This window comes from Rhizohabitans arisaemae (assembly GCF_025996515.1).
In the GTDB taxonomy this organism is placed as follows: domain Bacteria; phylum Actinomycetota; class Actinomycetes; order Streptosporangiales; family Streptosporangiaceae; genus Rhizohabitans; species Rhizohabitans arisaemae.
The window spans coordinates 57,672-112,597 of sequence record NZ_BLRH01000005.1 but is presented as its reverse complement, the minus strand read 5'-3'; the positions used below and the strand labels follow the sequence as shown (position 1 = coordinate 112,597).

56 protein-coding genes (1 of these 56 only partly in view) are annotated in these 54,926 nt (G+C 71.2%); 13 read left to right on the top strand and 43 right to left on the bottom strand.

Translation table 11 applies throughout. The annotated features are described in order from the left end of the window. Positions 1-222 precede the first annotated feature (222 nt). Genes RUR_RS36750 through fabG form a run of 3 tightly spaced genes read right to left on the bottom strand, consistent with a single transcriptional unit; the run spans position 223 to position 1,968 of the window. Positions 223-615 carry a transposase gene (locus tag RUR_RS36750; RefSeq protein ID WP_428846888.1) on the bottom strand — a complete coding sequence of 131 codons (393 nt, stop codon included), beginning with the start codon at positions 613-615 and terminating at the stop codon, positions 223-225. Further along, entirely contained in the window at positions 500-1,264 is a 765-nt protein-coding gene (gene fabI / locus RUR_RS01075) for an enoyl-ACP reductase FabI (protein WP_283132921.1), read from the bottom strand. Before fabI ends, RUR_RS36750 begins: the two co-directional genes overlap by 116 nt. Beyond that, positions 1,264-1,968 (bottom strand): 3-oxoacyl-[acyl-carrier-protein] reductase, encoded by a 705-nt coding sequence (gene fabG / locus RUR_RS01070; RefSeq protein WP_283132920.1) that lies wholly within the window; start codon positions 1,966-1,968, stop codon positions 1,264-1,266. Before fabG ends, fabI begins: the two co-directional genes overlap by 1 nt. Before the next feature lie 144 nt (positions 1,969-2,112). On the opposite strand from fabG, the gene RUR_RS01065 reads away from it, so the two are divergent. Continuing rightward, a complete protein-coding gene (locus RUR_RS01065) occupies positions 2,113-3,612 on the top strand; it encodes a TldD/PmbA family protein (protein ID WP_283132919.1) in 1,500 nt (499 codons plus the stop codon). Next, complete coding sequence (locus RUR_RS01060) at positions 3,609-4,991, top strand: metallopeptidase TldD-related protein (RefSeq protein ID WP_283132918.1); 1,383 nt, start codon at positions 3,609-3,611, stop codon at positions 4,989-4,991. The genes RUR_RS01065 and RUR_RS01060 overlap by 4 nt, the downstream gene beginning before the upstream one ends. A 16-nt stretch (positions 4,992-5,007) precedes the next feature. Here RUR_RS01060 and RUR_RS01055 read toward each other — a convergent pair whose 3' ends face one another. After that, positions 5,008-6,090 carry a carcinine hydrolase/isopenicillin-N N-acyltransferase family protein gene (locus RUR_RS01055; protein ID WP_283132917.1) on the bottom strand — a complete coding sequence of 361 codons (1,083 nt, stop codon included), beginning with the start codon at positions 6,088-6,090 and terminating at the stop codon, positions 5,008-5,010. Between the two features lie 52 nt (positions 6,091-6,142). Beyond that, the gene (locus RUR_RS01050) at positions 6,143-6,358 is read right to left on the bottom strand and encodes a dodecin (protein WP_283132916.1); all 216 of its coding nucleotides are present in this window, start codon (positions 6,356-6,358) and stop codon (positions 6,143-6,145) included. Positions 6,359-6,454: 96 nt separating this feature from the next. On the opposite strand from RUR_RS01050, the gene RUR_RS01045 reads away from it, so the two are divergent. After that, positions 6,455-6,736, top strand: a complete 282-nt coding sequence (locus RUR_RS01045) for a DUF3099 domain-containing protein (protein WP_283132915.1) — start codon at positions 6,455-6,457, stop codon at positions 6,734-6,736. Positions 6,737-6,924: 188 nt separating this feature from the next. Here RUR_RS01045 and RUR_RS01040 read toward each other — a convergent pair whose 3' ends face one another. The 7 genes from RUR_RS01040 to RUR_RS01010 all read right to left on the bottom strand — a co-directional run bounded on the left by RUR_RS01040 (position 6,925) and on the right by RUR_RS01010 (position 12,274). Then, positions 6,925-7,164 (bottom strand): DUF6457 domain-containing protein, encoded by a 240-nt coding sequence (locus RUR_RS01040; RefSeq protein WP_283132914.1) that lies wholly within the window; start codon positions 7,162-7,164, stop codon positions 6,925-6,927. Then, positions 7,148-7,720 carry a molybdenum cofactor guanylyltransferase gene (gene mobA, locus RUR_RS01035; protein WP_283132928.1) on the bottom strand — a complete coding sequence of 191 codons (573 nt, stop codon included), beginning with the start codon at positions 7,718-7,720 and terminating at the stop codon, positions 7,148-7,150. The genes RUR_RS01040 and mobA overlap by 17 nt, the downstream gene beginning before the upstream one ends. Next, positions 7,717-8,706, bottom strand: coding sequence for a GTP 3',8-cyclase MoaA (moaA, locus tag RUR_RS01030; protein ID WP_283132913.1), 990 nt, complete (start codon positions 8,704-8,706; stop codon positions 7,717-7,719). Before moaA ends, mobA begins: the two co-directional genes overlap by 4 nt. Before the next feature lie 110 nt (positions 8,707-8,816). After that, positions 8,817-9,167, bottom strand: a complete 351-nt coding sequence (locus tag RUR_RS01025; protein WP_283132912.1) for a DUF6355 family natural product biosynthesis protein — start codon at positions 9,165-9,167, stop codon at positions 8,817-8,819. 388 nt (positions 9,168-9,555) lie between these two features. Then, the gene (locus RUR_RS01020; protein ID WP_283132911.1) at positions 9,556-10,737 is read right to left on the bottom strand and encodes an RtcB family protein; all 1,182 of its coding nucleotides are present in this window, start codon (positions 10,735-10,737) and stop codon (positions 9,556-9,558) included. 70 nt (positions 10,738-10,807) lie between these two features. After that, the gene (locus RUR_RS01015; RefSeq protein ID WP_283132910.1) at positions 10,808-11,125 is read right to left on the bottom strand and encodes a helix-turn-helix domain-containing protein; all 318 of its coding nucleotides are present in this window, start codon (positions 11,123-11,125) and stop codon (positions 10,808-10,810) included. A gap of 300 nt (positions 11,126-11,425) precedes the next feature. Further along, entirely contained in the window at positions 11,426-12,274 is an 849-nt protein-coding gene (locus tag RUR_RS01010) for a UbiA family prenyltransferase (RefSeq protein ID WP_283132909.1), read from the bottom strand. Between the two features lie 149 nt (positions 12,275-12,423). On the opposite strand from RUR_RS01010, the gene RUR_RS01005 reads away from it, so the two are divergent. From RUR_RS01005 to RUR_RS00995, 3 genes are read left to right on the top strand one after another with little or no spacing between them, the layout of a single operon-like run. Beyond that, entirely contained in the window at positions 12,424-13,482 is a 1,059-nt protein-coding gene (locus tag RUR_RS01005; protein WP_283132908.1) for a type III polyketide synthase, read from the top strand. Between the two features lie 6 nt (positions 13,483-13,488). Then, complete coding sequence (locus RUR_RS01000; RefSeq protein WP_283132907.1) at positions 13,489-14,019, top strand: isoprenylcysteine carboxyl methyltransferase family protein; 531 nt, start codon at positions 13,489-13,491, stop codon at positions 14,017-14,019. Next, on the top strand, positions 14,016-15,035 hold the full coding sequence (locus RUR_RS00995; protein ID WP_283132906.1) for an NAD(P)/FAD-dependent oxidoreductase: 1,020 nt from the start codon (positions 14,016-14,018) through the stop codon (positions 15,033-15,035). Before RUR_RS01000 ends, RUR_RS00995 begins: the two co-directional genes overlap by 4 nt. A gap of 81 nt (positions 15,036-15,116) precedes the next feature. Here the strand turns inward: RUR_RS00995 and RUR_RS00990 are convergent, their stop codons facing one another. The 3 genes from RUR_RS00990 to RUR_RS00980 all read right to left on the bottom strand — a co-directional run bounded on the left by RUR_RS00990 (position 15,117) and on the right by RUR_RS00980 (position 17,857). Beyond that, entirely contained in the window at positions 15,117-16,007 is an 891-nt protein-coding gene (locus RUR_RS00990) for a hypothetical protein (protein ID WP_283132905.1), read from the bottom strand. A 184-nt stretch (positions 16,008-16,191) separates the two neighbouring features. Continuing rightward, positions 16,192-16,944: a hypothetical protein gene (locus tag RUR_RS00985; RefSeq protein WP_283132904.1), complete on the bottom strand. Its 753-nt coding sequence runs from the start codon at positions 16,942-16,944 to the stop codon at positions 16,192-16,194. 139 nt (positions 16,945-17,083) lie between these two features. Beyond that, a complete protein-coding gene (locus RUR_RS00980) occupies positions 17,084-17,857 on the bottom strand; it encodes a hypothetical protein (protein ID WP_283132903.1) in 774 nt (257 codons plus the stop codon). Positions 17,858-17,998: 141 nt separating this feature from the next. Here RUR_RS00980 and RUR_RS00975 point away from each other — a divergent pair, with 141 nt between their 5' ends. After that, positions 17,999-18,619 (top strand): trimeric intracellular cation channel family protein, encoded by a 621-nt coding sequence (locus RUR_RS00975; RefSeq protein ID WP_283132902.1) that lies wholly within the window; start codon positions 17,999-18,001, stop codon positions 18,617-18,619. Between the two features lie 39 nt (positions 18,620-18,658). Here the strand turns inward: RUR_RS00975 and yczR are convergent, their stop codons facing one another. Further along, on the bottom strand, positions 18,659-20,092 hold the full coding sequence (gene yczR / locus RUR_RS00970; protein ID WP_283132901.1) for a MocR-like transcription factor YczR: 1,434 nt from the start codon (positions 20,090-20,092) through the stop codon (positions 18,659-18,661). Between the two features lie 63 nt (positions 20,093-20,155). Here yczR and yczE point away from each other — a divergent pair, with 63 nt between their 5' ends. From yczE to RUR_RS00955, 3 genes are all read left to right on the top strand, one after another. After that, a complete protein-coding gene (gene yczE, locus RUR_RS00965) occupies positions 20,156-20,767 on the top strand; it encodes a membrane protein YczE (protein WP_283132900.1) in 612 nt (203 codons plus the stop codon). Positions 20,768-20,798: 31 nt separating this feature from the next. After that, positions 20,799-22,604, top strand: coding sequence for a glycoside hydrolase family 15 protein (locus tag RUR_RS00960; protein WP_283132899.1), 1,806 nt, complete (start codon positions 20,799-20,801; stop codon positions 22,602-22,604). Between the two features lie 162 nt (positions 22,605-22,766). Continuing rightward, entirely contained in the window at positions 22,767-23,699 is a 933-nt protein-coding gene (locus RUR_RS00955) for a sulfotransferase family protein (protein ID WP_283132898.1), read from the top strand. 24 nt (positions 23,700-23,723) lie between these two features. Here RUR_RS00955 and RUR_RS00950 read toward each other — a convergent pair whose 3' ends face one another. From RUR_RS00950 to RUR_RS00930, 5 genes are all read right to left on the bottom strand, one after another. Further along, positions 23,724-25,634 carry an ABC transporter ATP-binding protein gene (locus tag RUR_RS00950; RefSeq protein WP_283132897.1) on the bottom strand — a complete coding sequence of 637 codons (1,911 nt, stop codon included), beginning with the start codon at positions 25,632-25,634 and terminating at the stop codon, positions 23,724-23,726. Positions 25,635-25,885: 251 nt separating this feature from the next. Then, the gene (locus RUR_RS00945; RefSeq protein ID WP_283132896.1) at positions 25,886-26,713 is read right to left on the bottom strand and encodes an enoyl-CoA hydratase/isomerase family protein; all 828 of its coding nucleotides are present in this window, start codon (positions 26,711-26,713) and stop codon (positions 25,886-25,888) included. A 123-nt stretch (positions 26,714-26,836) separates the two neighbouring features. Further along, positions 26,837-27,052 (bottom strand): helix-turn-helix domain-containing protein, encoded by a 216-nt coding sequence (locus RUR_RS00940; RefSeq protein ID WP_283132895.1) that lies wholly within the window; start codon positions 27,050-27,052, stop codon positions 26,837-26,839. Between the two features lie 113 nt (positions 27,053-27,165). Further along, positions 27,166-28,764, bottom strand: a complete 1,599-nt coding sequence (locus RUR_RS00935; protein WP_283132894.1) for an ABC-F family ATP-binding cassette domain-containing protein — start codon at positions 28,762-28,764, stop codon at positions 27,166-27,168. A gap of 143 nt (positions 28,765-28,907) precedes the next feature. Further along, positions 28,908-29,546, bottom strand: coding sequence for an acVLRF1 family peptidyl-tRNA hydrolase (locus tag RUR_RS00930; protein WP_283132893.1), 639 nt, complete (start codon positions 29,544-29,546; stop codon positions 28,908-28,910). Between the two features lie 884 nt (positions 29,547-30,430). Here RUR_RS00930 and RUR_RS00925 point away from each other — a divergent pair. Next, positions 30,431-31,726, top strand: a complete 1,296-nt coding sequence (locus RUR_RS00925; RefSeq protein ID WP_283132892.1) for an aminotransferase class V-fold PLP-dependent enzyme — start codon at positions 30,431-30,433, stop codon at positions 31,724-31,726. Between the two features lie 10 nt (positions 31,727-31,736). Here RUR_RS00925 and hisG read toward each other — a convergent pair whose 3' ends face one another. The 13 genes from hisG to RUR_RS00860 all read right to left on the bottom strand — a co-directional run bounded on the left by hisG (position 31,737) and on the right by RUR_RS00860 (position 43,822). After that, positions 31,737-32,582, bottom strand: a complete 846-nt coding sequence (gene hisG / locus RUR_RS00920) for an ATP phosphoribosyltransferase (RefSeq protein ID WP_283132891.1) — start codon at positions 32,580-32,582, stop codon at positions 31,737-31,739. 56 nt (positions 32,583-32,638) lie between these two features. After that, positions 32,639-32,902 (bottom strand): phosphoribosyl-ATP diphosphatase, encoded by a 264-nt coding sequence (locus RUR_RS00915; protein WP_283132890.1) that lies wholly within the window; start codon positions 32,900-32,902, stop codon positions 32,639-32,641. A 98-nt stretch (positions 32,903-33,000) separates the two neighbouring features. Next, complete coding sequence (locus RUR_RS00910) at positions 33,001-34,542, bottom strand: DEAD/DEAH box helicase (RefSeq protein WP_283132889.1); 1,542 nt, start codon at positions 34,540-34,542, stop codon at positions 33,001-33,003. 409 nt (positions 34,543-34,951) lie between these two features. Next, the gene (locus tag RUR_RS00905) at positions 34,952-35,314 is read right to left on the bottom strand and encodes a metal-sulfur cluster assembly factor (protein ID WP_283132888.1); all 363 of its coding nucleotides are present in this window, start codon (positions 35,312-35,314) and stop codon (positions 34,952-34,954) included. A gap of 46 nt (positions 35,315-35,360) precedes the next feature. Continuing rightward, entirely contained in the window at positions 35,361-35,795 is a 435-nt protein-coding gene (gene sufU, locus RUR_RS00900) for a Fe-S cluster assembly sulfur transfer protein SufU (protein ID WP_283132887.1), read from the bottom strand. 12 nt (positions 35,796-35,807) lie between these two features. Next, positions 35,808-37,109, bottom strand: coding sequence for a cysteine desulfurase (locus RUR_RS00895; RefSeq protein WP_283132927.1), 1,302 nt, complete (start codon positions 37,107-37,109; stop codon positions 35,808-35,810). 47 nt (positions 37,110-37,156) lie between these two features. Then, positions 37,157-37,930 carry a Fe-S cluster assembly ATPase SufC gene (gene sufC, locus RUR_RS00890; protein WP_283132886.1) on the bottom strand — a complete coding sequence of 258 codons (774 nt, stop codon included), beginning with the start codon at positions 37,928-37,930 and terminating at the stop codon, positions 37,157-37,159. Further along, positions 37,931-38,248, bottom strand: a complete 318-nt coding sequence (locus RUR_RS00885; protein WP_283132885.1) for a non-heme iron oxygenase ferredoxin subunit — start codon at positions 38,246-38,248, stop codon at positions 37,931-37,933. Further along, entirely contained in the window at positions 38,245-39,408 is a 1,164-nt protein-coding gene (sufD, locus tag RUR_RS00880; RefSeq protein WP_283132884.1) for a Fe-S cluster assembly protein SufD, read from the bottom strand. The genes RUR_RS00885 and sufD overlap by 4 nt, the downstream gene beginning before the upstream one ends. Positions 39,409-39,410: 2 nt before the next feature. Continuing rightward, positions 39,411-40,823 (bottom strand): Fe-S cluster assembly protein SufB, encoded by a 1,413-nt coding sequence (gene sufB, locus RUR_RS00875; RefSeq protein ID WP_283132883.1) that lies wholly within the window; start codon positions 40,821-40,823, stop codon positions 39,411-39,413. Between the two features lie 58 nt (positions 40,824-40,881). Then, entirely contained in the window at positions 40,882-41,574 is a 693-nt protein-coding gene (locus RUR_RS00870; protein WP_283132882.1) for a helix-turn-helix transcriptional regulator, read from the bottom strand. Positions 41,575-41,689: 115 nt separating this feature from the next. Then, the gene (locus RUR_RS00865) at positions 41,690-42,931 is read right to left on the bottom strand and encodes a multidrug effflux MFS transporter (RefSeq protein ID WP_283132881.1); all 1,242 of its coding nucleotides are present in this window, start codon (positions 42,929-42,931) and stop codon (positions 41,690-41,692) included. A 117-nt stretch (positions 42,932-43,048) separates the two neighbouring features. After that, positions 43,049-43,822 (bottom strand): VOC family protein, encoded by a 774-nt coding sequence (locus RUR_RS00860; RefSeq protein WP_283132880.1) that lies wholly within the window; start codon positions 43,820-43,822, stop codon positions 43,049-43,051. Between the two features lie 543 nt (positions 43,823-44,365). Here RUR_RS00860 and RUR_RS00855 point away from each other — a divergent pair. Together RUR_RS00855 and RUR_RS00850 are read left to right on the top strand one after the other, a co-directional pair. Further along, on the top strand, positions 44,366-45,280 hold the full coding sequence (locus RUR_RS00855; protein WP_283132879.1) for an ABC transporter ATP-binding protein: 915 nt from the start codon (positions 44,366-44,368) through the stop codon (positions 45,278-45,280). Positions 45,281-45,327: 47 nt separating this feature from the next. Beyond that, entirely contained in the window at positions 45,328-46,041 is a 714-nt protein-coding gene (locus tag RUR_RS00850) for an ABC transporter permease (protein WP_283132926.1), read from the top strand. Between the two features lie 605 nt (positions 46,042-46,646). On the opposite strand, the gene RUR_RS00845 is transcribed toward RUR_RS00850, so the two are convergent. The 9 genes from RUR_RS00845 to RUR_RS00805 form a co-directional block, all read right to left on the bottom strand. After that, positions 46,647-47,762, bottom strand: a complete 1,116-nt coding sequence (locus tag RUR_RS00845) for a hypothetical protein (protein ID WP_283132878.1) — start codon at positions 47,760-47,762, stop codon at positions 46,647-46,649. Then, positions 47,759-48,256 carry a SigE family RNA polymerase sigma factor gene (locus RUR_RS00840; RefSeq protein WP_283132877.1) on the bottom strand — a complete coding sequence of 166 codons (498 nt, stop codon included), beginning with the start codon at positions 48,254-48,256 and terminating at the stop codon, positions 47,759-47,761. The genes RUR_RS00845 and RUR_RS00840 overlap by 4 nt, the downstream gene beginning before the upstream one ends. 382 nt (positions 48,257-48,638) lie before the next feature. Next, a complete protein-coding gene (locus tag RUR_RS00835) occupies positions 48,639-49,319 on the bottom strand; it encodes a GntR family transcriptional regulator (RefSeq protein ID WP_283132876.1) in 681 nt (226 codons plus the stop codon). Beyond that, a complete protein-coding gene (locus tag RUR_RS00830; RefSeq protein ID WP_283132875.1) occupies positions 49,261-50,268 on the bottom strand; it encodes an ornithine cyclodeaminase family protein in 1,008 nt (335 codons plus the stop codon). Before RUR_RS00830 ends, RUR_RS00835 begins: the two co-directional genes overlap by 59 nt. Next, positions 50,265-51,266 carry a proline racemase family protein gene (locus RUR_RS00825; RefSeq protein WP_283132925.1) on the bottom strand — a complete coding sequence of 334 codons (1,002 nt, stop codon included), beginning with the start codon at positions 51,264-51,266 and terminating at the stop codon, positions 50,265-50,267. Before RUR_RS00825 ends, RUR_RS00830 begins: the two co-directional genes overlap by 4 nt. Positions 51,267-51,268: 2 nt before the next feature. Continuing rightward, the gene (locus tag RUR_RS00820; RefSeq protein ID WP_283132874.1) at positions 51,269-52,174 is read right to left on the bottom strand and encodes a dihydrodipicolinate synthase family protein; all 906 of its coding nucleotides are present in this window, start codon (positions 52,172-52,174) and stop codon (positions 51,269-51,271) included. Then, positions 52,171-53,538, bottom strand: coding sequence for an NAD(P)/FAD-dependent oxidoreductase (locus RUR_RS00815; RefSeq protein ID WP_283132873.1), 1,368 nt, complete (start codon positions 53,536-53,538; stop codon positions 52,171-52,173). The genes RUR_RS00820 and RUR_RS00815 overlap by 4 nt, the downstream gene beginning before the upstream one ends. Beyond that, positions 53,535-53,813, bottom strand: a complete 279-nt coding sequence (locus RUR_RS00810) for a (2Fe-2S)-binding protein (RefSeq protein ID WP_283132872.1) — start codon at positions 53,811-53,813, stop codon at positions 53,535-53,537. Before RUR_RS00810 ends, RUR_RS00815 begins: the two co-directional genes overlap by 4 nt. After that, on the bottom strand, positions 53,810-54,926 hold the 3' portion of the coding sequence (locus RUR_RS00805) for an NAD(P)/FAD-dependent oxidoreductase (RefSeq protein WP_283132871.1). Its footprint extends 35 nt past the window's final position; only the last 1,117 of its 1,152 coding nucleotides appear in the window; its start codon lies off the right edge, out of view; its stop codon occupies positions 53,810-53,812. Before RUR_RS00805 ends, RUR_RS00810 begins: the two co-directional genes overlap by 4 nt.

The window sequence follows — 54,926 nt, the reverse complement described above, 5'->3', positions numbered from 1 at the left end:
TTTTTGGTGTCTACGTCAGATGGTGATCCATCTGTGACCGGACGCAGGAAACCGGACAGGTTGCCCCGAAAGTTGCTAAATTTCAGGGCATTACTCTATGAGCGGGGGCAACGACCCATGGGACTTGCCGCGCACCCCTGCCGCGTGAAAACCCGCCCCTGGCGCGTCCCCGTCACCGCACCCCGAGTGCGGAGCCGCCCGCGCTCGCCGGCGAAAGGCGGATCACCGGCCGCCGGGGTGGTCGTGGCCGTGATCGGCGTACAGGTGCCGGGACGGCCGCGCACTCCGCGGATGGGCGGGAGACGGCTGTGTGACGTCGTGGCGGTCGCCGCCGGTCACCGATGCCGCCGGTGGGGTGCCGTCCACATCCACGATCAGGTGGTGTTTGGCTCCGGGCCGTCCCCGATCGACCGGTGAGGGCCCGATATGGAGCGCGCGGATGTGCGAGCCGTCGACGGCGGCGACCTCCAGGTCGAGCGCCGTTCGCTCAGCGGCCGGGTCAGGCTCCCATCGCGTGGACGCCGCCGTCCACGTGCACGATCTCGCCGGTGGTGGCGGGGAACCAGTCCGAGAGCAGGGCCACGCAGGCGCGGGCCGCGGGGACCGGGTCGCCAAGGTCCCAGCCGAGCGGTGCCCGGGTCGTCCACATCTCCTCGAACTCCTGGAATCCGGGGATGCTCTTGGCGGCCATGGTCCGCACCGGGCCGGCCGCGACCAGGTTGACCCGGATCCCCTGCGGGCCGAGGTGCCGGGCGAGGTAGCGGGAGGTCGACTCCAGACCGGCCTTGGCCACCCCCATCCAGTCGTAGACGGGCCAGGCGACGGTCGCGTCGAAGTCGAGCCCGACGATCGAGCCGCCCTCCTTCATCAACGGGAGGCAGGCGACGGCGAGCGACTTCATGGAGTAGGTGGAGACGTGGACCGCGGTCGCCACGTCCTCCCAGGAAGTGTTGAGGAAGTTGCCGCCGAGGGCGCTCTGCGGGGCGAACGCCACCGAGTGGACCACGCCGTCGAGCCCGTCCAGGTGTTCGCCGACCCGGGTGGCGAGGGAGTTCAGATGCTCCTGGTTGGTGACGTCCAGCTCAAGCACCGGGGGCGGTTCGGGCAGCCGCTTGGCGATCCGCTCGACCAGGCTCATCCGGCCGAACCCGGTGAGGACCACCTGCGCGCCCTCCTCCTGGGCGAGCTTGGCCACGGAGAAGCCGAACGACGCGTCGGTGAGGACGCCGGTGACGAGGAGTCGCTTACCTGAAAGAAGTCCCATTAGTGTCCCATTCCCATGCCGCCGTCCACGGGGATGACGGCTCCGGTGATGTAGGCGGCGTCGTCGCTCGTCAGGAACCTGACCACCCGTGCGACCTCGTCGGCCTTGGCGTAGCGCCCGAGGGGGATGTGCCCGAGGATCCGCTCCTGCTGGGCCTGGTCCAGCTCGGCCGTCATGTCGGTCTCCACGAAGCCGGGGGTGACGACGTTGACGGTGACGTTGCGGGGCCCGAGCTCCCGGGCGAGCGACCGGCCGAACCCGATCATGCCTGCCTTGGAGGCGGCGTAGTTGGTCTGGCCGGCCGAGCCGAGCATGGCCACGACCGAGGAGATCAGGATGATCCGCCCCTTGCGCATGCGCATCATCGCCCGGGCGGCCCGCTTGGCGACGCGGTAGGCGCCGGTGAGGTTGGTGTCGAGGACCGAGGTGAAGTCGTCCTCCTTCATCATGAGGAGGAGCATGTCCTTGGTGATGCCGGCGTTGGCGACGACGATCTCGACCGGGCCGTGCTCGGCCTCCGCCTTGTCGAACGCGGCGTCCACGTCCTCGGCGCTGGTCACGTCGCACCGCACCCCGAAAAGCCCCTCCGGCGGCTCGCCGGACCGGTAGGTGACGGCGACGGAGTCGCCGGCCGCGGCCAGCTCACGGGCGATCGCCAGGCCGATCCCGCGGTTTCCCCCGGTGACCAGTGCAGAGCGGCTCATTCACAACCCCTTTCCTCGCGGTGAGGCTATCGGCTACTTGTCGGTAATCGCGTACGTGCGATCTTGCAAGTTTCATCCGGGTTCTTTGTCGGTTCCCCGCAACACACCCCAATGGTGCGGGGAACCACGCCTAGGATCACGAGTATGCGTCAGATCGACCCCGACTTTCTCGGACTGCCCCTACGATCCCTGGCGGACGCGGCCATCGGGCGCGCCCGCGAGCTCGGCGTGGAGCACGTGGACTTCCGCCTCGAACGCGTGCGCGCGGAGACCCTCCACCTCTACGACGCCCGGCCGGAGGGCTCCATCGACGCCGACGACCTCGGCTTCGCCGTACGGGTGGTGAAGGACGGCACCTGGGGGTTCGCCGCCGGCATCGAACTCACCCCCGGCGCCGCCGCGGCCGTCGCCGAGCAGGCGGTGGAGGTCGCCCGGGTCGCCGCCGCGGTGAACCGGGAGCGGATCGAGCTCGCGCCCGAGCCGGTGTACGGGGACGTCACCTGGGTCTCCGCCTACGAGGTCGACCCCTTCGACATCCCGCTCAAGGACAAGACCGCGCTGCTCACCGAATGGAGCGAGCGGCTGCTGCGGGACCGGCGGGTGGACCACGTGCAGGCCTCCCTCATGCAGGTGAAGGAGCAGAAGTTCTACGCCGACGGGGCCGGCACCGTCACCACCCAGCAGCGGGTCCGGGTCCACCCGGTCCTCAGCGCCATGCGGGTGGAGAACGACGTCTTCGACGAGATGCGCACGCTCGCCCCGCCGGTCGGCCGCGGCTACGAGTACCTCTCGGGGACGGGCTGGGACTGGGACGGCGAACTCGCCGAGATCCCCGAGCTGCTGGCCGAGAAGCTCGCCGCGCCGTCGGTTGCGGCCGGCTCCTACGACGTGGTGATCCACCCGTCCAACCTGTGGCTGACGATCCACGAGTCGATCGGCCACGCCACCGAGCTGGACCGCGCCCTCGGCTACGAGGCCGCCTACGCGGGGACCTCCTTCGCCGTGTTCGACCGCCTCGGCGAGCTGCGGTACGGCTCGAAGCCGATGAACGTCACCGGTGACCGTACGGCCGAACACGGCCTGGCCACGATCGGCTGGGACGACGAAGGCGTCCGTACCGAGACCTTCGACATCGTCAAGGACGGGATCCTCGTCGGTTACCAGCTCGACCGCAGAATGGCGCACCTCAAGGAGCTGGGCGCGTCGAACGGGTGTGCGTTCGCCGACTCCCCCGGCCACATGCCGCTTCAGCGCATGGCCAACGTCTCGCTCCGGCCGGCCCCGGACGGTCCCTCCACCGAGGAGCTGATCTCGCGGGTGGATCGGGGCGTCTACATCGTGGGCGACAAGAGCTGGTCCATCGACATGCAGCGTCACAACTTCCAGTTCACCGGGCAACGGTTCTACCGGATCAGGGACGGGCGCCTGGACGGCCAGCTGCGCGACGTCGCCTACCAGGCCGTCACCACCGACTTCTGGGGCTCCATGGAGGCCGTGGGCGGTCCGCAGACCTACGTGCTCGGCGGTGCCTTCAACTGCGGCAAGGGCCAGCCGGGCCAGGTCGCGCCGGTGAGCCACGGCTGCCCGTCCGCCCTCTTCCGCGACATCAAGATCCTTAACACCGTTCAGGAGGGCGGCCGATGACGCCGATCCACGCACCGCAGGAGGCCGTCGAGCGGGCCCTGGCACTCTCCCGCGCCGACGACTGCGTCGTCATCGCCGACGTCGGCTCCACCGCGAACCTGCGCTTCGCCGGCAACACGCTCACGACCAACGGTGTCGCCCACTCCTCCCAGCTCACGGTGATCTCGATCGTCGGCTCCGGCGTCGGGGTGATCTCCCGCTCCGGGGTCCGGGGCGATCAGCTCGCCGACCTGGTCGCCGCCGCCGACGCCGCGGCCAAGGACGCCGCACCCGCCGAGGACGTCCAGCCGCCGGTGTCCGGCATGGGCTCCTCCGCCTCCTGGGCGGAACCGGCCCTGCCGACCTCCATCGGCGTCTTCGGCACGTTCGCCCCCGCCCTCGGTGACGTGTTCGCCGACGCCGAGGCCCGGGGACGCCGGCTGTACGGCTTCGCGGAGCACTCGGTCACCACGACGTTCCTCGGCAGCTCGCGCGGGCTGCGCCTCCGCCACGACCAGCCCACCGGGCGGCTGGAGCTGAACGCCAAGTCCCCGGACATGACCCGCTCGGCCTGGACCGGGGTCGCCACCACCGACTTCCGCGACGTCGACGTCGCGGCGCTGGACGCGAGCCTGACCACCCGGCTGGAGTGGGCGTCGCGCCGGATCGACCTCCCCGCGGGCCGCTACGAGACGCTGCTCCCGCCGAGCGCCGTTGCCGACTTCATGATCTATCTGTACTGGAGCGCGGGGGCCAGGGACGCCGCCGACGGCCGTACCGCGTTCTCCCGGCCCGGCGGCGGGACCCGGGTCGGAGACCGGCTCGCGACGACGCCGGTCCGGCTGTACAGCGACCCCTGCGCCGACGGTCTGGAGTGCGCGCCTTTCACGGTGGCCCACACCTCCGGCCGGGACACCTCGGTCTTCGACAACGGCACACCGCTCGGCCCGACCGACTGGATCGCCGACGGCGAGCTGCGGGCCCTGCTCCAGACCCGGCACTCGGCCGGGCTCACCGGGCTCCCGGTCACCCCGGCGATCGACAACCTGCTCATGGAGGGCCCGGCCGGCGGCCGGTCCCTGGCGGACATGGTGGCCTCGACCGGCCGGGGGCTCCTGCTCACCTGCCTGTGGTACATGCGGGAGGTGGACCCCCAGACGATGCTCCTCACCGGGCTGACCAGGGACGGGGTCTACCTGGTGGAGAACGGGGAGGTCGTCGGCGAGGTGAACAACTTCCGCTTCAACGAGAGCCCGGTGAGCCTGCTCGGGCGCCTGGCGGAGACGGGCCGGAGCGAGCGGACCCTGCCCCGGGAGTGGAACGACTACTTCACCCGGACGGCGATGCCCTCGATCCGGATCCCCGACTTCCACATGTCCACGGTGAGCCAGGCCTCCTGATCGACGCCGCCCGGCGTCAGGGGTCGAGGTCGGCGAGTTTGAAGGTGTGCACGGTTCCGTAGCGTTTGCCCATGGCCACCCGGGCCGTGCCCCCCTTCAGGTCGTAGACGACCGACCAGCGGGTGTGATGCTGGGACACCTGCTCCAGCAGGTTCATCGCCCCCTTCCAGTCGAGTGGGCCCCGCTCCAGTCTCCGCGCCGCGAGCCCGTACCGGCGATCGGCGCGCCAGTCGGCGGGCGGGGTCTCCGCCTGGGTGAAGTTGGTGGCCGCCTGCCAGGTACCGGTACCGGGCAGCACCTTGAGCTCGCCGTCGCTGAACTCCAGGACCGCGGACTTCCCGGTCGCGTCGGCGACCAGGTAGTGGATCTTCGGCCCGCCGGCGAAGTCGACGTTGTACCGGCGGAACAGCGCGATCGCCTCGTCGACGGAGGCGGCCTGGTCGAGCATGATCCTGATGATCCGGACGCTGTTCACCGTCGGCCGAGCCGGATCCGGTGCCGGAACCCCTCCCTCGGGCACCTGGGCCATCCCGACGGCGAGCCCTTTCTCGTTCATCCCGTCGAAGGGGATGAGCACGGCGTGGGCGAGGCGGGTGCGGGTCGCGGCGTCGTCGAGGGCGAGGGCGGCGGCCGGGTCGTCGAAGAGGACCGCGAGGTGGACCAGGGAGAACGAGGAGTATCCGTCGGGGGGATCGGAGCGGACGGCCAGGACCGGGCTCCGCTGCCAGTCGAAGTTGCGGCCGTAGACCGGGGCCGCGCCGTGCGAGACGAAGAGCGAGCACGCCCAGTCCCGCGTGCTGCGTCGCAGCCGGTCGGCGGTCACCTCCCGTTCCCGGTCGTATCCGCCGTGGTAGGTCATCTCGTACAGGGGGTGGTCGTCGACCTTGCGGAATCCGGCGACCGTGGCCTTGATCTCGGCTCGGCTCTGCCGCAGCACCCCGTCCTCCCCGGCCGGCTCGGCCACCGCCGCGGAAACCGGCGGCCCGGGGTCGGACCCTTTAGGCCGCGACGGCTCGACGAAGGTCACGGCCGCGACGACCGCGGCCACGCAGGCGCCCGTCACCAGGAGCCGGCGTCGGGATGTCCCCGGGATCCCCATGGTGTGAAGTGTGATCGATCGGCCGCCGGGACGCCACCCCGCCGGAGAAAGGTCAGCTCGGCTCCTCCAGGCGGAAGCCGAGCTTCATCCCCACCTGGAAGTGGGCGATCTCCCCGTCGACGATCTGCCCTCTGATCTCGGTCACCTCGAACCAGTCCAGGTGCCGCAGGGTCTGCGAGGCCCGGCGGACGCCGTTGCGGATGGCCTGGTCGACGCTCTCCCCAGAGCTTCCGACGACTTCGGTGACGCGATAGGTCCTGTCAGTCATCCCTCCATGGTCGCACGGGCCGGGCGTGACACCGAGGGGGCCGCGGAATACCGTGGAGGTGTGAGGTTGTGGAGGCAGCGTCCGCAGGTCTACACGGTGACCGACGCGCAGCCGTCGCTCACGGAGGACATCGGACGCCGTGAACGGCGATACCTGATCCAGATGGGGATCCGAATCGTCTGCTTGTTGATGATCGTCGTGGTCGACGGCTGGCTGCGATGGGCTTTCGCCGCGGGCGCGATCTTCTTGCCGTATTTTGCCGTGATCTTTGCCAACGCGGGGCGCGAGCCAAGCAATACGCCCGATCTGTCGGTCTACACACCCCAGGAACCTGACCAAAACGAGATACCACTGCATCGACGCGAGATCGGGTCGTGACGAACTCTTGACGCATACCACGGGGACTAGGTGTACGCTTTAGATAAGCGCTCTGGTCCCCCGTCGGAGCGCTTGTGCCGGCGTTCCGGGCCCCCGTCGGAACGCCGATGAACGCGACGCCGGGTGGTTTGCCCCCGTAACCACCCGGCGTCGCCTCTATTTTCAGGTAAAAATCCGGTCAAGTTTTCTCAGCCGTGCTGCGGCTCCCGACCCCGCGCGAGATCCGTCAGCCGGTCCACCGCGTCGGTCGGCGCCGATCCCCTCCCTTGGGCCAGACCGAGCAGATAGACCGTCCACGGGGCGGCCCGCCGCTCCACCCCGTGCGCGACCTCGCGGGTCAGCTCCAGAATCTCCGCCAGATCGGCCTCGTCGGGGTCCAGGCCCAGCTCCCGGCAGACCAGGGCCGTCCACTCATCCAGCTCGTCCATGCTCTCTCCTCGCCCGCTCCACATCCTCAGGTGTGTCGCAATCGAACCAGGCAAGCCGCCCGGCCGGCGCCAGCCGTACCGGATCCAGCGGCGCGAGCAGCCCGCGCAGCGAGTCACCCCGGTACGCGGCAACCGCGGCGCCCAGCACCCCGGTCCGCCACACGCCGATCAGCCACTGTTCCCGGCCGGTGTCGTCGGTCAGGACCGCGCCGCGGGCGCTCCCCGCGGCGGCACGCAGGGCGTCGACGTGGTCCGCCGACAGAAACGGCAGGTCACCCGCGAGCAGCGCCAGCCACGGTGCATCCACGAGCGCGAGCCCCGCCGCCAGCGCGGGTACCGGCCCGCCCCCCGGAGGGTCCTCCCGCGTGTGACGCGCCCCCGGGATGCCCCGCTCCGGGCCCACCACGATCAGCCGCCGCGCGCCGGGTACGGCCGACGCGACCCGCTCGGCCAGGGACCGCCCGCCGACCGTCAGGCCGGGCTTGTCCACCCCGCCCAGCCGGCGGGCGCGGCCGCCGGCCAGGATCACCGCGTCGAAGGGCTCCACACCGCTCAGCCGCCGATCGCCGACATCGGGCGGTCGGGCTGGAGGAACGCCGGGTCGTCGATGCCGTGACCGGCCCGCTTGCGGCCGACTGCGGCGATCCACCGCGCCGCCAGCTCGTCGTCGTCGACACCCGCCCGCATCGCCCCCCGCAGGTCCGACTCCTCGGTGGCGAACAGGCAGTTGCGCACCTGCCCGTCGGCGGTGAGGCGCACCCGGTCGCAGGAACCGCAGAACGGGCGGGTCACCGAGCCGATGACCCCGACCCGGGCCGGGCCGCCGTCGACCAGGAACAGCTCGGCGGGAGCGCTGCCCCGCTCCGCCGGGTCGTCGGGCGTGAGCGTGAACGATCCGGCCAGCACCCGGTGGATCTCGTCGGCGGTGACCATGTCCTCGCGGCGCCAGCCGTGCTGGGCGTCAAGGGGCATCTGCTCGATGAACCGAAGGTCGTACCCGTGTTCCAGGCAGAACCTGAGCAGCGGTACGGCCTCGTGGTCGTTGATCCCGCGCATCAGCACCGCGTTGACCTTGACCGGGGTCAGCCCCGCCGCCGCGGCGGCCGCCAGCCCGGCCAGGACGTCCGCGAGCCGGTCCCGGTGCGCGAGCCGGACGAAGACGTCCCGGTCCAGGGTGTCCAGCGAGACGTTCACCCGATCCAGTCCCGCCTCGGCGAGCGGCGCGGCGAGCCTTTCCAGCCCGATCCCGTTGGTGGTGAGGGAGATCTCCGGGCGGGGGGAGAGCGCGGAGGTCGCCGCCACGAGGCCGGGCAGTCCCCGGCGCAGCAGCGGCTCACCCCCGGTGAAGCGCACCTCGGCGATGCCCAGCCGCCGCACGCCCAGGCTCACCAGGCGGATCACCTCGTCGTCGGTGAGCAGTTCCGGTTTGGGCAGCCAAGGGAGCCCTTCGGGCGGCATGCAGTACACGCACCGCAGGTTGCAGCGGTCGGTGAGCGACACCCGCAGGTCCGTCGCCACCCGTCCGAAGGAATCGACCAGCACCGGGGCGACCTCCAATGTCGAGGGATACTCCCCAGCGTACGGCCGGACACCGACGGATCATGACGGCGGGGAGCGGCCCCCGGGCTTTCGGGGGCCACTCCCCCCGCGGATCAGTCGACGATGAGGCAGAGGCCGTTGCGACCCGCCCACAGGATGTAGCCGGGGTTACTGGTGCTGGTGTTGTGGCCCAAGTAGGTGATGCCCGGGGGGAGACAGCGCATCACCGCCGGGTTGGCGTGGTAGGTGACCCGGACCGACTCCCAGTCCGTGGTCCGGCAGTTCTTGTAGTAGATGTACAAGCCGCCGCCACCTCCCTGCGGGGCGGCCGCGTAGACCCCGCATCTCTCGCCGACGGAGATCGGGGGGAAGGCGTAGGCCGGTCCCGCCGCGGCCACCGCCGAGGTGGCGGCCAATGCCATTCCGGCGAGGGTGAGGGCGGCCCGCTTGAGCACGGAAGCCATGGGGAGATTCCTCTCGTTCACGAGAATCCAGCGGAACCCGCGCGGATCCACGCGGTTGCGGTCATGCCGCTAGCATCCGCATTGTGCACGGCGAATTCAAGAATCACTCCGACAAATCCCCCGATTATTCGATGCTTGGCCTTCTTCCGCCAGACCGAATACTTCTTTAGGGGCGAGGTTAAACCGTTTTACCCGTCTAATTTGGAGAATTCCCAACCGCGGGGTGGACGCCGGGGAAATACGGCGGGCCGTGCACGGGGTACCCCGTGCACGGCCCGGACGGGCCCGCCATCGCGGGGCCTCGGCACGCCGCCCGTCTTCGTCGTGCCGACAAGCCACCGGTCGGCCGTGCCCCCGAATCGGCCCACCCGTCGCGACGTGCGGCCGGTCAGCCCTTGATGCAGATGACCTGCCTGAGGTGGGCGACCACCTCGACCAGGTCGGTCTGCGCCGCCATCACCGACTCCAGGTCCTTGTAGGCCCCCGGGATCTCGTCGATGACCCCGGCGTCCTTACGGCACTCGACCCCTTCGGTCTGCTCACGAAGATCCTGCAGGCTGAAGGTCTTCTTCGCTTTCGTCCGGCTCATCCGTCGCCCCGCCCCATGCGAAGCGGAGTTGAACGAACGCTCGTTTCCGAGCCCGCGGACGATGTAGGTCCCGGTAGCCATCGACCCGGGGATGATACCAAGATCTCCGCTACCCGCACGGATCGCCCCCTTACGGGTGACGAGCAACCCGACCCCGTCGTAGATCTCCTCCGCCACGTAGTTGTGGTGGCAGGAGATGTCCTCCCCGAAGAGGATCTCCGGGAAGTGCTTGATCAGAACGTTGCGTACCAGGGCCATCATGACCGCCCGGTTGCGCCGCGCGTAGTCCTGGGCCCAGAACAGGTCCCTGCGGTACGCCTCCATCTCCGGGGTGCCGGTCACGAAGACGGCGAGGTTCCGGTCGGGCAGATCCTGGTTGTGCGGCAGGTGCTTGGCCTCCCCGATGTGGTACTCGGCCAGCTCCTTGCCGATGTTGCGCGACCCCGAGTGCAGGACCACCCAGACGGCGCCGTCGTCGTCGACGCACACCTCCAGGAAGTGGTTGCCACCCCCGAGCGTCCCCATCTGGGCCTGGGCGCGCTGCCGCCGGTCCTGTACGGCCGGCGCGAGCTCGTCGAAGCCCTTCCAGAACTCCCGCCAGCCGGTCGTCTTGAGCCCGTGCAGGTCGGTGAAGTCGACCGGCCGCTTGTGCATGCCGAAGCCGACCGGGACGACCTGCTCCAGCCTGGACCGCAGGTATCCGAGGTTGTCGGGCAGCTGCTCCGCCCGGAGCGAGGTCTTCACCGCGGTCATCCCGCAGCCGATGTCCACGCCGACCGCGGCGGGGGACACCGCGTCACGCATCGCGATCACCGAGCCGACGGTGGCGCCCATCCCGTAATGCACGTCCGGCATGACCGCCAGACCATGGGTCCATGGCAGGTTCGCGACGTTACGCAACTGATCCATCGCCGCGGACTCGATCTCGGCGGGGTCCGCCCACATGCGGACCGGCGCCTTCCAATGCGTCTCGGTGAACATGACTCCATGACGCCAGAGACGACCGCCCCGGGGCAACCCATTTAGCCCTCCGCGGGTGACGCGGCGGGGGTCACGCGATGGACGCCACGACCCCGTCGTCGAAGTACACCGCCTCCTGGAGCCGACCGCCGAGCGCCTCGATGTAGCGCACCATGACCTCTCGGCCGGACACCTTGCCCTGTTCGATCTGGGACACCCGGCCCTTGGTGACGCCCATCCGCTCGGCGACTTCCCGCTGGGTGAGCCCACGGGTGCGCCGGATCTCCGCCGGCCGGTGGCCCAGCACCTCGGCGAGCAGCGCCTCCTTGCCGATCGCCGCGGCCTGCTCACCGCCCGCTCGCTCGACCTGCTCACCCCGGATGTCCCGCCACCGCGCATAGCCCGTCATCGGCGACCCCTTCCTTCAGTTGGCTCTTCTATCGCTGCTTAGCCGTACAAATCACATCTCGGTCCCAATTGTTCTATTTTCCTCGTTTATCGCGGGCAACTAGAAGAATGCCGGGTCGTCAGGGGTCAATCACGAAGCGGATCCGCACTGTTCCAGATCGCGGATCCGTCCAATTCCGTATCCGACGCCGGCATCCACCCATTCTCGGACCTCGTCGACGGGGTGGACATCCCCCAGCCGGACTCCTTGGTTCAGCGCTACCACAACTCCGACAATTCACCACACAATCAGCATCCGACGTCAGCGTGCGGTGGGTGCGGCCCCGTCGGCGAGCAGCAGGAGTACGGCGACCGCGGCCACCGCGACGGCTGCCAGGAAGGGTGCCCGGGGCGAGCGCCCGCCAAGCAGCACCCCCGCCCCGGTGAGCACGGCCGCCAGGACGAGCCCGGCCCAGCCCGTACCCTCCGGCGGTCCCGGCGGGCCGAACACCAGCAGGGCGGTCGCGGCCAGCAGGGGAAGCGGGACGGCGGCGCGGACCCGGGCGGCGCCCAGGCGCTGCGGCCAGCCCCGGACGCCCGCGGCGAGGTCCGCCGGGATGTCGGGCAGCACGTTGGCCAGGTGCGCCCCGCAGCCGAGCAGCGCCGCCGCCAGGACGACCCACCAGCGGGGCCACGGCTGCCCGGGCAGGCCGAGGGTGACGAAGACGGGCAGCGCGGCGAAGCCCACCGCGTACGGCAGCCAGGACAGCCGGGTGGCCTTCACGCCGAGGTTGTACGCCCACGCCCCGCCGACCCCGGCCAGATGGACGGCGCCCGCGAGCGGGCCCACCGCCAGCGAGAGCGGGACGCAGAGCAGGAGCGCCGCCAGGGCGGCGGCGCGCACCGTCCGGACGTCGGCCGCCCCGGTCGCGATCGGCTTGTCGGCCCGCTCGGCGGCGGCGTCCCGCGCCGCGTCGGCCGCGTCGTTGGACCAGCCCACCGAGAGCTGGCCGACGAGCACCGCGGCGGCGACGAGCGCGGTGCCCGCGGCGCCGTGCCCGGCGACCACGGCGAGCGTGGCGACGAGGACGGTCACCGCCGCGGTCGGCCCGGGATGGCAGGCCTTCACCAGGCCGGAGAGCACGGGCCCCGCGGCCGGACGCTGAAGCACGGGGACGATCGTAGGCCGTCGGCGGCCGATCGTCACGGCCCACGCGGCCGCACACCACAACGATCACGTGACGGACGCGGAATCAGGGGTGCGCATGCGTCCGGTGGGGCATGAGGGAGGTGTCAGCTGCCCGCCGGTTGGGAACGCCCATGACCCGTATCGCCGCCGTCCGCGGTGCCCTTCCCCCGAATCGCCACTCCCAAGCCGAGATCACCGACGCGTTCGCCCGTCTCTGCCTGCCCCCGGGAACCGACCGGCGGCTGCTCGACCGTCTGCACGCGAGCGCCCGCGTCCGGACCCGCAATCTGGCGCTGCCCCTGGCGGACTACGCCAAACTCGACGGCTTCGGCGCCGCCAACGACGCCTTCATCGCCACCGCGCTCGACCTCGGCACCCAGGCGGTCTCGGCCGCGCTGGAGGAGGCGGGGCTCGGTCCCCGGGACGTGGATCTGATCATGTTCACCTCGGTGACCGGCGTCGCCGCCCCCTCGATCGACGCCCGGATCGCCGGGCGGCTCGGGTTCCGCCCCGACGTGCGGCGGCTACCGATCTTCGGGCTGGGCTGCGTCGCCGGGGCCGCGGGGATCGCCCGGCTCCACGACCACCTGCTCGGCAGGCCCGGCCACGCGGCCGTCCTGCTTTCGGTGGAACTCTGCTCCCTCACCCTGCAGCGCGAGGACGTCTCCACCGCCAACCTCGTCGGGTCCGCGCTCTTCGGCGACGGGGCCACCGCCGTGGTCGCGCTCGGGGCCGAACGGGGACAGGCGGCCCCGGGCCCGGTCGTCGTCGACACGCGGAGCCGCCTGTACCCGGGCACCGAGCGGACGATGGGGTGGGACGTCGGCGACGACGGCTTCCGAATCGTGCTGGACGCCGGGATCCCCGACCTGGTCCGCACCCACCTCGCCGCGGACGTGCGCGCCTTCCTGGCCGACCACGGCCTCACCACGCGGGACGTCACCGCCTGGGTCTGCCATCCGGGCGGCCCGAAGGTCCTGGAGGCCGTCACGGAGGCCCTGGACCTGCCCGCGGACGCGCTGGAGCTGACCTGGCGCTCCCTCGCCGAGATCGGCAATCTCTCCTCCTCGTCGGTCCTGTACGTCCTGCGGGACACCCTCGCCCTGCGGCCCCCGCCGCCGGGCACCCCGGGGCTCCTGCTCGCGATGGGTCCCGGCTTCTGCTCCGAACTCGTCCTCCTCCGCTGGTAGGTGCCCATGTCGCCGTGGTATCCCGTGCTCCTCGCCCTGGTCGGGCTGGAACGCCTCGCCGAGCTGGTCGTCGCCCGGCGCAACACCGGGTGGAGCCTCGCCCGGGGCGCCCGGATCAGCGGACGGGGCCACTACCCGTGGATGGTGGCCCTGCACACCGGCCTGCTCGCCGGATGCCTGGCCGAGACGGCCCTGGCCGACCGGCCGTTCACGCCCGCGCTCGGCTGGCCGATGCTCGCCCTGGTGATCGCCGCCCAGGGGCTGCGCTGGTGGTGTGTCCGCGCGCTCGGGCCGCGCTGGAACACCCAGGTGATCGTCGTGCCGGGACTCCCCCTGGTGACCGCGGGCCCGTACCGGTATCCGTGGCTCCGGCACCCGAACTACGTCGCGGTCGCCGTCGAGGGCGCCGCGCTCCCCCTCGTGCACGGGGCCTACCTCACCGCGGTGGTCTTCACCGTGTGCAACGCCGCCCTCATGGTGGTCCGGATCCGCTGCGAGCAGACCGCCCTCGCCGCGGCGGGCACGGCTCCGGCGTGATCGACGTCCTCGTGGCGGGCGGCGGGCCCGCCGGACTCGCCACCGCGATCCACGCCGCCCTCGCCGGGATGGAGGCCGTCGTCGTCGAACCCCGGCCGGGGCCGGTCGACAAGGCGTGCGGCGAGGGCCTGATGCCGAGCGGGGCCGCCGGACTCCGGGCGATCGGCGTCGAGCCGGACGGACGGCCGCTGCGCGGGATCCGCTACCTCGACGGCCGCCGGCAGGTCCAGGCCGACTTCCGGGACGGGGCGGGGCTCGGCGTCCGCCGTACCGTCCTGCACGCCGCGCTCGCCCGCCGCGCCGCCGACCTGGGGGTCCGGACGGTCCCCGGCCGGGTGACCGGACCACGGCAGTACGCGGACCGGGTGGAGGCCGCCGGGCTGCGCGCCCGGTGGCTCGTCGCCGCCGACGGGCTGCACTCCCCGCTCCGCGCCGGCCTCGGGCTCGACCTGCCCGTCCCCGCACCCCGCCGGTACGGCCTGCGGCGGCACTACCGGACGGAGCCCTGGACCGACTTCGTGGAGGTGCACTGGGCGGCGGCCGGCGAGGCGTACGTGACCCCGGTCGGCCCCGACCTGGTCGGGGTGGCCGTGCTCAGCGCCCGGCGGCGCGGCTACCCCGAGCATCTGGCGGACTTCCCCGGGCTGCTGGACCGGCTGGGCGGGTCGGTCCCCTCCCGCGTCCTCGGGGCCGGTCCGCTCCGTCGCGGGGCCCGGACCAGGGTGGCCGGGCGGGTGCTGCTCGTCGGGGACGCGGCCGGCTACGTGGACGCGCTCACCGGGGAGGGGATCTCGCTGGCGCTCCACTCGGCCCGCGCCCTCGTCGGCTGTCTGCGGGCGGGACGGCCGGAGGGGTACGAGCGGGCGTGGCGGCGGCTCTCCCTGCTCCACCGGGTCCTCACCGGGGCGCTGCTCACCGCGCGGCGGCACCCCGCCTCGGCCCGGCTCATCGTCCCCGCGGCGCACCGCCTTCCCGTGGTGTTCCGCGCGGCGGTCAACCTGCTCGCGGGCGGCTGAACGGGGCGAAGCCCGTACCGGCACAAAAAGACGCCCGGTCCCCGCGGGCTGCGGGGACCGGGCGCCTCTCAGTGCTGTGGGTTAGTGCCGGTAGACCTTGACGTGGTCGTAGGCGACAGCGTCGTCAACCCAGCGGTGACCCTTGTAGACGGCCTTCCACGTGCCCGACTTCCACGCCGGTACCTTGGTCTGGAAGTAGCCCTTCCAGCTCGTGGTAACGGTGTCGACGTGCTGCCAACGGTGCGAACCGTCGGGCTTGAAGAAGAGCGCCACATCCTGGTTGCCGTAACCCCGCCAGCCGTGCCAGCCGCCGAAGTTGTAGACGTGGACGTTGCCGTCGACGTAGTCGTCGTCGCGGCAGCCGTCCCACTCCCAGGCGGAGTCGTCCCAGCCGTAGCGGCCGTAGCAGTCACTGACCGTCAGACGGCCGGCGAGCTTGAGCCACGACCCCTTCTTCACGGGCTCGGGCGAGGCGTCGAAGGAGAGCTTGGTCTCCCGAGGCCCCGTCGGGTGCGGGTACCGCTTGGAGACGTGCTTCACATAGAAGGACCGCCCGTCGTTGGCGACCTTCCCGTCCGCGCCACGGGCTGTGACGTTGACGTTCCACCGTCCCGCCGGGTCATTCCGATCCAGGGTCCAGGAGAACACCGACCGCTTCCAGTCCCCGTGACCCGTGGGCTTCTCGACGACGCCCCTGGGCAGGTCGGGCACCGGATCATCGCTCTTGGTGGAGAGCGGCGTGCCGCCCCCCGCCGGAGAGATGTCGGCGGACACCCGGTCGGCGCCACGCGTGTTCACGGTGACGACGACTTGAACCGAATCCCAGCCACGGATGACCACGGGGTCGGGGTTGACCGAGATGTTCCCGATGACGGGACCCGGGTCGGGCGAAGCCGTCGCCGGAGCTGCCACCCCGAGCACCGTGCCGCCCACAGCAGCCGCCACCAAACCGGTGGCGATGCGTTTCAACATGAGGATCTTCCTCTCCCCGTTGAACCAACGCGGCTCGTGAATGAGCCGCGCCTAACGTCATAGACGCTCAAGACTTGGTAAAGGTTGTCTCAAAGGTGGGCAATGTTATTAAAACGAGAGATCCGGCCCGCGCAACCGCGCGAGCCGGATCTCAACCCGTCAGATCCCGTGGATCAGCCGAAGGTCAACGCGGGATGGGGTTCCACCCGCGGACGTGGACGAAGTCGCCCACGCTGCGGGAGTCCTCGGCCTCGTCGTTGCCGTCGAAGACCGCGCGCCAGGTACCGCTCTTGGTGGCGCGGGCCTTCGCCCAGAACCGGCCGTCCCAACGGGTCTCGGTCCGGGTGATGTACTTCCAGGTGCTGGAGCCGCTGGCGCGGAAGTAGATCTCCACCTCCTGGTTCTCGTAGCCCTCCCAGCCGTGGTCGTAGGCCTGGAGGCGGCCGCTCATGTGGAGCGTCCGGTTCTTCCGAATGGGCTCGGGACCGGCGTCGAAGCCGACGATCCGGGTGTCGAGCTCCTCGTCCACCGGCTCGTGCTCGACCGTGAACCGGTGGTCGTCGGTCACCTTCTTGCCGTTGGCGTCGACCGCGGTGGCGGTGGCGATCCACCGGCCCTTGGGGTCGTTGCCGTCGAACTCGGCCGTGAACCGGAGCCAGTCACCGTGCCGACGCCACCGGCTCTCCTCGTGCGACTGAATGGTGTACACGCCGTCCGGCTTGACCGAAACCTCGACGTCCTTGTAGCCCTTGGCGAGCACGTCGATCGAGACATAGGTGGTCTTGTTCCCCTTGACGACCACCGGATCCGGCTGAACCCGCACGATATCCACACTGACCGGGACGGGCGTACGCTCCGCCATGGCCGGTAGGGAGCCGGCGATGACCGACCCGCCTACCGCGGCAGCCGTCAGGCCGACAGCGAGGCGTTTGAACATGAGGGTGTTCCTCTCCCCGTAGACACACACACGGCCCGGGCGGGCCGCGTCTACGTAAGAGACGACCTAAACCTCAGAAAAGTTGCTAAATCGGGAAAAAAATCTTACTTTTGGTTTGCCTGGATGTGGTTGACGCAGGTCAGCGCGTCTTCACCGCGTCCCCTTCACTGATCTCCATCGCGTACTCCACCGTCCCGGGGAAGACCGCGCGCCAGGTCCCGTCCTCGATCGGCCGCAACGTCACCGTGAAACGGCCGTCACGCTCGGTGACCGCCGAGGCGACCCGCTCCCAGGTCTCACCCCCGTGCTCCCGGAACTCGATGTAGACGCGCTGACCGCCCCAGTTCACGTACCCGCCGTGCACCGACGGCTCCAGCCGGGTGAGCCTTCCCCGCAGCGTCAGCTGGCCGTTCCGCCGGACCGGCTCCGGATCCGCGGAGAAACCCGTGATCCCGGCGTTGCGCTTCAGCCAGAAGTGCACGCTCCGGGTCGCCGACGTCCCCGCGTCGTCCGTGGCGGTCACCGTCACCGTCCAGCGGCCCGGCGGATACCGCTTGTCCAGGGCCTTGGCCGGGAGAAACCGCCACGTCTGCCACTCCCCGCTCGACCGCCGCCCCGTCCGGGACGGCGACGAGGAGACCACCGGCGTCGCCTGCACCGTCGGCCTCGGCGTCGGCCTCGGTGCCGGGGACGCTTTGCCGCGCCGATCCGGCTCCACGGTGATCTTCACCCCTTTCTCCGTCACCCCTCGTGCCACGACCTCGACCACCACCCGCACCGAGCCCCCGTCGTAGACCACCGGCGTATCCGGCCGCACCGTCACCGACCTGATCTCCGGGCCGGTCTCCGCCGCTGCGTGCGCGGGAGCCGCGAACGCCACCGACGCCGCCACCACCATCACGATGTCCTTCACCCTTGTCCCCCTCCTTCGACGTTGATCACGACGCTAGAAGCGGCTCCGCAATGGACCGGCCATCGACACCTCACAGAACGCCATTCCCTCCCCAAGCCGCAGGCGCGCGCCGTACCGGGCGCGGAAGGATAATCTCGGCGCGTGATCGCATCCGCCGTCCTCGACCTCGTCGGCATCTTCGTCTTCGCCATCTCGGGTGCCCTGCTCGGGGTGCGCAAGCGGCTGGACGTCGTCGGGATGGCCGTCCTCGCCGAGATCACCGCTCTCGGCGGCGGAATCCTGCGCGACCTCGTCATCGGCGCGGTCCCCCCGGCCGCCTTCACCGACATCGGCTACGTCGTGGTGCCGTTGATCGCCGCCGGCATCGCCTTCTTCTGGCACCCGCACGTCACCCGGCTCATGCCGGCCGTCCTGGTGTTCGACGCGGCGGGGCTCGGCCTGTTCGCCGCGAGCGGCACGCTGAAGGCCCTCACCTTCGGACTCGGGCCGGTCCACGCGATGATCGTCGGCGTCTGCACGGCCGTCGGCGGCGGAATCCTGCGGGACGTGCTCGCGGGCGAGGTGCCGAACGTCCTGTACGACCGGCAGCTGTACATCCTGCCCGCGCTGCTCAGCGCGGTCGCGGTGACGATCGCCTTCCGCCTCGGCGCCTACGGCTTCCCGCTCACCCTCGGGGCCGCGCTCCTCGGCTTCGCGCTCCGGCTGGCCGCCATGCGGTACGGCTGGCGCGCCCCGATCGCCCGCGGCCTCGACAAGACCTGAGGACCGCCCGCTCCGGACGCCGTACGGCCCGGTGGGAGATCACACGGTTGGGCTGAGTGAGCGGGGCGGGGTGAACGGTCCCATGGCGTGGGCACTCGCGATTCGCCGTACCGCGTCGGCGAGCACCGCGGGGGGCTGGGTGAAGGGCAGCCGCAGATAGCGCTCGAGCGTCCCCTCCACACCGAACCAGTGACCCGGCGTCAGCCGTACCCCGCGCAGGGCCGCCTCCTCGGCGACCTGGGTCGCCACCGGGCCGTCGAGCCGCACCCACAGGAACCCGCCGCCGCTCGGCGTGCGGAAGCTCCAGCCGGGGAGCTCGGTGCGGAGGGCCTCGGTGAGGGTGTCCCGGGAGGCGCGCAGGGCCGGGATGCGCTCGGCCTTGGACTCGGCCATCCGGGCGAACAGCCGGGCCACGACGAGCTGCTCGAACAGCGGGCTCGCGATGTCGACCACGGCGCGATGGTCGGCGATCCTCCGGATCATCGCCGCGGTGGCCCGGATCCACCCGATGCGCATACCGCCCCACCACAGTTTGGCGGCCGAGCCGATGGAGATCACCCGGCCGTCGTGGTCGAAACAGGCCAGCGGGGTCGCCGTCGCGCCGGCGTCGATGCCGCATTCCACCCAGGACTCGTCGACCAGCAGGGTGGTGTCGTGCCGCCGGGCCAGGGCGACCAGCGCGGCCCGGTCCGCGTCGTCCATGAGGAGGCCGGTGGGGTTGTGGAAGTCGGGGATCAGGTAGGCGAGCCGGACCGCGGCCTGCCGGATCGCGCTGCCCAGCAGGTCGAGCGACCAGCCGTCGTCGCCGACCCCGACGGGAACGATCCGCGCGCCCCGATGGCGGATCATGTCGAAGACGTGCGGGTAGGTGGGCGACTCCACCAGGACCGGGTCCCCCGGGCCGGCCAGCAGGTTCATCAGCAGGGTGACGGCCTGCTGGGCGCCTGAGGTGACGATGATCTGGTCGGGCCGGGTGGCGAGCCCGCGTTCGGTGTACCGGGACGCGACGGCCTCGCGGAGCGCCGGCACCCCCAGCGGCTCAAGGCCGATGCCGGGCTCGTACTCGGCGTGGTCGGCGAACGCCTCGGCCATCGCCGTGCGCAGGATCGCGGGGGCGGGCGGCGCGGCGGCCTGCAACTGGATCAGGGAGTCGTCGGCCGGGACCGCCCAGGGGCCGGCACCCGGCGCCACGACGGCGGGGAGCGCGGTCCAGCTCCCCGATCCCTGCCGGCTCTCGATGTGCCCGCCCTCCCGGAGCCGGTCGTAGGCGGCGGTGACGGTGGTGCGGCTGACGCCGAGGGCCTCGGCGAGATGCCGCTCGGCGGGGAGTCTGACGTGCAGCGGGAGCCGCCCGTCCATGATCAGAGCGCGTACGGCGTCGGCGAGGGCGCGATAGTACGGTCTCGCCTCCGCGTTGATCGAGGTCAGGCGCGCGAGCTGGGCGGCGCTGATCGATCGTTGCCCACCATTCATCAGGCCACTTTCGTCAATTGGCTCTTTAATCCCAGACCATCTCACTTCCAGAATATAACCATTATGGATGGAACTCCCCCTAAGATCCCTCTCTTTGGACGACTGATACGCCTGTATCTGGGCTTGGCACTCTATGGCGTCGGCATCGCCCTCCCCGTGGAATCGACCCTGGGCCTCAGCCCGTGGGACGTGTTCCACCAGGGTCTCGCCAAGCTGACCGGCTGGTCCATCGGCGTCTGGCTGGTCATCGTCGGCGTCGCGATCATGCTCCTGTGGATCCCCCTGCGCCAGCGCCCCGGGATCGGCACCGTCAGCAACGCCCTCCTGGTGGGCGTCTTCGCCGACCTGGCGATCTGGCTGATCCCCACGCCGCAGACCCTGGCGCTGCGGTGGCTGGCCCTGCTCGCCGGGATGACGATCCTCGCCGCCGCCACCGGCCTCTACATCGGCGCCGGGCTCGGCCCAGGCCCCCGGGACGGCATCATGATGGGCCTTGCCCGCCGCGGCTGGTCGATCCGGGTCGCCCGGACCGTCATCGAGGTGATCGTCCTCGCCGCCGGATGGCTCCTCGGCGGCACCGTCGGCCTGGGCACCCTGGTGGTCGCCCTCTGCATCGGACCGCTCACCCAGTTCTTCATGCCGCTCTTCCGGCCGAGAGTCGCCCAGAAGATGTGAGGTTCGCCAGACGGCGGGCAGGATGGGCCGCATGCGGCTTGAGGATTACGCGCTCGTCGGCGACATGCAGTCCGCCGCCCTCATCGGCAGGGACGGCTCCATCGACTGGCTCTGCACACCCCGTTTCGACTCCCCCACCTGCTTCGCCGCCCTCCTCGGCTCCGAATCCCACGGGCACTGGCGGATCGGCCCCGCCGGCGACCCCGGGGCCGGGCACCCGCTCGCCACCCGGCGCCGATACCGGGGTGACACCCTCATCCTGGAGAGCGAGTGGGACACCCCGACCGGCACCGTGCGGGTGATCGACTTCATGCCGCACCGCGACCGCGCCCCCGACCTGGTGCGGATCGTGGAGGGCGTCACCGGACGGGTGCCGATGCGGATGGAGCTCCGGCTCCGCTTCGACTACGGCAGGATCGTGCCGTGGGTCCGCCGGATCGACGGCCACATCCAGGCGATCGGCGGACCCGACTCGGTCTGGCTGCGCAGCCCGGTCCCGCTCGACGGCCACGACCTGTGCCACCGCGCCGCCTTCACCGCCGAACCCGGCACCCGGCTCGCCTTCGTCGTCACCTGGCACCCCTCGCACGAACCGCGACCCCCCGAAATCGACCCGTTCCGGCAGCTGAAGGAGACCGAGCTGCTGTGGAACGAGTGGGTCTCCCGCTGCACCTACACCGGCCCGTGGCGGGACGCCGTCGTACGGTCCCTCATCACGCTCAAGGCGCTCACCTACGAACCCACCGGCGGGATCGTCGCCGCGCCCACCACCTCGCTCCCGGAGGACATCGGCGGCGTCCGCAACTGGGACTACCGCTACTGCTGGCTCCGCGACGCGGCCATGACCCTGGACGCCCTGATCCGCTGCGGGTTCGTGGACGAGGCGAAGGCGTGGCGGGAATGGCTGCTCCGCGCGATCGCCGGGCGGCCCCAGGACCTGCAGATCATGTACGGCGTCGCGGGGGAACGCCGCCTCACCGAGCTGGAGCTCGACTGGCTCCCCGGATACGAGAACTCCCGCCCGGTGCGCATCGGGAACGGGGCGGTGAAACAGCTCCAGATCGACGTCTACGGGGAGGTCATGAACACCTTCCATCTGGCGCGCAGAGCCGGGATCCCCCCCGACCGCCGGGCCTGGGCGATCCAGCGCAGCCTCATGGACTACCTGGAGACCAAGTGGACCGAGCCCGACGAGGGCCTCTGGGAGATCCGCGGGCGACGCCGCCACTTCGTCCATTCCAAGGTGATGGCCTGGGTGGCGCTGGACCGGGCGCTCCACGCGGCCCGGCACCTCGGGCACACCGCCCCGCTGGAGCGCTGGCGCCGGACCCGCGACCGGATCCACGCCGAGGTCTGCGAACGAGGGTTCGACCCGGTTCGGGGGACCTTCACCCAGTCGTACGGCTCATCCGAGCTCGACGCCGCCCTCCTGCTCATCCCCCAGGTCGGCTTCCTCCCGCCCACCGACCCCCGGGTGATCGGCACGGTCGAGGCGGTGCGGCGAGAGCTCACGGTCGACGGGCTCGTCATGCGGTACGCGACCTCGGACTCCGACGCCAACCGGGTCGACGGGCTCCCGGGGACCGAGGGGGCCTTCCTGGCGTGCAGTTTCTGGCTCGCCGACGCCCTCGCCCTGCTGAACCGGCGGGAGGAGGCCGTCGAGCTGTTCGAACACCTCCTGGGACTCCGCAACGACGTCGGCCTGCTCGCCGAGGAGTACGACCCGCGCCTGCGGCGCCTGGTCGGCAACTTCCCGCAGGCGTTCAGCCACGTTCCCCTGATCCACACGGCGTGTGCGCTCTCCGGCCCGGGAACCGTCGACCTGGCCACCGGCTGACCCGCCTCCAGGGGCGCTTGACACAAGGCGCCCTCGGATCGCGGGGAGGCCCGGTCAGGAGGCACGATTCGATATCAATCCGGACGCCCACGGCTGATCAGGCACTCCGCTGGCGCGGCCGCTCCGTCTCCACTCGCAAACGGTGTCAGACTGTGTTCGCTTATGAGACCTACTCCCCACATCCTGGTGGTCAACGGGATCAAGGTCCGCCGGCCGGTGTTCGTCCTCGGCGCCCCGCACTCCGGCGCGGACCTGCTGGCGCGTGCCCTGAAACGGTCCTTCGGCTTCCACCTCACGGTCGGCAGACCCAGCGTCGCCCGGGTCGTCTACGCCTTCGCCCGGCGCCCCTCGATCCCGAACGGAAAGGGCACCGGCGCCACCCGGGTGCTGCGGGACGCGCTCGCCGAGTCCTGGCAGCTGACCCCGGGCGGATGCCAGGACTGCCCGGCGCTCTGCCGGGACGCCGGAGGCCTCACCACCCAAGGGGCCTGCGTGACCAGCGGCGGGATCTCGCGGTTCGGCGACGCCAGCCCGGATCTGCTGTACAGCGCCCGGGTCCTGCTCGAGGCGTTCCCCGACGCGCGGCTGATCCAATTGATCCGGGACGGCCGGGACGTGGCCGCGGACATGCTCGCCGACCCGGCGTGCCTCGCCTGGTTCAAACCGGCGCTGCTCGCCGAGGGCACCGAGTTCCCCAACCCGTTCCTCGGCATCAACAAGGCCGAGCACCGGGAGAAGTGGTCGTCGCTGCCCACGGCCGGCAAGTGCGCGCTGCGCTGGCGCAACGCCGTACGGATCTCGGCTCGGCTCCGCGCCGAACTCCCGGCCGACCAGCTCCTCACCGTCCGCTACGAGGACCTCATCACCCAGCCCAACCCGGTGATCGAGTCGGTCTCCCGCTTCCTGGAGGCCCGGGTCTCCCTGGTGGCCCTGCACGGGGCGATCGGCGCCACCACCACCCTCGGCGCGAGCGGCAGCGCGGTGGCCGGCGGGCCGGTCACCGGCGCCTGGCGCACCCGGCTCCGGCCGGACGACGCCGCGCTCATCGAGAAGATCGCCCAATCCGAGCTCCTGCGGCTCGGGTACATCAACTGACCGCGATCGCCCGCGGCGCCGCGGTCAGGCCTCCCCCGCCGGTTGCAGCGCGTCCCCTCGCACGGCCTGGTGCTCGAACTGGGTCCGGTACAGCTCCGCGTAGAGACCGCCCCGGGTGAGCAGCTCCTCGTGCCGGCCCCGCTCGGCCACCCGCCCGTCCTCGATCACCAGAATCTGGTCGGCCTCCCGGATCGTGGAGAGCCGGTGCGCGATGACCAGGGAGGTCCGCCCCGCCAGCGCCGTCTTCAGCGCGCGCTGCACCGCCGCCTCCGACTCCGAGTCCAGGTGGGCGGTGGCCTCGTCCAGCACCACCACGGCCGGGGCCTTGAGCAGCAGCCTGGCCAGCGCCAGCCGCTGCTTCTCCCCGCCCGACAACCGGTATCCGCGATCGCCGACCACGGTGTCGAGGCCGTCGGGGAGCGCACTTACCAGATCCCAGATCCGGGCCGCCCGGCAGGCCTGCTCGATCTCCGCGTCGGTGGCGTCCTTACGGGCGTAGCGAAGGTTGGCCGCGATCGTGTCATGGAACATGTGGGCGTCCTGCGGCACCACGCCGACCGTGTCGTGCAGCGACTCCAGGGTGGCGTCCCGGAGGTCGACGCCGTTGATCCGGACCGCGCCGCCGTCCACGTCGTAGAGGCGGGAGGCCAGGTTGATGATCGTCGTCTTCCCGGCGCCCGAGGGGCCCACCAGGGCGACCAGCTCCCCCGGCCGGGCTTCGAAGGAGACGCCGTGCAGAACCCGCTGCCCGGCTCCCCCGTCGGGCCTGGCCGTCGACTCCAGCGAGGCGAGCGAGACCTCCTCGGCGGAGGGGTAGGCGAAACCCACCTCGTCGAACTCGACCGTGACCGGCCCGTCCGGCAGCGGCCTGGCCCGGGGGCTCTCGGCCACCATCGGCTTGAGGTCGATCACCTCGAAGACCCGGTCGAAGCTGACCAGGGCGGTCATCACGTCCACGTGCACGTTGGACAGGCTGGTCAGCGGACCGTACAGGCGCATGAGCAGCGCGGCGAGCGCGACCAGGGTGCCGAGCTCGATCGCCTCGCCCGCGACGAGCAGACCTCCGGCGCCGTACACCAGGGCGATCGCCAGGGCGGCGACCAGGCCGAGGGCGACCCGGAAGACCGTGCCGTACATGGCGGAGACGACACCGATGTCCCGGACCCGGGCGGCGCGTCCGTCGAAGAGCTCGGCCTCGTCGCCGGGACGGCCGTACAGCTTGACGAGCATGGCCCCCGCGACGTTGAACCGCTCGGTCATCACCGAGCTCATCTCGGCGCCGAGCTGCATCTGCTCCCGGGTGACCTCCTGCATCCGCCGCCCGACCCACTTCGCCGGGAAGATGAAGATCGGCAGGAGGACCAGGGCGACCAGGGTGACCTGCCAGGAGAGGACGATCATCGCGATCAGCACCAGTACCAGGCTGACCACGTTGGAGACGACCGAGGCGAGCGTGGAGGTGAGCGCCCGCTGGGCGCCGATCACGTCGCTGTTGAGCCGGGAGACCAGCGCGCCGGTCTGCGCCCGCATGAAAAACGCCAGCGGCATCCGCTGCACGTGGTCGAAGACCTGGGTCCGCAGGTCGTAGATGAGGCCTTCCCCGATGCGGGCCGAGTACAGCCGCTGGACCAGGGAGAGCACGGCGTCGACCACGGCGAGCACCGCGATGACGATCGCGAGCGTGACGATGAGGCCGGTGTCCTTGGGCAGGATGCCGTTGTCGATCACGGCTTTCAGGAGCAGGGGGTTGGCGATCATCACGAAGGCGCTCGCCACCACCAGGATGAGAAACACCACCATCTGGCGGATGTACGGCCTGGCGTATCCGGCGATCCGGCGAACCGTGCCCGGCGCCAGGCGCTGCCGGGTGACCGAGCTGTCCCGGCTGAACGAGCGCATGGGCGAAGGGCCGTAGCCGCGACCGGAATCCATCATGGAACCTCCTCGCTTCGAAGCAGCGGCGGAGATATCCCGAAGATTCCGGCGGTGGACTCCGCCGAAAGCGAACATCGTGACCGACGTGTCCTCGGGCGTCTCCCGAGTTCTCCGCGCGGCCATCCTCGGATCGGGCCTTCTCCGCCGGAAACTGCGGAAATCCCCCCACCCGTCGCCGCTACGCGCGAGTAGCCCCACAGTACGACAGCAGGCGAAGACCCACCAGGCCCGAGATCACGTCTGCGGACCGGTCACGCACCTGGTCGTCCCGCGCCGAACAGCGCCTTCATCCGGGCGACCTGTTCACGCCGCTCACAGGCGGCCTGCTCCGTCAAGGTACGTCCCGCGGCGCCTTGAAGCAACCGCTTGGTCGCGGTCGCGGTGTCCCGGTCCGTGGCCAGGAGCGCGGCGCACAGGTCCCGCACCGCCTCGGTGAGCCCGTCCCCCGGCACCACCAGCTCGGCCAGGCCCAGCTCACGGGCCTCCTCGGCGCCCACCACGCGGCCGGTCAGGCAGATCTCCAGCGCCCTGGCGTACCCCACGGCGTCGACGAGCGGCTTGGTCCCGGTGAGATCCGGCACCAGACCGAGCGTCGGCTCCTTCATGCAGAGCCTGGCGTCCGCCGCCAGCACCCGGAGATCGCAGGCGAGCGCGAGCTGGAATCCCGCGCCGATCGCATGCCCCTGGACGGCGGCGACCGAGACGACGTCCGGTCGGCGCAGCCACGTGAACCCCTCCTGCGCGGCTGCGATCATCTGGTCGAACTCCGCGTCGTCCAGACGCGCCAGCGCCGGGAACGAGCCCTGACCGGGCACGCCCTCAGGCTGGAACATCCGCAAATCGACACCCGCGGAGAACGACGGACCGGCCCCCCGCAGCACGACCACGCGAACATCCGGCGGCAGACCGGCTCCGATCTCGGCCAGAGCCGACCAGGTGGCGAACGTCATGGCGTTGCGCCGCTCCGGCCGGTTCAGCGTGATCGTCGCCAGCCCGCCCCCCACGTCGAGATGGAGACCTGCCTCCGCGAACTCCGTCGCCGAGACGGTCCCCCGGCTCCCCCCAATTGTGTCCGCCATCGCTCTCTCCTGCTCGCCTGCCGTCGCGTTCGAACCCGGCGGCTTCAGCCTCTGACCCCACCGCAGTCAGCCTTCGAACGCGACGACGCAGGACGGACGGCTGCGTTTGCACTTTTCCGACTGTTAGCGCTTGGTCTTGCCGCGAGTCGCACCCCCGCGACCCCGCAGAGTCACCCCGGACTCGCTGAGGATCCGGTGGATGAACCCGTACGAACGACCTGTCGCGGCGGCCAGAGCACGGATGCTCTCGCCCGCCGTGTAGCGCTTCTTGAGCTCCGCGGCGAGCTTGTCGCGGTCGGCCCCGGTCACCCGGGTGCCCTTCTTCAGAGTCTCGGCCACAAGTACCTCCTGTAATGCCAGTCTTCCGCAGCGTTACCCACGCCATGATCAGTCATTCCAGCCGGATCGGCTACCTACTGCACGGGAAAAGATCCGTACCCGTCAAAAAAAGATCAGGCAAGAGCGACGAGATCGGAAAAATCATCACTCCATGAATCCTCTATACCGTCAGGAAGCAAGATCACTCTATCCGGTTGGAGAGCCTCCACAGCACCCTCATCATGCGTTACGAGGACAATTGCCCCAGAATAGGACCTAAGTGCATTTAACACTTGCTCCCGGCTGACCGGGTCGAGGTTGTTCGTGGGTTCGTCGAGCAGAAGGACGTTGGCCGCGGACAGGACCAGGGTCGCCAGTGCCAGCCGGGTTTTCTCCCCGCCGGACAGGACCCCGGCGGGTTTGTCCACGTCGTCGCCGGAGAACAGGAAGGACCCCAGGACGCTGCGGAGGTCCCCGTCGGTCAGCTCGGCCCCGGCCGAGCGCATGTTCTCCAGGACGGTGCGCTCGGGGTCCAGGGACTCGTGCTCCTGGGCGTAGTAGCCGAGGCGGAGGCCGTGGCCCGGCACCACCTCGCCGGTGTCGGGCTTCTCCACATCCCCCAGCAGGCGGAGCAGGGTCGTCTTGCCCGCGCCGTTCAGCCCGAGGATCACCACCCGGCTCCCCCGGTCCACGGCCATGTTCACGTCCGTGAAGACCTCCAGGGAGCCGTAGGACTTGGAGAGCTCCGTCGCCGTCAGCGGGGTACGTCCGCACGGTGCGGGCTGCGGGAAACGCAACTTGGCCACCTTGTCGGAGCGGCGTTCCTCGCTCACGCCGCCAAGCAGGCGCTTGGCGCGCCGCTCCATGTCCTGGGCCGCCTTGGCCTTGGTGGCCTTGGCCCGCATCCGATCCGCCTGAGAAAGCAGCGCCGACGCCTGTCGCTCGGCGTTGGCCCGCTCCCGCTTCCGCCGCTTCTCGTCCGTCTCCCGCTGGCTCAGATAGGTCTTCCAGCCGACGTTGTACGTGTCGATGACACAGCGGTTCGCGTCGAGGTGGAGCACCCGGTTGACCGTCGCGTCAAGAAGGCCAACATCGTGGCTGATGATGACCAAGCCACCTTGATGAGACTTTAAAAATTCACGGAGCCACGAGATGGAGTCCGCATCCAGGTGGTTTGTGGGCTCGTCAAGCAGGAGAGTCTCCGCCTGGCTGAACAGGATCCGGGCCAGCTCGACCCGGCGCCGCTGCCCCCCCGAGAGGGTGCCGATCGGCTGCTGGAGCACCCGGTCGGGCAGGCCGAGACTGGAGGCGATCGAGGCGGCCTCGGCTTCGGCCGCATACCCGCCCAGGACGTGCAGCCGGTCCTCCAGCCGCCCGTAGGCGCGGACGGCCCGGTCGCGGCGGCGCTCGTCGTCGGAGGCCATGCCGAGCTCCGCCGTGCGCAGTTCCCGCAGGACCTCGTCGAGCCCGCGGGCGGCCAGGATCCGGTCCCGGGCGAGCACCTCAAGGTCCCCGGTCCGGGGATCCTGCGGCAGGTAGCCGACGTTGCCGCTGCGCGTCACCGCGCCCGCGGCGGGCTGCCCCTCACCCGCGAGGACCTTGCACAGCGTGGTCTTGCCCGCGCCGTTTCGGCCGACGAGCCCGATCTTGTCTCCGGGGTTGACCCGGAAGCCGGCGCCCTCGATGAGCAGGCGGGAACCGGCGCGGAGTTCGAGACTGGTTGCGATAATCATGGGAGGGAAACGCTCCTGGGCAGCGAAAATCGACGAAAGGGACCGGGGCGAGAGTCGATCAATCGACAGGAGCGGACATGCCGATCAGTCTACGCGCTCGCAAACCCTGCCGGTTGAGTCCGCTCCGCATGGCACCCGTCCCGCTACTCCACGATGCGTACGCGGACCGCGCGGAACAGCCGGGGAGTGCCCTCCAGGACCGCCAGGCGGGGGTCGGGGACGGCGAGGAAGGGCTCGGCGGCGAGGGCGAACACCGGGGTGAGCCGGGGGTCTCCCCGGAGCGTGTCGACGGCCTTGCGGTCACCCCCCAGGATCACGGCGTCCAGCTCCGGCACCGCGGGGCCGAGCACGCGCGCGGCGACGTCCGCCGCCTCGCCGAGGGCCGTGGCGGCCTGGTTCTCCCGGCGCCGGGCGAACCGCTGCTGGGACCACCCCCCGGCCGCGCTGCGGCCGTGGACCTGCCGTGAGCCGACCTTGGAGGCGATCAGGCGGGTGCCGTGGAACACCCCGGAGGCGTAGCCGCCGAGCCGGACCAGCAGAACACCGACCCGCCGCTCCCGCGCCGCGTGCTCGGCCAGGGTCCCCTCAAGCGGAGGGAAGGGCACGTGAAGCTCGGCCACGGCCCCGTCGGCGCCGCGCAGCCGCACCGTCTCGGGGGTGACCTCGGTCTCCACCGGACCACCCTGCCCGTGCCGCGCCGCGAACCCCTCGATCCACCGCTCGACGCGCTCGGGCGCCACCTCGATCCAGCGTCCGCCCCCCGCGGCGGGTCGTCCCTTCATGGCCGACCAGGGTAGCGCCCGCTCCCCTGCTTCGGCCCCGCCGACGCCCTCCACCCGGATCCACCCCGGACCGGACCCGGCACCCCGGCCCAGGCCGCACCCGATCCGACCGCGAGTGATCCTCGCGCTCTGCGCACCCCAGGAAGCCCACACACCACAACGATCATCAGCGCCAGGAAACCGTGACAAGCAAACCCAGAAAAGCCACAACCCCACCCCGCCCGGATGATCATTGCGCTCTGCGCACCCCAGGAGGTGCGAACAGCACAACGATCACCTAAGACCAGGCACGCAGACCACGCCCGACCCGAGCGACCGCGGCCGAAATCCCGGGTGATCATTTGCGCTCTGCGCACCCCACAGGGAACAGACATCACAACGATCACCCAACACAGGGGCGCGCACCCCGCGACAGGCCGACCCCACCGACCCCGACTCCAGCGCCCACGGCCGACCTGACATCCCCGGTGATGCTTGCGCTCTGCGCACCCCAGGAAGCCCACACACCACAACGATCATCGACACCAGGAGCTCAAACCGCGACAAGCAAGCCCAAAACAACCACAACCCCCGCCCCACCCCGCCCCGCCCGGGTGATCCTTGCGTTCTGCGCTCCCCACGGGGAACAGACACCACAACGATCACCCGGCACCGGGGAGCACACGTGACGGGAAGGTCTTGGTGGGATCCCCGCGCGGTGGTCATGCCGTCTGACGGAGTGCACGATCCCGGACCGGTACGGCCTGCGGCTTTACAATGTAGATCTGAAGTTGACAGAAGATCGTGACTCTGCCGAGCCCAGGCGGAGACGGTCACCGCCTATCGTGGCCCCGGGCGGTCCGTCGCCCGCCTGGACAGGCACGACAAACACCCAGGAGGATGCCGTGACCGCGAATCCGACCAGGCGCGCGCTCCTCGGCGGTGGAGTCCTCGCCGGCGTCGCGGGGCTCGCCGGATGTACCGCCACGGGTTCCGAACCCGCTCAACCCCCTCGGAAGGACACCGCCGCCCCGTTCGACCCGGCCGACTGGGACTCGGTGCGCGCCCAGTTCGCCCTCGACCCGGCGCTCGCGCACTTCGCCGCCTTCACCCTCGCCGCGCACCCCGCTCCGGTGCGCGCCGCCGTCGAGCGGCACCGCCAGGGCCTCGACGCCGACACCGACCTATACCTGCACGGCGCGACGGGAGGCGAGAACGCGCAGGGGCGGGAGGAGGCCGTCCGCCAGGCGGCCGCGCGCCACCTCGGCACCGACCCCGGCCGCATCGCCCTCACCGACAGCACCACCATGGGGCTCGGGCTGCTCTACACCGGCCTGAAGCTCCGCCCGGGGCAGCGGATCCTCACCACCGAGCACGACTTCTACGCCACCCACGAGAGCATCGCCCTGGCCGCCTCCCGCCACGGGGTCGCCGTCGACCGAGCCCGTCTCTACGACGACCCGGCGAGCGCGACCGTCGACGAGATCGTCTCCCGCCTTCGGGCCCGCCTCACCCCGCGCACCCGGGTGGTCGCGATCACCTGGGTCCACTCGGGCACCGGGGTACGGCTTCCGGTGAAGGCCGTCGCCGACATGCTCGCCGAGTTCAACCGGGATCTGGAGCCCCGGAACCGGGCGCTGCTCTGCGTGGACGGCATTCACGGCCTGGGCGCCGTGGACGCGGGGGTCGACGACCTCGGGGCCGATTTCCTGGTCTCCGGGACCCACAAGTGGCTCTTCGGCCCGCGCGGCACCGGCCTGGTCTGGGGACGGGCCTGGGACGCAGTGACCCCGGTCATCCCCAGCTTCTCCGGCCCGGACAACCCGCACACCCCGGGGGGATACCACTCGTTCGAGCACCGATGGGCGGTGACCGAGGCCTTCGCCTTCCACGAGGCGATCGGCCGCGCCCGGGTGGCCGAGCGGACCAGGGAGCTCGCGACCCGGCTGAAGGAGGGACTCGCCGGGATCGGCGGGCTGCGGCTGATCACCCCCCGCGATCCCGCGCTCTCGGCGGGCCTGGTCTGCTGTGCGGTGGCCTCCGACCATCCGGCCGCCGTGGTACGGCGGCTGCGCGACGAGCACGGCGTGGTGGCGGGGATCACCCCGTACCGGGACGTCTACCTGCGTTTCGGGCCGAGCATCGTCACCAGCCCGGCCCAGGTGGATCTGGCGATCAAGGCGACGGCGGCACTCGTCTGAGCGCCGGCCGTCAGAGCCTGGCCGCGTAGATGTCGGTGACCAGGATCGCGCGGGCGCCGATGTCCCAGAGCGCGTCCATCACCTGCTGGTGCCCCTTGCGCCGCACCATGGCCCGGACCGCGACCCAGCCTTCCCGGTGCAGCGGGGAGACCGTCGGCCCCTCCATCCCGGGGGTGAGGGCGATCGCCTCCTCGATGCGCTCGGCCTTGATGTCGTAGTCCATCATCACGTAGTCGCGCGCCACCATGACGCCCTGCAGCCGCCGGATGAGCTGGCTCAGCCCGGCCGGCTCCTGCGCGCCCTCCCGCTTGATCAGCAACGCCTCCGACTGCATGATCGGCTCGGCGAAGACCTCCAGGCCGACGTTGCGCAGCGTGGTCCCGGTCTCCACCACGTCGGCCACCGCGTCGGCGACCCCCAGCCGGATCGCGGTCTCGACCGCGCCGTCCAGCTTGATCACCCGCACGTCGATCCCGTGCTCGGCCAGGTATTTGTCGAGCAATCCGGCGTAGGACGTGGCCACCCGCAGGCCGTTCAGGTCGGAAAGGCTCTTGAGCGTGCCGGGTTTGGCGGCGAAGCGGAAGGTGGACCGGCCGAACCCGAGCGGCATGACCTCCTCGGCGGGCGCACCGGAGTCGAAGAGCATGTCCCGGCCGGTGATCCCGGCGTCGAGCGTCCCCTCCCCGACGTAGACGGCGATGTCCCGGGGCCGGAGGAAGAACAGCTCACACGAGTTTTCCAGGTCGACGAGGACGAGCTCCTTGCTGTCCTTACGCGACCGGTACCCGGCTTCCTTCAGGATGTACTGGGCGGATTCCGCGAGGGCGCCCTTGTTGGGAACGGCGAGACGGAGCATGGGAAGACCAGCTTTCACACGAGGTCGGCGAGGGCTGAGGCAGGCCTGGATGAGGCCTAGAGATGCTTGTAGACCTCATCGAGACGGATCCCCCGCGCCAGCATGAGCACCTGGACGTGGTAGAGCAGCTGGGAGATCTCCTCGGCCGCGCGGTCCGTCGATTCGTACTCCGCCGCCATCCAGCTCTCCGCGGCCTCCTCGACGACCTTCTTGCCGATCGCGTGGACCCCGGCGTCGAGCGCGGCCACGGTCCCCGAGCCCGCGGGCCGGGTGCGGGCCTTCTCGGACAGCTCGTCGAACAGCTCGTCGAAGGTCTTCATGATCTCTCTCGGAATCGGCGGCGATGGTGCTTCCAGATTAGCGGGGTGGGACGGAGAAGACGCCGTCCCACCCCGCGACCCGCGTGATCGGCCGCCGATCAGTCCCGCGGCGCCGTACGGCCGAAGCGGCGGGCACCGCCGTCGCGCGGCGCGCCCCGGCGCGGCCCGCGGCCCTGGCCGCGTTCGCCCGCGGAGTCACCGCCGACCGAGCCGTGCGACCGCTGGGCGCCGTACCCGGACCCCTCCTGCCCTTCCCCGCGCTCCCGCGGCTCGCCGAAGCGCCGGCCGCGGTGCTCGGTGCGCCTGGGGCCGCCCGCGCGGTGCGGACGGCGGGCGCCGCCACCCTGGCGGGTCCGCGGCGGAGGCCCCTCGTCCAGGACGATCGGCTCGCCGCTCGGCTCCTTGGCCCCGGCGACCTCCGACAGGCGGGGGTGGCCGGGGGTGCCCTTCAGGCGGAACGGCTTGATCCCGGCGCGCCGGGTGAGCGCGTCGGTGGAGCGCCGCTCGTTCGGCAGCACGAGGGTGAGGACGGTGCCCCGCTCCCCCGCACGCGCCGTACGGCCGCCGCGGTGCAGGTAGCTCTTGTGGTCGGCGGGCGGGTCGACGTGCAGGACGAGGCTCACGTCGTCGACGTGGATGCCCCGCGCTGCCACGTCCGTGGCCACGAGCACCCCGAGCCGGCCCTCGCGGAACTCCGCCAGGGTCCGGGTCCGCTGGTTCTGCCGCTTGCCGCCGTGCAGGCCACCGGAGCGGATGCCGACCCGGGCGAGCTGCTTGACCAGTTTGTCCACCCCGTGCTGGGTGCGGACGAACAGGATCGTCCGGCCCTCCCGGTTGGCGATCTCGGCCACCACGGCGAACTTGTCCGCCGCGTTCACCTGGACCACGTGGTGGTCCATCGTCTCGACGCTGGAGGTCGGCGGGGCGAGCGAGTGCGTGATCGGGCTGCTCAGGAACCGCTGGACGAGCTTGTCGACGTCGCCGTCGAGGGTGGCGGAGAACAGCAGCCGCTGCCCGGTCGCCGGGGTCTTCTCCAGCAGGGCGGTGACGACCGGGAAGAATCCCAGGTCGCACATGTGGTCGGCCTCGTCCAGAACCGTGATCTCCACGTCGTCCAGCTGGCAGACACCCTGCTGGACGAGGTCGGTGAGCCGGCCCGGCGTGGCGACGAGGATCTCGACCCCCCGGCGGAGCGCGTCGATCTGGCGCCCCATGGAGGTGCCGCCGACGACGGTCTTCATCCGCAGCCCGAGCCCGCGGCCGAGCGGCTCAAGGGCGTCGTTGACCTGCATCGCCAGCTCGCGCGTGGGCACCAGCACGACGGCCCGGGGGCGCTTGGGGGCCGCCTTGACCCCGCCGAGCCTGGCCAGCGTGGGCAGCCCGAAGGCCAGGGTCTTGCCGGACCCGGTCTGGCCGCGCCCGAGCACGTCCATCCCGGCCAGGATGTCGGGGATGCACGCCTGCTGAATGGGGAACGGACTGGTGATGCCTGCCCGGGCGAGTGCGCCGACCAGGGGTTTGGGGAGACCCAGCTCGGCGAACCCGATCACCGGGCGGCCGGGGGTTCCGGTCGCCTCCTCGGCGTCGAGGGCGTTGTCGCCGGAAACAAGGATGGCCGCATCGAACGCGGTCGTAGTCAAAGCGTGGTGCCTTTCTCTCGCAGAGACGCCAGCGGCACGCCTCTTCTGAGAAAGGATCTTCTGCGAAAGGACGAGCCATGGAGCGACGCGTCGCCTTGGGACGCGGCGCGGTGCGGAGGCTCAAGGCCCCCGCGTCGCGCTGATGCCATCGACATCGTCGATGACCTGGGATAATCCAGGATCCAACCGTGACCGGTCGTACCCTGGTCCGTCCGAGTTATCAGCACGGGAGATGCGTGCCGAATTCTTCCCGGCCCACAAAAACACTTATGGTACTAGCAATACCGTGAAATCTAAAACCGATTCAAGCACAACCGAACCGGCGGACGGGGGAATGGGAGCCACATCACAAGCACCCCGGTCCCACATCGGGACCCGGGCGCCCATCCGACGGCGACGCCGCGCGTGCTCAGACGTTGAACCCCAGCATACGCAGCTGCTCCCGCCCCTCATCGGTGATCTTGTCGGGCCCCCACGGCGGAAGCCAGACCCAGTTGATCTTCACGTCGGAGACCATGCCGTCCAGCGCGGCGTGCGTCTGGTCCTCGATCACATCGGTCAGCGGGCACGCGGCACTGGTCAGGGTCATGTCGATGGTGGCCACCGGGCCCGCCTCGGCCGGGTCGAGGTTCACCCCGTAGACCAGCCCCAGGTCGACGACGTTGATCCCCAGCTCGGGGTCGACGACGTCCTTCAGCGCCTCGGTCACCTCGTCGACGGTCACCTCTCCGTCGAACGCCGCCTGGGTCGGTGTCTCCACTGGCTTGCTCATACTCTCTCCTCGTCGGGGCCCGCCGCGGCGAACCGTGGAAGGCACCTCATCCGGCCCTCGCCACCGCGTCCTTGAACGCCATCCACGACAGCAGGGCGCACTTGACCCGGGCGGGGTACTTGGCCACCCCGGCGAAGGCGACCGCGTCCCCGAGGACGGCCTCGTCCGCCTCCACCTTCCCCCGCCCCTGGAGCAGCCGGGTGAACTCCTCGATCAGGACCAGCGACTCGGCGACGCTCTGACCGGCCGTGAGCTCGTGCAGGACCGAGGCCGAGGCCTGGCTGATCGAACAGCCCTGACCGTCGTAGGACATGTCGTCGACCTTGCCGCCCTCCGTCAACCTCACCCGCATCGTCACCTCGTCACCGCAGGTGGGGTTGACGTGGTGGACCTCGGCGTCGTACGGCTCACGCAACCCGCGTCCCTGCGGGTGCTTGTAGTGTTCCAGGATCAGTTCCTGGTACATCGACTCAGCGATCATTGGGCTGGGCGCCTAACCGAATATAGTGCGGACGTGGTGCAGGCCCCGGACCAGAGCGTCGATCTCGTCCCGGGTGTTGTACAGGTACAGAGACGCACGGGTCGTCGCCGGTATTCCGAAGCGCCGGTGCAACGGCCGCGCACAGTGGTGCCCGACCCGTACCGCGATCCCGAACTCGTCGTCGAGGATCTGCCCCACGTCGTGCGGATGTATGTCACCCAGGACGAATGAGAGTGTCCCGCCGCGGGAGATCGGGTTGCTCGGTCCGATGATCCTCAAGGTGGGGACGTCCTGGAGGGCGTCGAGGGCGTACCGGGTGAGCTCCTGCTCGTATTGCTTGATCGACGGCATGCCGACGGCCGAGAGGTAGTCGACGGCGGCGCCCAGTCCGATCGCCTCCACGATCGGAGGGGTGCCCGCCTCGAACTTCGCCGGCACCGGGGCGTAGGTCGAACCCTCCATGGAGACCGTCTCGATCATCTCCCCGCCGCCGAGGAACGGCGGCATGGCGTCGAGCAGCTCCGCACGCCCCCAGAGCACCCCGATGCCGGTCGGGCCGAGCATCTTGTGCCCGGTGAAGGCGACGAAGTCGGCGCCGGTCTCCACCACGTCCACCGGCATGTGCGGCACGCCCTGGGAGGCGTCCAGCATGAGCAGGCTGCCGGTCTGGCGGGCCCGCCGGGCGATCGGGGAGATCGAGTTGACGGTGCCGAGGACGTTGGACTGGAGCGTCAGCGAGACGATCTTGGTGCGCTCGTTGAGCAGCTCGTCCAGATCCCCGATGTCGAGCCGGCCTTCGTCGGTCACGCCGAACCAGCGCAGGGTGGCGCCGGTGCGCTCGCAGAGCATCTGCCACGGCACGATGTTGGAGTGGTGCTCCATCTCCGAGATGAGCACCTCGTCGCCGGGACCCAGCCGGAAGCGCTCGTCGCCGAACCCGGCGGCGGGCTCACTCCGGCCGCGGAAGGACCGGGCGACCAGGTTGATCGCCTCCGAGGCGTTCTTGGTGAAGACCACCTCGTCCCGGGCGGGGGCGCCGATGAACTCCGCCACCTTGTCCCGGGCGGACTCGTAGGCGTCGGTCGACTCGCTGCCGAGGGTGTGCAGCGCGCGGCCGACGTTGGCGTAGTGCTCCTCCAGGTGCTCGCGCATGACGTTGATGACCTGGACGGGCTTCTGGGAGGAGTTGCCGGAGTCGAGGTAGATCAGGGGGCGCCCGCCGGGCAGCAGCCGGGACAGGATCGGGAAGTCCTTCCGGATCGCGTCGACGTCGAGCGGGGGGATGGCGGGCTGTGGAGGCGTGCCGGAGTCCACGGTCTGCGCCGTGGCCCGGACCGCCTCCGCCGCCGGATTCGCTCGTGTCACGCAGGCGCCTTCGTGCTCTCGTCGCCCGCGTAGCGGGCGTAGCCCTCGGCCTCCAACCGCTCGGCCAGCTCGGGGCCGCCCTCCTCCACGATCCGGCCGCCCGCGAAGACGTGGACGAAGTCCGGCTTCACGTAGCGCAGGATCCGGGTGTAGTGGGTGATCAGCAGCACGCCGGTGTCACCGGAGGTGCGGAACCGGTTGATGCCCTCGGAAACCACCCGCAGCGCGTCCACGTCGAGGCCGGAGTCGGTCTCGTCCAAGATCGCGATCTTGGGCTTGAGCAGCTCCAGCTGGAGGATCTCGTGCCGCTTCTTCTCCCCGCCGGAGAAGCCCTCGTTCAGGTTGCGCTGCGCGAACGCGGAGTCGATCGCGAGCGCGTCCATCCCGCCCTTGAGCTCCTTGGCGAAGTCCCGCAGCCGGGGGGCCTCACCGCGGACGGCGGTCACGGCCGACCTGAGGAAGTTGGAGACCGAGACGCCCGGCACCTCGACCGGGTACTGCATGGCCAGGAAGAGCCCGGCGCGCGCACGCTCGTCGACGCTCATCTCCAGCAGGTCCTCCCCGTCGAGCAGGACCTGCCCGCCGGTGATCGTGTACTTGGGGTGACCGGCGATCGCGTAGGCGAGCGTGGACTTGCCCGACCCGTTCGGACCCATGATCGCGTGGGTCTTCCCGGACTGTACGGTCAGGTCGACGCCGCGAAGGATCTCCATCTGGCCGTCCGCGGTCTCGACGGCGACGTGCAGGTCGTGAATCTGAAGGGTAGACACTTAGGGCTCCTGGTCGAGCGAGACGAGTACGTCGTCGCCCTCGATCTTGACTCGGTAAACGGGAACGGGCTTGGTGGCCGGCGGCCCGGTGGACTTGCCGGTACGGACGTCGAAGCACGAGCCGTGCAGCCAGCACTCCAAGGTGTGGTCGTAGACCTCACCCTCGCTGAGGGTCACCTCGGCGTGGGAGCACACGTCGTGCAGCGCGTAGACACCGTCGCCGGTGCGCACCACCGCGACCGGGGTCTCGCCGATCTCCACACCGATCACCCCGTCCTCCGGGATGTCGTTGATCTTGCACACCTTCTCGAAGCTCATCGGACCGCCGCCTCGGCCAGGGTCGCGCTCAGCTCGCGCTCCACCGCCGCCGACACCCGGTCGCGGACCTCGGGCACCTCGATCCGCTCGATGAGCGAGGCGAAGAACCCCTGGATCACCAGCCGCCGGGCCTCCTCGTAGGGGATCCCCCGGGCGCACAGGTAGAACAGGTGCTCGTCGTCGAGTCGGCCGGACGCACTGGCGTGGCCCGCTCCGGCGATCTCACCGGTGAGGATCTCCAGGTTCGGCACCGAGTCGGCGCGGGCGCCGTCGGTGAGCACCAGGTTGCGGTTGTACTCGTAGGTGTCGGTGCCGGTGGCCTCGACCCGGATGACCACGTCGCCGATCCAGACCGCGTGCGCGCCGTCGCCCTGCAGCGCGCCCTTGTAGAGCACGTTGCTCCGGCAGTTGGGTACCGTGTGGTCGACGAGCAGCCGGTGCTCCAGGTGCTGGCCGGCGTCGGCGAAGTAGAGCCCGATCAGCTCGGCGTCGCCGCCGGGCCCGGTGTAGTCCACCGTGGGCGAGATCCGTACGAGGTCCCCGCCGAGCGTCACCACGAAGCTCTTGAAGGTGGCGTCCTTGGCGAGCCGGGTGTGGTGATACGAGACGTGTACGGCGTCCGCGGCCCAGTCCTGCAGGCTGACGACCTTCAGCGAGGCGCCGTCGCCGACGACGAACTCGATGTTGTCGGCGTAGGTCGCGCTCCCGGTGTGGTCCAGGACCACGACGGCCTCGGCGAGCGGCTCCAGCTCCACGACGATGTGGCCGTAGGCGGCGCCCAGGCCCTCGCCGTGCAGCGTCACCGTGGTCGGCCTGGAGGCGACGGCCTCCTTGGGCACGGTGATGACCGTGGCCTTCTCGATCGCCTCGTACGCCTGCGCGCTCACCCGGTCCGGCGGGAGCAGCGCCCGGCCGATCCGGTGGTCGTCCCGGCCGACCGTCTCGACGGTGACCTCGGGCGCGGCGTCCACCGCGACGGTGACGGCCCCGCCCGCGACCGCCGTACCGTCGTGCAGGCCGCGCAGGCGCCGCAGCGGCGTGAACCGCCACAGCTCCTCACGGCCGCCGGGGACGGGGAAGTCGGCCAGGGACGGCCGGGATTCCACACCGCCGGCGCGGCGCATCAGCGAGGTGGCGAAGGGTTTGGTCTCCAGCCCCATGGTCAGCCCACGGCTCCTTCCATCTGGAGTTCGATGAGACGGTTGAGCTCCAGGGCGTACTCCATCGGCAGCTCACGGGCGATGGGCTCCACGAAGCCACGTACGATCATGGCCATCGCCTCGTCCTCGTTCAGGCCGCGGCTCATGAGGTAGAACAGCTGCTCCTCGGACACCTTGGAGACCGTGGCCTCGTGCCCCATGGAGACGTCGTCCTCGCGGACGTCGACGTAGGGGTAGGTGTCGGACCGGCTGATCTGGTCGACCAGCAGCGCGTCGCACTTGACGGTGGACGCCGAGCCGGCCGCGCCCTCCTCGATCTGGACCAGGCCGCGGTAGCTCGTCCGCCCGCCGCCGCGCGCGACCGACTTGGAGACGATCGTGCTGGAGGTCTTCGGCGCGAGGTGCACCATCTTGGCGCCCGCGTCCTGGTGCTGGCCCTCACCGGCGAAGGCCACCGAGAGGGTCTCCCCCTTGGCGTGCTCGCCCATGAGGTAGACCGCCGGGTACTTCATGGTCACCTTGGAGCCGATGTTCCCGTCGACCCACTCCATGGTGGCGCCCTCGTAGGCGACGGCGCGCTTGGTGACCAGGTTGTAGACGTTGTTGGACCAGTTCTGGATCGTGGTGTAGCGGCAGCGCGCGTTCTTCTTCACGATGATCTCGACCACGGCGCTGTGCAGCGAGTCCGAGGAGTAGATCGGCGCGGTACAGCCCTCGACGTAGTGCACGTAGGAGCCCTCGTCGACGATGATCAGGGTCCGCTCGAACTGGCCCATGTTCTCGGTGTTGATCCGGAAGTAGGCCTGCAGCGGGATCTCCACGTTGACGTTCGGCGGCACGTAGATGAAGCTGCCCCCGCTCCAGGTGGCGGTGTTCAGCGAGGCGAACTTGTTGTCGCCGACCGGGATCACCGACCCGAAGTACTCCTTGAAGATCTCTTCGTGCTCGCGCAGCCCGGTGTCGGTGTCGACGAAGATGACACCCTTCTCCTCAAGGTCCTCACGGATCTTGTGGTAGACGACCTCGGACTCGTACTGCGCGGCGACCCCGGCGACCAGCCGCTGCTTCTCCGCCTCGGGGATGCCCAGCTTGTCGTAGGTGCTCTTGATGTCCTCGGGCAGTTCCTCCCAGGACGTGGCCTGCTTCTCCGTCGAGCGGACGAAGTACTTGATGTTGTCGAAGTCGATCCCGCCGAGGTCGGACCCCCAGGTCGGCATCGGCTTCTTGCGGAAGAGCTTCAGGCCCTTGAGCCGCAGGTCGAGCATCCACTGCGGCTCGTTCTTGAGCTCGGAGATGTTGCGCACGACCTCTTCGGACAGCCCGCGGCGTGCGGCGGCTCCTGCCACGTCGGAGTCGGCCCAGCCGAACTTGTAGTTCCCCAAGCCCTCAAGCTCGGGACGGTCGGTGACTGTCATGAGGAGGTCCCTCCGGACGAAGGTGGACCCACACGGGGGTGGAGGGGCGCGCGGACGGTCATTTGGTCTCCCCTCCCTCTCTGATGCGGGGGCGTTTGCTGGCGTTCTGTACGGACAAGGCGTCGGGGCTCACATGGGTCGTGCACACCCCGTCGCCGTGGGCGATGGTCGCAAGTCGTTGCACAGGCGTTCCGAGTAATCGGGCGAAGGCTTCGGTCTCGGCCTCGCACAGCTGCGGGAACACCGCCGCCACGTGCGCGACGGGGCAGTGGTGCTGACACAGCTGCTCGCCGCCCACGCTCGCCTTCGACGCGCTCGCCGCGTATCCGTCCCCGGACAGGGCCTCGGCGAGTGCGCGGACCTGCGCCTCCCGCGGTGCGGCGTCGACGACCGGCTGGTAGCGTCGTTCGAGGTCGGACACCTGTTCCCGGGCGAACTCGGCGACGGCCTCCTCCCCGAGCCGCTCCGCGAGGAAGCGCAGCGCGCCGGTGGCCAGGTCGTCGTAGGTGTGCTCGAAGGCGCTCCGGCCGGCGTCGGTGATGCCGAAGAGCTTGGCCGGTCGTCCCCGGGCGCGCTGCCCCCGGGTGCGGGCCTGCCGGACCTCGATCATCTCCTCGCCGAGGAGGGCGTCCAGATGCCGCCTGACACCCGCGGGCGTCAGGCCGAGACGCTCTCCCAGAGCGGCGGCGGTCACGGGGCCGTGCTCCAGGATAAGCCGTGCCACCCGGGCGCGCGTTCCGCGCTCGGTCATGGCGGCAGTCATCCCTGTCACGCTTTTCACAACATCAGTGTGACGTAATTCCTTCCCGCCGACAAACGGTCTCCGAGGATCCCCCGGTGGAATTCATCACGCAGGTTAGCCTTACCTAACCTGCGGAAACACCCGTTCGCGGACGGAGGATCAGATAGATCACCAGGCCCGCGACGGCGAACACGCCGACCACCACGGCCAGCGGCGCAGCCGTACCCGGCCCGCCCAGTCCGACCAGCGGGGCCGCGAGCGCGCCGCAGCCGTACTGGAACACCCCGAGCAGCGCCGAGGCACTCCCCGCGACCTGCGCGGGCTGACCGCCGAGGGCCAGGGCGCCCGCACCGGGCAGGGTGAGCCCGGCCCCGATCTCCGCGACGACGAGCGCGGCCGTGAACCAGGCGACGCCGCCTCCGGCCGCGGTGACGACCGCCATCGCCGCCGCACCCACCAGCGCGATCAGCAGGCCGGTGAGCAGGATCCCCTGCTGGCGGAACCGCCCGGCGAGCCGCCCGCCCACCTGAGCCGCGATCACCATCACCAGGGCGTTGAGCCCGAAGATCAGCGAGAAGGTCTGGGGTGTGACGCCGTAGACCTGCTGGAACACAAAGGGCGACGCCGCCACGAAGGCGAACATCTGTGCGAATCCAAAGGCTGCCGCCAGCGCGTACGCCATGAAGGAGCGATCCCGCAGCAGCCCCCGGAAGACGGCCGCCCTCGTGCCCATTCCCCCGCCCGCCCGTTGATCGGCCGGAAGCGTCTCCCGCACGAGCAGCAGGACGAGCACGATCATCACCACACCGGCCGCGGCGATCCCGGCGAACAGCCCCCGCCAGGTGGTGAAGCGCAGCAGCTCCGCCCCGATCACCGGGGCCAGAATCGGGGCGAGCCCGCTGACCAGCAGCAGGCTCGCGAACATCCGGGCGATCGCCGGGCCGCTGTAGAGATCCCGGACGACGGCCCGCACGATGACGACCGCCATGCCGCCCGCGGCACCCTGGGCGAACCGCTGGGCGATCAGCACCTCCACCGACGGGGCGAAGGCGCACAGGGCGGAGGCGAGCGCGTAGACGGCGAGCCCGCCCAGGAGCGGACCCCGGCGGCCCCGTACGTCGCTGAGCGGCCCGGCGAACACCTGGCCCGCCGCGAAGCCGATGAGGAAGAAGGTGAGGGTCAGCTGGACCTGGGAGGGCCCCGCCGACATCTCCGCGGCCAGCGCCGGGAAGGCGGGCAGGTAGAGGTCGACGGAGAGCGGGGCGATGGCGGAGACCACCCCGAGGACGATCAGCATCGGAACCCGTCGTCCGGCGCTCGGCGCCACCTGATCCAGCCGCGACCCGGCCTCGGTGACGCCGGTCATCCGCGATCCCCACCCTTCGGGCCGTCCCTGGTCTCGCGGGCGCGAGATGACGTGAGCCGGAAGAGCACAACCGTATTACGGGGAGCCGCATTCCCGATTAAAGACAGAGATTTTGCCCTACGCCGACATGCCGGCGATCACCGAGAAGGCCGCCCGGTGCGGATCGGCCAGCATGGCCACCCGACCGGCCGGGGTGTCCATCGGCGCGAGCAGCACCTCGGCCCCCAGCTCGACCGCCCGGGCCGCCGTGGCGTCGGAGTCCGCGCAGTGGAAGTACGTCATCCAGTGCGGCGGGACCTCGGGCGGGTAGAACGACCCCATCGGCATCATGCCCCCGACGGGCCTGTCCCCCAGCAGCCACTCCGTGTAGTCGAACCCGCCCGCCGAGCCCGTCCGGAACCCCCAGCCGAACACCGCGGAGTAGAACTCCCTGGCCGTGTCCTCGTCCCGGGTCTCCAGCTCGTTCCAGCACCAGGTCCCCGGCTCGTTCACCAGCTGCGCCCCGGGGTTCGCCCGCGGCTGCCACCCCAGGAAGACCGCGCCGTTCGGATCGGCGAACACCGCCATGTCCCCTTCGGTCAGCACCCGCATCGGCTCCATGAACACGTAGCCGCCGTGATCCCGCACCGCGGTGGTGACGGCCCGGATGTCGCCGCAGCTGACGTAGGTGTTCCAGACCGGTGGCGTCTCCTGCTGGAACATCGGCCCGATCCCGGCGACCCGGAGCCCGCGCAGGGTGAACAGCCCGTACCCCCCGGCCTCCGGACGGGGGTCCATGGCGACCTCCCAGCCGAACAGGGCCGAGTAGAACTCCACGGAGGCGGGCAAGTCCGGGCTGGACAGATCCACCCAGCACGGCATACCCGGCTCGTACGCGCTGACCTGCACCATAGATCCAGCGTAAGCATGGGCTTATGGCCATATAGGCGACCGTGAGTGGTTATGTCCGGAACATTTACTGTGCTCACCCGCCACCTCCTGTGATCGTCGCGGTCCAGGCACCCCGGGAGGCGCACACATCACAAAGGTCATCCACAACAAGGCAGGTACGGCTACGCGACCACATTCCAAACCAGACCACCGCCACCGCGCCCCGGTGATCATTGCGATCCACGCACCCCCAAGGGCGCGCACACCACAACGATCACTTGAAACCAAGGCCCGCAAGGGCTGCGTAGCCAAAGCCCGAACCGGAACTCCGCCACCGCACCCCCGCCCGTCTATCACCAGAAGATCGTTGTGATCTGTGCACCTCCGGAAGCGCACACATCACAAAGATCATGTGAGACCCGGGCATGTGCGAGACGGGCGCAGACGCTTGAGCCGCTTTGGGGCCGTACCGGAAAGGGCGTGCGCCACCGAGATCCCGCGCCTTCCGGGTTTCGCGGGGGGACGCGGCGAAGCCTCACCCGGGCGCGCCTAAACTCGTGGGTCATGAGCTCCCCCGCCGTCGAGTTGACCGACGTGGTCAAACGCTACGGCTCCAAGATCGCAGTGGACGGCCTCTCCCTTACCGCGGAGCGGGCCGCCGTCACCGCCGTTCTCGGCCCCAACGGGGCGGGGAAGACCTCTACCGTCGAGATCTGCGAAGGCTTCCGCCGGGCCGACTCCGGGACCGTCCGGGTGCTCGGCCTGGACCCGGTACGCCAGGCGCGGGACCTCAAGCCGCGGGTCGGGGTGATGCTTCAGTCGGGCGGGATGCCCCCGGCGGCGGGGGCCGGGGACTGGCTGCGGCTGGTCTCCCGGTTCCACGCCCACCCGCTCGACCCGGTGGCCCTGCTCGACCGGCTCGGCCTCGCCGAGCACACCCGGACCCCGGTCCGGCGGCTGTCCGGCGGGCAGCAGCAGCGGCTCTCCCTCGCCGCCGCCGTCGTCGGCCGCCCCGAACTGGTGTTCCTCGACGAACCGACCGCCGGGCTCGACCCGCAGGCCCGGCACGCGTGCTGGGAGCTGATCGGGGAGCTGCGGGCGGCCGGGGTCTCCGTGGTGCTGACCACCCACCACATGGAGGAGGCGGAACGCCTCGCCGACCACGTCGTGATCATCGATCGGGGCCGGGTCGTCGCCGAGGGAAGCCCCGCCCAGCTCACCGGCGCCGAACGGCAGCTCCGGTTCCGCGCCCGGCCGGGACTCGACCTCGACGAGCTCCTCGGCGCGCTGCCCGTGGGCAGCGCCGCCAAGGAATCGCCCGGCGGGCACTACATCATCGAGGGTCAGGTCGGGCCGGAACTCCTCGCCACCGTCACCGCCTGGTGCGCGGCCGAAGGCGTGCTGGCCGAGGACCTCTCCGTCGAACGCCGTACCCTCGAAGACGTCTTCCTCGAACTCACCGGACGGGAACTGCGTTGACCGCCCTCGACCTGACCCCGCGGCCCGGCGCCGCGCCCTTCCCGCGGATGGTGCTCGCCCAGGCGGGCGCCGAGCTGAAGGCGACCCTGCGCCACGGGGAGCAGCTCCTGCTCACCATGGTCATCCCGATCCTGCTGCTGGCCGGCTTCTCCGTCGCCCCGCTCATCGACGTCCCGGGTACCCGCGTCGACTTCCTCACCCCCGGGATCATCGCGCTGGCGGTCATGTCGACCGCGTTCACCGGGCAGGCCATCGCGACCGGATTCGAGCGCCGGTACGGCGTGCTGCGGCGCCTCGGCGCCACCCCGCTCTCCCGATCCGGGTTGCTCCTCGCCAAGACCGTCGCCGTGCTCGCCGTCGAGGTGCTCCAGGTCGCGGCGATCGTCGTCGTCGCCTTCCTGCTCGGCTGGCGGCCGGCGGGATCCCCGCTCGGCGCGGCCGCGCTCATCCTCCTCGGCACCGCCGCCTTCAGCGGACTCGGCCTGCTGATGGCGGGCATCCTCCGTGCCGAGGCCACCCTGGCCGGGGCCAACCTCGTCTACCTGATCCTGCTGGGCTGCGGCGGGGTGGTCTTCTCCGTCGAGAAGCTCCCCGCCTCGGTGCAGCCGATCGTGGAACTCCTCCCCATCACCGCCCTCACCGACGGGCTCCGGGCGGTCCTGCGGGACGGCTCCGCGCCGCCGATCGCCTGCGTCGCGGTCCTGCTCGCCTGGGCCGCCCTCACCCTCATCCTCGCCGCCCGCACCTTCCGCTGGGAGTGACCCGCCGCGGCCATGGCCCGGCGGGCCGTTCCCCTTGGCGCGATCACACCTAGGCACCGAACGGCTAAGCGGGTCAGTCGATCGGTGAGTCGTCGTGTGCGCCCGCGGATGCACACATGGCGACGGCCCCTCGGCGGCGGACAGGTGAGACGGCCGGGTCGGGGTTCCGCGACGCCGGTGGTGTACGCCCCCGCGAACGCACACCACCGCCGATCATGTGGAATGTCGATCACGTGTTCCCGGCGGGGTACCCGAGCACGGGTCCGGGACACCGCGAAGACCTCGGTCCGCGGAACAGCCTGCCCATGGTCGACCGATGCTCCGCGCCATGAGACGTCGCGAATCCTGTCCACCGCGCCGGACCGGGAGCCTCGACGGCGCCCGCCGCCGAGGACGACGGGGCCGGCTTCGACCCGAACGCGGTTCCGGGAACGCGCTTGTGGTTGCCCTCCCGCCCAGAGGTGGGGTGAAACAGCACCTTCGGGCGGGATGCCGCCAAGGACCACCACCACGGCGACGGTCCGCACCGCCGGTGGACGGCGGCACGGACCTGGGGTGCCGGGTAGGTCACCGGTGCGCGACCGCGGCGGCGCACACCGCCGAGGTCATCCGGTGCTTTCCTGCTGCGGGACGTCGTAGATCCCGATCACCCATTCCTGGCCGGGTGCCTTGGCGGCGTCACCCAGCTTCGCGACGATCGCGGCAACCGACTTCTCCGGGTCGTTCAAATCGAAGTCGAATGTCTCACCCAGCACTTGCACCTTCGCCGTGGACTCGATCCCGCCCGCGACGGTGCCCGACGACTCATCCGATCCGCCGCTCCACCGGCCGATCACGCCGGGCTTCGGAGGAGGTGTCGCCGAGTCCGCGTCCCGGGGCTCGGTGTTCCCCGCGGGAGCGTCGGAGGGGTCCCCCGGGGCATCGGAGGGGTCCGCCGGGGTGTTCGGGCCAACGTTGAAGTCGACCGCCGAGGGCAGGACCCAGACCTTCACCGTCCGGACCTTCCCCTCCCCGTCCGGGCCGGTGGGCGTCCTGACGCCCCCCTCCCCGTCCGGGCCGATGGGCATCATGAAGCGCGGGACCATGGTTCCCGCGTCGCCGCACTGCATCAGCGACGTCGACGGGCCCTTGGCACGTCCGTCGCCCTTGACCAACCCCTGGACTCCCCCCGAGTCCGCATCGATCGATCCCGTCGCCGCCGACGTCGGCTCTTCCGTCGCGGCCGGGATCGGTTTCTTCGCGCCGTCGTCGTTCAACTCCGACTCACGCCAGGAGGGCACCCACGTCTGGGTGATCACCAAAGCCTTCGGATCGGTGCATTTGATAAGCGTGAGCGCGTTCTCACTCCTCGGAATGTAGGTGATCGTCTTTCCGTCGACGAACGGGTGACGCTCATCGTGGATCAGGGAGAGTTTCCCGGCCTCGCTGTGGTTTATGAACTCAGGAAGCTCCAGTGGGGCCAACCCGGGGCTGCTGGACGGGACGGCGAGCCAGCGGGACGACGTCTGGTCCGTACCGGCCGTCCCGCCGAGGATCGTCGGCAGGAGCAGGATCCCCGCGGCGACGAGCCCGCCGAAGGCGCCCACGCCCGCGGCCCGGCGGCGGCGGCGCAGGCTCCGCCCCCGCCGTACCATCTCGTCGATCCGCACAATCCCCGGTGTGCGGCCCTCGCCCCGGTCGGCGAGGACGTCCCGCAGGTCGTTCTCGGTGTAATCGCTCATCGGGCGACCCCCAGTCTCATCATGTTGATCTCGCCGTCCACCCGCAGCCGGGCCAGTGCCCTGCTCAGCTGGGTCTTCACCGTGCCGATGGAGCAGCCGAGCGCGGCCGCCACCTGCTCGGTGGTCATGTCCTCGTAGTAGCGCAGGACGATCACCGCCCGCTGCCGGGCCGAGAGCGTCCCGATCGCCTGCCAGAGCGCGTCGTGCTCGGCGACCCGGCCCGCGAAGTCGGGGATCCCCGCGGCCTCCGGGAGGCTTTCGGTGGGGACCTCCCGCCGCCACAGCCGCCGTGACCACGAGATGTGGGTGTTCACGACGATGCGGTACACGTACGGGTCGGGATCCCCTTCGATCCGCCGCCAGGCCGCCCACGCCTTCGCCAGCGCGGTCTGCACCAGGTCCTCGGCGGTCGCCCAGTCCCGGGTGAGCAGGTACGCCATCCGGCACAGCCGGTCATGCCGCTCCGTTACGTACCGGGCGAATCCATCAGACATCTACTCCGTCTCCGTCCTCAGGTGTCTTCTGCCGGTAAATACCGCCCGGCCCCCCGATCCGGATGACACCCGCCCCTCATGACTTCACCGGGCTCCCGTACGGCACCCGACACCGCCGATCGTCCCTCGTGTCGGCCGATCGCGGGTACCGGAACTCACAGCCGGGTACAGAACGGACACCTTCGGCCACACCCGCCTGAAAGGACGACCAGGGAGGGTACGGGCTACGCCGGGCCCGGGACGTCGGCCGTCCACCGGTGGGAAGGAGCACCCGACGGACCTGACCCGCGAATCGGCACGCGGGAGCCGGGGTACGGGCCGCTCCAGGCAGAAGGCCTTCGGCCGTACCCCCGGGAAAGTCGGGAAACGCGATGAAACGGGGTCAGTCGTCCTCGGGACGGTCGGCCCAGATGCCGCGGACGTGCCGGATGTGCCGGGTCATCAGGTGTTCGACACCCGCCCGGTCCCCGGCGGCGAGCAGGTCGAGCAGGGTCAGGTGCTCGACCGCCGAATGCGCGAGGGCGCCGCGCTCGACGAGCGAGGCCAGGCCGTAGAGGCGGGCGCGGCTGCGCAGGTCGCGGACCACCTCGACCAGGTGCCGGTTGCCCGCGAGGGCGAGCAGGCCCAGGTGGAAGCCGAGATCGGCGTCGACGTAGGCGACCAGGTCGCCCGTCTCGGCCGCGGCGACGATCCGCTCGGCGACGGGACGCAGCGCCGCGAACTCCTCCGCCCGCGCCGGGTCTGCGAGGCGGGCCACGATCGGGACCTCGATCAGGGCGCGGATCTCGGCGATCTCGTCGAGATCCCGTTCGGACAGGTCGGTGACCCGGAAGCCCTTGTTCCGCACCGCCTCGACGAGGCCTTCCTTGGCGAGGTCGAGCATGGCCTCGCGGACCGGTGTCGGGGAGACGCCGAACTGGGCGGCGAGCACCGGAGCCGAATACACCGTCCCCGGGCGCATCTCGCCTGCGATCAAGGCCGAGCGGAGCGCCTGCGCCACCTGCTCACGCAGGCTCTGCCGGCCCCCCACCGCGGGCAGGGTGAGCCGGTGCTGTGTCCCCATCCCCTTGCTCCTCCTCGCTCAGGGCCTCATGCGCCGCGGCGGCGACGACAAGGTCCTCCCAGGCCATTCCCACGCTCTTAAACAGACGGGGTCGATTCGCAGGAACCTTCACAAAGCCCCGGACGAGCTCGGCGAGATCACCCACCGGATGATCCGGCCCGATCGTACCCGCCTTCAGCGGGATCATCACGTCCCCCGCTTCCCGCAGCGCCGCGGAGCGCGCCTCCACGACCACGGTGGCGCGGGCGACGAGGTCGCCGTCGACCTCGCGGGCGTCGGCCTCGTGGGATCCGACGGCGACGACGACGGCGTGGCCGGGGACGAGCCGGCCGGGAAAGAGCGGCTCCCGCGCCGTGGTGCAGCAGACGATCAGGTCCGCCCCGGCGACCGCCTCGGCCGCGACGGCCTCCGCCTCCAGACCGGCCCCGGCGAGGCGCCGGACGAATCCCCGGGTCCGGTCGGGGTCGCGGCCGACGACCCCCACCGAGGTGAGGGGACGTACCGCCCGCAGCGCCGCCAGATGTTCCCACGCCTGCGGCCCGGTCCCGAACACCACGAGCCGGGACGCCTCCGGCGGGGCCAGGTGCCGTACGGCGACCGCGGACACGGCCGCGGTCCGCAGCAGGGTGAGCGCGGCCCCGTCCAGCACCGCCAGCGGGGTGAGCGTCCCCGCGTCGAAAAGCAGGTAGAGGCCCTGGATCCGGGGGAGGCCCCGGGCGGGGTTGCCGGGCGCGACGGTGGCCACCTTCGTCCCCGCGTACCCGGCACCCGCGGCGGGCATGATCAGGAACTCTCCGGCGGGGAGGGGCACGGCCGTCCGATCGGGGCCGTCCTCGGGGTCGAGCCCTCCGGCGAGGGCCGCGCCGATCGCCGCCACGGCCCGTTCCGTCGGGACGGCCCGCCGGAGCGCCGCCGCATCGATCCACCGCGGCCCGCCGGGCACGGTCACAGGAGGAACCCGGCGGGGAAGGGGTCCTCCGGGTCGAGGAAGTACTGCGCGGTCCCGGTGATCCAGGCCCGCCCGGTGATCTCGGGGACCACCGCGGGCCACCCCGCCACCTCGGTCTCCTCGACGATCCGGCCGGTGAAGGAGGTGCCGATGAACGACTCGTTGACCAGTTCGTCGCCGACCGCCAGCTCGCCCCGGGCGTGCAGCTGGGCCAGGCGGGCCGAGGTCCCGGTGCCGCAGGGCGACCGGTCGAACCAGCCGGGGTGGATGGCCATCGCGTGCCGGGAGTGCGACGCCGTGGAGCCGGGGGCGAGGAGCTGCACGTGGCGGCAGCCCCGGATGCCGGGGTCGAGCGGGTGCACCGGCTCCCCCGCCGCGTCGATCGCCGCCATGATCGCCAGGCCGGCCGCCAGGATCGGCTGCTTGGCCGCCCGGTCGAACGGCAGGCCGAGCCGCTCCAGCGGGAGGATGGCGTAGAAGTTCCCGCCGTAGGCGAGGTCGTAGCGAACCTCCCCGAAGCCGGGCACCTCCACCACGGCGTCCCGTACCACGCTGAACGACGGCACGTTGCGGATGGTCACGGCCTTGGCCGCGCCGTTCTCCACCCGGACCCGTGCGACGACAAGCCCGGCCGGGGTGTCCAGCCGGACCTCGGTGACCGGTTCCACGACCGGCACCATCCCGGTCTCCACCAGGACGGTCGCCACGCCGATCGTGCCGTGCCCGCACATCGGCAGGCAGCCGGAGACCTCGATGAAGAGCACGCCGTGGTCGGCGTCGGGCCGGGTCGGCGGCTGGAGGATCGCGCCGCTCATGGACGCGTGCCCGCGCGGCTCGTACATCAGCAGGGTGCGCAGGCCGTCGAGGTGGGCCATCAGGTACTCCCGGCGCTCGGCCATGGTCGCCCCGGGGATCGGCCCGACCCCGCCGGTGATCACCCGGGTGGGCATCCCCTCGGTGTGGGAGTCGACCGCGTGGAAGACGTTCCGGGTGCGCACCATCACCGGCTCACCGCGCCGAGGCCCAGGGCGAGCGCCGTCTCCGTCGCGGCGGTCACCGACCGATCCTGCTCGGGGGTGAGCGGGACCCGCGGCGGGCGGCACGGCCCGCCCCGTACCCCGGCGAGGTCCATGGAAAGCTTGATCGCCTGGACGAACTCAGTCTTGGAATCCCAGCGGAGCAGGGGGTGCAGCGTCCGGTAGAGCGGCAGCGCCGTCTCCAGGTCCCCCGCGGCGACGGCCCGGTAGAGCGCGACGCACGCGTCGGGCAGCGCGTTGGTGTACCCGGCGATCCAGCCGACCGCGCCGGCGAGGACGAGTTCCAGCACGACGTCGTCGGAGCCCGCCAAAAGGTCCAGGCCGGGCGCGAGCTCGGCGATCTCGTAGGCCCGCCGGACGTCCCCGCTGAACTCCTTCACCGCGACGACGCTCCCCGCCCCGAACAGCCGGGCCAGCAGGGCCGGGGTCAGGTCGACCTTGGTGTCGTAGGGGTTGTTGTAGGCCACCACGGGCAGCCCGGCCCGCGCCACCTCGGCGTAGTGGGCGAGCACGGCCCGCCCGTCGGCGCGGTAGGCGTTCGGCGGGAGCAGCATCACCGACGCGCAGCCCGCCTCGGCCGCCCGCTCGGCCCAGTCCCGGGACTCGCGCGCGCCGTAGGCCGCGACCCCGGCCATCACCCGGTCGCCGCCCACGGCCTCCACCGCGGTCCGCACGACCCGCTCCCGCTCCGCGGGCCGCAACGTCTGGTACTCCCCGAGGGATCCGTTGCACACGACGCCGTCGCAGCCGAGCTCGACCTGCCGGCGCAGGTGGTCGGCGTAGGCGTCCCAGTCGACGTCTAGGTCGTCCCGGAACGGCAGCGCCACGGCCGTCAGGACGCCGTGCCAGGGTTTGCGGTCGGCGCTCATGTGGGGTCTCCTTCGAAACGGGCGAGGTCGGCGAGTCGGATGGGCTGGGCGATCGGGCGGTGTCCGAGTCCTTCGGGGGAACCGGCGAGGCGGCCGACGGCGTACCCGCACATCCGCCCCTGGCAGGGCCCCATCCCCGGCCGGGCCAGGAGTTTGACCGACCGGGCGTCGGCGGCGCCGAGCGCGAGGGCCTCGCGCAGGCGCGCGTACGGCACCTCCTCGCACCGGCAGACCACGGTGTCGTCGCGGAGCCAGCCCCGCCAGCCGTCCCGCACCGGGTAGGCGGCGTGCAGCGCGCGGGCGAACTCCCGCAGCCGCGCCCGGAGGCGGAGGAGCCGGGCGGGCGCCGGCCGCCCGGCGGCGGCCAGTCCGGCGATCCGGCCCTCGACCAGGGCGAGCGGGGCACCGCCGACGCCGGTGGACTCCCCGGCCGCGTAGACGCCGGGCACGTCGGTGGCCTGACGGGCGTCGACCGCGACGATGTGGCCGCCGTCCGCGTCGGTCCGGGTGGCGCAGCCCAGCTGGAGCGCGAGTTCCAGCTGGGGGGTGAACCCGTATCCGACGGCGAGGGTGTCGCACGGCACCATCCGCTCGGTGCCGGGGATCGGGCCCCAGCCGGCGTCGACCTTGGCGACGGTGACCGAGGTGAGCGCGGTGTTGCCGTGGGCGGCGACGACGGCGTGCCGGCCCCGGTAGGGCACCCGGTGGGCGGCGAGCGTCAGCCCGTACCCGGCCGCCTCGGCGAGCTTGCCGGGGTGGGCGAGCAGGATGCCGGGGTGGGCGGCGAGGCCGGCGGTCCGGCCGGCCTCGAAGACGCCGCGGACCCGCGCGCCCGCGGCGGCGAGCCCGGCGGCGACCGGGAGCAGGAAGGGCCCGGTGCCGGCGACCACGACCTTGCGCCCGGCGAGGACGAGCTCGCCTTTGAGCAGCGCCTGCGCGCCCCCCGCGGTGAGCACCCCGGGCAGGTCCCAGCCGGGGAAGGGGAGCACCCGGTCGTGCGCCCCGGTGGCGACGACGAGGCGGGCGGCGGGGAACGTCACCGGGGTCTCCTCGCGGTCGCCCGCCAGGCAGTGCAGCCGGAGTCCGTCCGGGGCGGTCTCGGCGGCCCAGACGCGGTGCCGGAGCCGGACGTCGACGTCGAGCGCGGGCAGCGCGGCGGCGAGCGCCGCGAACGTCCGCCACCCGTGGTGCAGCACCCCGGGCCGGGTGGCCCGGTAGGACGGCGGGGCGTGGCGGTAGTACTGTCCGCCGAGCCGCGGCCCGCCGTCGACGAGGACGACCCGGAGTCCGGCCCGGCCCGCGGCCACGGCGCAGGCGAGCCCGGCGGGGCCGGCCCCCACGACCGCCAGATCGTACGGCCTCACGCGGGTTCCACCTCGTCTCCGGGGCGGGCCTCGGTCAGGCAGGCCCGGAGGGTGGCCGAGCCGTTGACGACGACCACGCAGTCGAAGCAGACCCCGATGCCGCAGAACAGGCCGCGCGGCCGGGCCCGTACCCGGGTGGTCCGCCACGCGCGGATGCCGGCGCCCTGCAGCGCGGCGGCGATGCTCTGCCCGGGGTACGCGGGCACCGGCGTCCCGGCGAAAACGATCTCAAAGGGCGGCTCGGGGCTCGCGCCCACCAGCTCCAGCGGATTCACGCGGCGAACCTCCCGGGCAGGAACGGGGCCGGGTCGACCGGGGGCTCCGCGCCGCCGATCGCGGCGGCGATCAGCCTGCCGGTGGCGGGGGCGAGGCCGATCCCGGCGCCCTCGTGCCCGCAGGCGTGGAACAGACCGGGGGTCCGCCGATCGGCCCCGATCACGGGCAGATGATCCGGACAGTACGGGCGGAAGCCGCAGTACGTCCGGATGACCCGGACGTCCGCGAGCCGCGGGAAGAGGGCCGTCGCCTGGGCCGCGAGGCGGGCGAGCACGGGGAGCGAGACGGTCCGGTCGAAGCCGACCCGCTCCCTGCTGGCGCCGATCAGCACGGTGCCGGCCTTGGTGCCCTCGACGACCGCGGACGTCTCCAGCCCCGCGTCGTCGCTGGCAACCCCGGCCACGTAGGCGGCCGTGTAGACCTTGTGCCGGATGAGCGGCGGCACCGGCTCGGTGACCAGGATGAAGCCGCGGCGGGGCAGCACGGGCAGGGTGAGTCCGGCGAACGCGGCGATCTCGCCCGCCCAGGTGCCGGCCGCGTTGACGACGGCCCCGGCCGGGATGTCGCCGCGCGCCGTACGGACCCCGGTCACCCGTCCCCCGGCCCCGCGGAGCAGGCCGGTCACCTCGGCCCCGGTCCGCGTCCGCGCCCCGCTCAGCCGGATCAGGTGGGCGGCGGCGAGCATCGGCTGGACCTGGGCGTCCTGCGGGTAGTGCACGCCCCCGGCGAGCCCGCCCGCCAGGTGCGGCTCGTAGGCGCGCAGGTCTTCGGGGGGTACGGCGACCGCGGTGACGCCGTGGACCCGCTGCCGGTCGGCCAGGCCGGTCAGGGCGTTCAGGATCCCGGGCGTCTCGGCGACGACGAGCCCGCCTTTGGGCTCGTACTCGACGAGGTCGCCGAAGGGCCGCTCCGCACCGCCGGCGACCTCGGCGGCCAGGTCGCGCCAGAGCCGGGCGGAGAGCGTGGCGAGGTCGAGCTCGGCCCCGGGTCCCTTGTCCGAGACGAGGATGTTCCCCTCCCCCGCCCCGGTGGTGCCTCCGGCCACCGGACCCCGGTCGACGACGGTGACGGTGAGGCCGGCGCGGGCCGCGTAGTACGCGCAGGCGGCGCCG

Excerpts from the sequence above, each read along its gene's own strand:
- RUR_RS00835 (WP_283132876.1), bottom strand. The coding sequence starts at position 49,319 with ATGGGGACACAGCACCGGCTCACCCTGCCCGCGGTGGGGGGCCGGCAG.
- RUR_RS00860 (WP_283132880.1), bottom strand. The coding sequence starts at position 43,822 with ATGGTGCAGGTCAGCGCGTACGAGCCGGGTATGCCGTGCTGGGTGGAT.
- yczE (WP_283132900.1), top strand. The coding sequence starts at position 20,156 with ATGGATGGAACTCCCCCTAAGATCCCTCTCTTTGGACGACTGATACGC.
- RUR_RS00870 (WP_283132882.1), bottom strand. The coding sequence starts at position 41,574 with ATGACCGAGCGCGGAACGCGCGCCCGGGTGGCACGGCTTATCCTGGAG.
- RUR_RS00945 (WP_283132896.1), bottom strand. The coding sequence starts at position 26,713 with ATGGCGGACACAATTGGGGGGAGCCGGGGGACCGTCTCGGCGACGGAG.
- RUR_RS01060 (WP_283132918.1), top strand. The coding sequence starts at position 3,609 with ATGACGCCGATCCACGCACCGCAGGAGGCCGTCGAGCGGGCCCTGGCA.
- fabG (WP_283132920.1), bottom strand. The coding sequence starts at position 1,968 with ATGAGCCGCTCTGCACTGGTCACCGGGGGAAACCGCGGGATCGGCCTG.
- RUR_RS00885 (WP_283132885.1), bottom strand. The coding sequence starts at position 38,248 with ATGAGCTTCGAGAAGGTGTGCAAGATCAACGACATCCCGGAGGACGGG.
- RUR_RS00955 (WP_283132898.1), top strand. The coding sequence starts at position 22,767 with ATGAGACCTACTCCCCACATCCTGGTGGTCAACGGGATCAAGGTCCGC.
- RUR_RS00905 (WP_283132888.1), bottom strand. The coding sequence starts at position 35,314 with ATGAGCAAGCCAGTGGAGACACCGACCCAGGCGGCGTTCGACGGAGAG.
- RUR_RS00855 (WP_283132879.1), top strand. The coding sequence starts at position 44,366 with ATGAGCTCCCCCGCCGTCGAGTTGACCGACGTGGTCAAACGCTACGGC.
- RUR_RS00960 (WP_283132899.1), top strand. The coding sequence starts at position 20,799 with ATGCGGCTTGAGGATTACGCGCTCGTCGGCGACATGCAGTCCGCCGCC.
- RUR_RS01040 (WP_283132914.1), bottom strand. The coding sequence starts at position 7,164 with ATGGACGAGCTGGATGAGTGGACGGCCCTGGTCTGCCGGGAGCTGGGC.
- RUR_RS00985 (WP_283132904.1), bottom strand. The coding sequence starts at position 16,944 with ATGTTCAAACGCCTCGCTGTCGGCCTGACGGCTGCCGCGGTAGGCGGG.
- RUR_RS01000 (WP_283132907.1), top strand. The coding sequence starts at position 13,489 with ATGTCGCCGTGGTATCCCGTGCTCCTCGCCCTGGTCGGGCTGGAACGC.
- RUR_RS00850 (WP_283132926.1), top strand. The coding sequence starts at position 45,328 with ATGGTGCTCGCCCAGGCGGGCGCCGAGCTGAAGGCGACCCTGCGCCAC.
- RUR_RS01055 (WP_283132917.1), bottom strand. The coding sequence starts at position 6,090 with ATGGGGATCCCGGGGACATCCCGACGCCGGCTCCTGGTGACGGGCGCC.
- RUR_RS00930 (WP_283132893.1), bottom strand. The coding sequence starts at position 29,546 with ATGAAGGGACGACCCGCCGCGGGGGGCGGACGCTGGATCGAGGTGGCG.
- RUR_RS00990 (WP_283132905.1), bottom strand. The coding sequence starts at position 16,007 with ATGTTGAAACGCATCGCCACCGGTTTGGTGGCGGCTGCTGTGGGCGGC.
- RUR_RS01020 (WP_283132911.1), bottom strand. The coding sequence starts at position 10,737 with ATGTTCACCGAGACGCATTGGAAGGCGCCGGTCCGCATGTGGGCGGAC.
- RUR_RS00865 (WP_283132881.1), bottom strand. The coding sequence starts at position 42,931 with ATGACCGGCGTCACCGAGGCCGGGTCGCGGCTGGATCAGGTGGCGCCG.
- hisG (WP_283132891.1), bottom strand. The coding sequence starts at position 32,582 with ATGCTCCGTCTCGCCGTTCCCAACAAGGGCGCCCTCGCGGAATCCGCC.
- RUR_RS01050 (WP_283132916.1), bottom strand. The coding sequence starts at position 6,358 with ATGACTGACAGGACCTATCGCGTCACCGAAGTCGTCGGAAGCTCTGGG.
- sufU (WP_283132887.1), bottom strand. The coding sequence starts at position 35,795 with ATGATCGCTGAGTCGATGTACCAGGAACTGATCCTGGAACACTACAAG.
- RUR_RS01025 (WP_283132912.1), bottom strand. The coding sequence starts at position 9,167 with ATGGCTTCCGTGCTCAAGCGGGCCGCCCTCACCCTCGCCGGAATGGCA.
- RUR_RS01015 (WP_283132910.1), bottom strand. The coding sequence starts at position 11,125 with ATGACGGGCTATGCGCGGTGGCGGGACATCCGGGGTGAGCAGGTCGAG.
- RUR_RS00845 (WP_283132878.1), bottom strand. The coding sequence starts at position 47,762 with ATGAGCGATTACACCGAGAACGACCTGCGGGACGTCCTCGCCGACCGG.
- yczR (WP_283132901.1), bottom strand. The coding sequence starts at position 20,092 with ATGAATGGTGGGCAACGATCGATCAGCGCCGCCCAGCTCGCGCGCCTG.
- fabI (WP_283132921.1), bottom strand. The coding sequence starts at position 1,264 with ATGGGACTTCTTTCAGGTAAGCGACTCCTCGTCACCGGCGTCCTCACC.
- RUR_RS00840 (WP_283132877.1), bottom strand. The coding sequence starts at position 48,256 with ATGTCTGATGGATTCGCCCGGTACGTAACGGAGCGGCATGACCGGCTG.
- RUR_RS01065 (WP_283132919.1), top strand. The coding sequence starts at position 2,113 with ATGCGTCAGATCGACCCCGACTTTCTCGGACTGCCCCTACGATCCCTG.
- RUR_RS00950 (WP_283132897.1), bottom strand. The coding sequence starts at position 25,634 with ATGATGGATTCCGGTCGCGGCTACGGCCCTTCGCCCATGCGCTCGTTC.
- sufB (WP_283132883.1), bottom strand. The coding sequence starts at position 40,823 with ATGACAGTCACCGACCGTCCCGAGCTTGAGGGCTTGGGGAACTACAAG.
- RUR_RS00820 (WP_283132874.1), bottom strand. The coding sequence starts at position 52,174 with ATGAGCGCCGACCGCAAACCCTGGCACGGCGTCCTGACGGCCGTGGCG.
- RUR_RS00915 (WP_283132890.1), bottom strand. The coding sequence starts at position 32,902 with ATGAAGACCTTCGACGAGCTGTTCGACGAGCTGTCCGAGAAGGCCCGC.
- RUR_RS01005 (WP_283132908.1), top strand. The coding sequence starts at position 12,424 with ATGACCCGTATCGCCGCCGTCCGCGGTGCCCTTCCCCCGAATCGCCAC.
- sufD (WP_283132884.1), bottom strand. The coding sequence starts at position 39,408 with ATGGGGCTGGAGACCAAACCCTTCGCCACCTCGCTGATGCGCCGCGCC.
- RUR_RS00935 (WP_283132894.1), bottom strand. The coding sequence starts at position 28,764 with ATGATTATCGCAACCAGTCTCGAACTCCGCGCCGGTTCCCGCCTGCTC.